37 protein-coding genes, 1 tRNA gene and 3 pseudogenes are annotated in these 43,207 nt (G+C 65.4%); 24 read left to right on the top strand and 17 right to left on the bottom strand.

All coding sequences use genetic code 11. The features are described from left to right. Positions 1-210 (top strand): annotated as a pseudogene (locus tag ACLP4W_RS25220) (hypothetical protein); the annotation flags it as partial. Here the strand turns inward: ACLP4W_RS25220 and pcrA are convergent. Then, complete coding sequence (pcrA, locus tag ACLP4W_RS25215) at positions 207-2,546, bottom strand: DNA helicase PcrA (protein ID WP_442390114.1); 2,340 nt, start codon at positions 2,544-2,546, stop codon at positions 207-209. The pseudogene ACLP4W_RS25220 and the gene pcrA overlap by 4 nt on opposite strands. A 315-nt stretch (positions 2,547-2,861) precedes the next feature. Here pcrA and ACLP4W_RS25210 point away from each other — a divergent pair, with 315 nt between their 5' ends. Together ACLP4W_RS25210 and pgi are read left to right on the top strand one after the other, a co-directional pair. Next, entirely contained in the window at positions 2,862-3,176 is a 315-nt protein-coding gene (locus ACLP4W_RS25210) for a chorismate mutase (RefSeq protein ID WP_442390113.1), read from the top strand. A gap of 77 nt (positions 3,177-3,253) precedes the next feature. Continuing rightward, positions 3,254-4,918: a glucose-6-phosphate isomerase gene (gene pgi, locus ACLP4W_RS25205; protein WP_442390112.1), complete on the top strand. Its 1,665-nt coding sequence runs from the start codon at positions 3,254-3,256 to the stop codon at positions 4,916-4,918. Positions 4,919-4,997: 79 nt separating this feature from the next. Here the strand turns inward: pgi and ACLP4W_RS25200 are convergent, their stop codons facing one another. From ACLP4W_RS25200 to cobF, 4 genes and pseudogenes are all read right to left on the bottom strand, one after another. After that, positions 4,998-5,747 (bottom strand): SDR family oxidoreductase, encoded by a 750-nt coding sequence (locus ACLP4W_RS25200; RefSeq protein ID WP_442390111.1) that lies wholly within the window; start codon positions 5,745-5,747, stop codon positions 4,998-5,000. A gap of 88 nt (positions 5,748-5,835) precedes the next feature. After that, positions 5,836-6,303, bottom strand: coding sequence for a zinc finger domain-containing protein (locus ACLP4W_RS25195; RefSeq protein ID WP_442390118.1), 468 nt, complete (start codon positions 6,301-6,303; stop codon positions 5,836-5,838). A 153-nt stretch (positions 6,304-6,456) separates the two neighbouring features. After that, positions 6,457-6,699, bottom strand: a pseudogene (locus tag ACLP4W_RS25190) (DNA-formamidopyrimidine glycosylase family protein); the annotation flags it as partial. Positions 6,700-6,748: 49 nt separating this feature from the next. Next, positions 6,749-7,504 carry a precorrin-6A synthase (deacetylating) gene (cobF, locus tag ACLP4W_RS25185; RefSeq protein WP_442390110.1) on the bottom strand — a complete coding sequence of 252 codons (756 nt, stop codon included), beginning with the start codon at positions 7,502-7,504 and terminating at the stop codon, positions 6,749-6,751. Between the two features lie 186 nt (positions 7,505-7,690). On the opposite strand from cobF, the gene ACLP4W_RS25180 reads away from it, so the two are divergent. From ACLP4W_RS25180 to ACLP4W_RS25160, 5 genes are all read left to right on the top strand, one after another. Continuing rightward, positions 7,691-8,596, top strand: coding sequence for an AurF N-oxygenase family protein (locus ACLP4W_RS25180; protein WP_442390109.1), 906 nt, complete (start codon positions 7,691-7,693; stop codon positions 8,594-8,596). A gap of 296 nt (positions 8,597-8,892) precedes the next feature. Next, positions 8,893-9,870 carry a DUF4873 domain-containing protein gene (locus tag ACLP4W_RS25175; RefSeq protein WP_442390117.1) on the top strand — a complete coding sequence of 326 codons (978 nt, stop codon included), beginning with the start codon at positions 8,893-8,895 and terminating at the stop codon, positions 9,868-9,870. Between the two features lie 328 nt (positions 9,871-10,198). Beyond that, the gene (locus tag ACLP4W_RS25170) at positions 10,199-10,384 is read left to right on the top strand and encodes a hypothetical protein (protein WP_442390108.1); all 186 of its coding nucleotides are present in this window, start codon (positions 10,199-10,201) and stop codon (positions 10,382-10,384) included. Then, the gene (locus ACLP4W_RS25165) at positions 10,372-11,145 is read left to right on the top strand and encodes an STAS domain-containing protein (protein WP_442390107.1); all 774 of its coding nucleotides are present in this window, start codon (positions 10,372-10,374) and stop codon (positions 11,143-11,145) included. The genes ACLP4W_RS25170 and ACLP4W_RS25165 overlap by 13 nt, the downstream gene beginning before the upstream one ends. A gap of 248 nt (positions 11,146-11,393) precedes the next feature. Further along, positions 11,394-12,260 (top strand): LLM class flavin-dependent oxidoreductase, encoded by an 867-nt coding sequence (locus tag ACLP4W_RS25160; protein ID WP_442390106.1) that lies wholly within the window; start codon positions 11,394-11,396, stop codon positions 12,258-12,260. Positions 12,261-12,263: 3 nt separating this feature from the next. Here the strand turns inward: ACLP4W_RS25160 and ACLP4W_RS25155 are convergent, their stop codons facing one another. After that, complete coding sequence (locus ACLP4W_RS25155) at positions 12,264-13,079, bottom strand: enoyl-CoA hydratase/isomerase family protein (RefSeq protein WP_442390105.1); 816 nt, start codon at positions 13,077-13,079, stop codon at positions 12,264-12,266. 76 nt (positions 13,080-13,155) lie between these two features. Between ACLP4W_RS25155 and ACLP4W_RS25150 the strand changes: the two genes are divergently transcribed. Then, entirely contained in the window at positions 13,156-14,073 is a 918-nt protein-coding gene (locus tag ACLP4W_RS25150) for a class I SAM-dependent methyltransferase (protein WP_442390104.1), read from the top strand. 99 nt (positions 14,074-14,172) lie between these two features. Here the strand turns inward: ACLP4W_RS25150 and ACLP4W_RS25145 are convergent, their stop codons facing one another. Together ACLP4W_RS25145 and ACLP4W_RS25140 are read right to left on the bottom strand one after the other, a co-directional pair. After that, complete coding sequence (locus ACLP4W_RS25145; protein WP_442390103.1) at positions 14,173-16,113, bottom strand: fumarylacetoacetate hydrolase family protein; 1,941 nt, start codon at positions 16,111-16,113, stop codon at positions 14,173-14,175. Next, on the bottom strand, positions 16,110-18,395 hold the full coding sequence (locus ACLP4W_RS25140; RefSeq protein ID WP_442390102.1) for an ATP-dependent DNA ligase: 2,286 nt from the start codon (positions 18,393-18,395) through the stop codon (positions 16,110-16,112). The genes ACLP4W_RS25145 and ACLP4W_RS25140 overlap by 4 nt, the downstream gene beginning before the upstream one ends. A gap of 47 nt (positions 18,396-18,442) precedes the next feature. On the opposite strand from ACLP4W_RS25140, the gene ACLP4W_RS25135 reads away from it, so the two are divergent. The 3 genes from ACLP4W_RS25135 (at position 18,443) to ku (ending at position 21,862) form a co-directional block, all read left to right on the top strand. Continuing rightward, positions 18,443-19,861, top strand: coding sequence for a mannitol dehydrogenase family protein (locus ACLP4W_RS25135; RefSeq protein ID WP_442390101.1), 1,419 nt, complete (start codon positions 18,443-18,445; stop codon positions 19,859-19,861). A gap of 4 nt (positions 19,862-19,865) precedes the next feature. Then, complete coding sequence (locus ACLP4W_RS25130; RefSeq protein ID WP_442390100.1) at positions 19,866-20,825, top strand: carbohydrate kinase family protein; 960 nt, start codon at positions 19,866-19,868, stop codon at positions 20,823-20,825. Positions 20,826-20,968: 143 nt separating this feature from the next. Continuing rightward, entirely contained in the window at positions 20,969-21,862 is an 894-nt protein-coding gene (ku, locus tag ACLP4W_RS25125; protein WP_442390099.1) for a non-homologous end joining protein Ku, read from the top strand. Between the two features lie 14 nt (positions 21,863-21,876). Here ku and pstA read toward each other — a convergent pair whose 3' ends face one another. The 3 genes from pstA to pstS (ACLP4W_RS25110) form a co-directional block, all read right to left on the bottom strand. Next, on the bottom strand, positions 21,877-22,779 hold the full coding sequence (pstA, locus tag ACLP4W_RS25120; protein ID WP_442390098.1) for a phosphate ABC transporter permease PstA: 903 nt from the start codon (positions 22,777-22,779) through the stop codon (positions 21,877-21,879). A gap of 155 nt (positions 22,780-22,934) precedes the next feature. Continuing rightward, a complete protein-coding gene (pstC, locus tag ACLP4W_RS25115) occupies positions 22,935-23,927 on the bottom strand; it encodes a phosphate ABC transporter permease subunit PstC (RefSeq protein WP_442390097.1) in 993 nt (330 codons plus the stop codon). Positions 23,928-23,938: 11 nt separating this feature from the next. Then, positions 23,939-25,054, bottom strand: a complete 1,116-nt coding sequence (gene pstS, locus ACLP4W_RS25110; RefSeq protein WP_442390096.1) for a phosphate ABC transporter substrate-binding protein PstS — start codon at positions 25,052-25,054, stop codon at positions 23,939-23,941. A 281-nt stretch (positions 25,055-25,335) separates the two neighbouring features. Between pstS (ACLP4W_RS25110) and ACLP4W_RS25105 the strand changes: the two genes are divergently transcribed. Both ACLP4W_RS25105 and ACLP4W_RS25100 read left to right on the top strand, forming a co-directional pair. Continuing rightward, positions 25,336-26,127 (top strand): SDR family oxidoreductase, encoded by a 792-nt coding sequence (locus ACLP4W_RS25105; protein ID WP_442390095.1) that lies wholly within the window; start codon positions 25,336-25,338, stop codon positions 26,125-26,127. A gap of 24 nt (positions 26,128-26,151) precedes the next feature. Further along, complete coding sequence (locus tag ACLP4W_RS25100; protein WP_442390094.1) at positions 26,152-27,228, top strand: NAD(P)H-dependent amine dehydrogenase family protein; 1,077 nt, start codon at positions 26,152-26,154, stop codon at positions 27,226-27,228. 4 nt (positions 27,229-27,232) lie between these two features. Here ACLP4W_RS25100 and pstS (ACLP4W_RS25095) read toward each other — a convergent pair. Then, positions 27,233-28,350, bottom strand: a pseudogene (gene pstS, locus ACLP4W_RS25095) (phosphate ABC transporter substrate-binding protein PstS). 258 nt (positions 28,351-28,608) lie between these two features. On the opposite strand from pstS (ACLP4W_RS25095), the gene ACLP4W_RS25090 reads away from it, so the two are divergent. The 9 genes from ACLP4W_RS25090 to ACLP4W_RS25050 all read left to right on the top strand — a co-directional run bounded on the left by ACLP4W_RS25090 (position 28,609) and on the right by ACLP4W_RS25050 (position 36,826). Continuing rightward, positions 28,609-29,856, top strand: coding sequence for an Nramp family divalent metal transporter (locus tag ACLP4W_RS25090; RefSeq protein ID WP_442390116.1), 1,248 nt, complete (start codon positions 28,609-28,611; stop codon positions 29,854-29,856). A 292-nt stretch (positions 29,857-30,148) separates the two neighbouring features. Next, entirely contained in the window at positions 30,149-30,886 is a 738-nt protein-coding gene (locus tag ACLP4W_RS25085; RefSeq protein ID WP_442390093.1) for a hypothetical protein, read from the top strand. Between the two features lie 160 nt (positions 30,887-31,046). Then, complete coding sequence (locus ACLP4W_RS25080) at positions 31,047-32,588, top strand: RNA polymerase sigma factor (RefSeq protein ID WP_442390092.1); 1,542 nt, start codon at positions 31,047-31,049, stop codon at positions 32,586-32,588. Between the two features lie 177 nt (positions 32,589-32,765). Beyond that, positions 32,766-33,821 (top strand): poly-gamma-glutamate hydrolase family protein, encoded by a 1,056-nt coding sequence (locus ACLP4W_RS25075; RefSeq protein WP_442390091.1) that lies wholly within the window; start codon positions 32,766-32,768, stop codon positions 33,819-33,821. Positions 33,822-33,846: 25 nt separating this feature from the next. After that, the gene (locus tag ACLP4W_RS25070; protein WP_442390090.1) at positions 33,847-34,671 is read left to right on the top strand and encodes an LLM class F420-dependent oxidoreductase; all 825 of its coding nucleotides are present in this window, start codon (positions 33,847-33,849) and stop codon (positions 34,669-34,671) included. A gap of 172 nt (positions 34,672-34,843) precedes the next feature. Continuing rightward, positions 34,844-35,296, top strand: a complete 453-nt coding sequence (locus ACLP4W_RS25065; protein WP_442390089.1) for a DUF5709 domain-containing protein — start codon at positions 34,844-34,846, stop codon at positions 35,294-35,296. A gap of 153 nt (positions 35,297-35,449) precedes the next feature. Then, positions 35,450-35,671 (top strand): hypothetical protein, encoded by a 222-nt coding sequence (locus ACLP4W_RS25060; RefSeq protein WP_442390088.1) that lies wholly within the window; start codon positions 35,450-35,452, stop codon positions 35,669-35,671. A 320-nt stretch (positions 35,672-35,991) separates the two neighbouring features. Then, a tRNA-Arg gene (locus tag ACLP4W_RS25055) sits at positions 35,992-36,067 on the top strand. 201 nt (positions 36,068-36,268) lie between these two features. Further along, positions 36,269-36,826, top strand: coding sequence for a hypothetical protein (locus ACLP4W_RS25050; protein ID WP_442390087.1), 558 nt, complete (start codon positions 36,269-36,271; stop codon positions 36,824-36,826). A 139-nt stretch (positions 36,827-36,965) separates the two neighbouring features. On the opposite strand, the gene ACLP4W_RS25045 is transcribed toward ACLP4W_RS25050, so the two are convergent. The 4 genes from ACLP4W_RS25045 to ACLP4W_RS25030 all read right to left on the bottom strand — a co-directional run bounded on the left by ACLP4W_RS25045 (position 36,966) and on the right by ACLP4W_RS25030 (position 39,425). Next, positions 36,966-37,607 carry a TetR/AcrR family transcriptional regulator gene (locus tag ACLP4W_RS25045; RefSeq protein WP_442390086.1) on the bottom strand — a complete coding sequence of 214 codons (642 nt, stop codon included), beginning with the start codon at positions 37,605-37,607 and terminating at the stop codon, positions 36,966-36,968. 243 nt (positions 37,608-37,850) lie between these two features. After that, positions 37,851-38,036 (bottom strand): rubredoxin, encoded by a 186-nt coding sequence (locus ACLP4W_RS25040; RefSeq protein ID WP_442390085.1) that lies wholly within the window; start codon positions 38,034-38,036, stop codon positions 37,851-37,853. Between the two features lies 1 nt (position 38,037). Further along, positions 38,038-38,205 (bottom strand): rubredoxin, encoded by a 168-nt coding sequence (locus ACLP4W_RS25035; RefSeq protein WP_442390084.1) that lies wholly within the window; start codon positions 38,203-38,205, stop codon positions 38,038-38,040. Further along, on the bottom strand, positions 38,205-39,425 hold the full coding sequence (locus tag ACLP4W_RS25030; RefSeq protein ID WP_442390083.1) for an alkane 1-monooxygenase: 1,221 nt from the start codon (positions 39,423-39,425) through the stop codon (positions 38,205-38,207). Before ACLP4W_RS25030 ends, ACLP4W_RS25035 begins: the two co-directional genes overlap by 1 nt. 339 nt (positions 39,426-39,764) lie before the next feature. On the opposite strand from ACLP4W_RS25030, the gene ACLP4W_RS25025 reads away from it, so the two are divergent. Then, a complete protein-coding gene (locus ACLP4W_RS25025) occupies positions 39,765-40,394 on the top strand; it encodes a TenA family protein (protein WP_442390082.1) in 630 nt (209 codons plus the stop codon). Positions 40,395-40,413: 19 nt separating this feature from the next. Here ACLP4W_RS25025 and ACLP4W_RS25020 read toward each other — a convergent pair whose 3' ends face one another. Next, the gene (locus tag ACLP4W_RS25020) at positions 40,414-42,750 is read right to left on the bottom strand and encodes an arylsulfatase (protein ID WP_442390115.1); all 2,337 of its coding nucleotides are present in this window, start codon (positions 42,748-42,750) and stop codon (positions 40,414-40,416) included. Between the last annotated feature and the right edge of the window lie 457 nt (positions 42,751-43,207).

Here is a 43,207-nt window from a genome sequence, read left to right as displayed (position 1 = left end):
CGCTACCTCATCGTGGCCGGCGCGGTGGTCGCGGTGCTGACCTACGGCGGCGTGTTCATCGCGGGTGCCCGCGTCGCGTGGATCGTGTACACCCTTTGGGTGCTGCCGATCGCCAGCGTTGCGCTGGTATGCACCCGCAGACCAAACGCTGGCTGCAGGGGTAGCGAGCGTTTGCCGGACTGCACCTTGTTGCGCCGAACGGCGTTCTAGAGCTTGCTGAGTGGCGCGTGATTGTGCATCAGCTTCACCCGCCCTGCGCTGCCGAAGTCGATCAGCGACATTGCCGATTCGCCGACGCCGGAGACTTCCTCAACCCGGCCCAACCCGTACTTGTCGTGGGAAACCCGATCGCCGGGCTGCAACACCAGGAGCGGGCGTTTGCTTGCCCCCGAGCGGGTCGGCGCCGCACGCGGCGTCCCGAACCGGCCGGCACCGCTCACCGGCGCACTGTATGACGGCGCGGGGGCGCTGCGCCGCCAGTCGATGAGCTCCTGCGGGATCTCCTGCAGGAACCGCGATTCCGGGTTCAGCATCGGCTGCCCCCAGGACGAGCGGACGACGGCCCTGCTCACATACAGCCGCTGACGGGCCCGGGTGATGCCGACGTAGGCAAGCCGCCGCTCCTCGGAGAGTTCGGTGGGATCGTCCAGCGCCCGCATGTGCGGGAACATCCCGTCCTCCCAGCCGGTGACGAATACCACCGGGAACTCCAAACCCTTCGCGGTGTGCAGCGTCATCAGGGTGACCACACCGGCACCGTGCTCGGGTATTTCATCGGCGTCTGCGACCAGCGACACCCGTTCCAGGAACGCCGCCAGCACGCCGGTGTCCGGCACGTCTTCGTTATCGGCCTCCAGCGCGGCCGGTTCGCTGGCATCAAGGGCCTGGTCGGTGCTGAATTCGTGTGCGACGCTGACCAGTTCGTTCAGGTTGTCCAGCCTGGCCAACTCCTGCGGATCGGTGGAGGACTCCAGCTCTCTGCGGTACCCGGTGCGTTCGAGCACGGACTCGACCAGATCTCCGAGATCGTCATCGAGGCGCCCCCTCAGGTCGTCAAGCAGCTCGACGAAACCCGCGATCGCCTTCTCCGCGCGGGTGTTCAACATCGGCACTTTTCCTTCGGCCGCGGCCACCAGGGCATCGGCGAAACTGGCGCCGGTGTTCTCGGCGTACACCGCCACACAAGCCTCCGCGCGATCGCCGATGCCCCGACGCGGCGTGTTGAGGATGCGCCGCAGGCTGACCGCATCACCGGGGTTGTCCAGCACCCGCAGGTAGGCGATGATGTCGCGAATCTCCTTGCGCTCGTAAAAGCGCACTCCCCCAACGACTTTGTACGGAATCCCGGCGCGGATGAACACCTCTTCCAACGAGCGCGACGAGTTGTTGGTGCGGTAGAACACGGCGACGTCGTTGTAGGTGATGTCGCCCCGCTCGACGAGCGCATCTATCTCCTGGGCCACGAACCTGGCCTCGTCATGCTCGTTGTCGGCGACATAGCCGACGATCAGCTCACCGGCGCCGGCATCGGTCCACAGTCGTTTCTCACGGCGCCCGCTGTTGCGGGCGATCACCGAGTTAGCCGCAGACAGAATGTTTTGCGTCGAGCGGTAATTCTGTTCCAGCAGAATGGTTGTCGCGTCGGGGTAATCGCGTTCGAAGTCCTCGATGTTGCGGATGGTCGCGCCGCGAAACGCATAGATCGACTGATCGGCGTCGCCGACCACGCACAATTCGGCGGGCGGCACGTCGTCCGATGATGCTTGCGCTTCTGGGGCGTCGCGACCGACCAACTCCCGCACCAACACGTATTGTGCGTGGTTGGTGTCCTGGTATTCGTCGACCAGGACGTGCCGGAATCGACGCCGGTAATACTGGGCAATCTGCGGGAAGGCCTGCAGCACCGCGACGGTTTCCCCGATCAGGTCATCGAAGTCCAGCGCGTTGGCCGCCCGCAGCCGTCGCTGGTATTCGCCGTAGACGGAGGCAACCGTGCGGCTCAACTCGTCGGAAGCGTCCGACAGCTTGGCCACGGCCTGGTGGGGGTCGATCAACTCGTTTTTCAGGTTGGAGATGGCGTTGGCAAGCAACCGGGGCGAGTAGCGCTTGATGTCCAGGCCCATGTCGCGACCGATCATCTGCAGCAGGCGCCGCGAATCGTCGGCGTCATAGATCGAGAAGTTGGAGTTGAGGCCTTTGATCAGTGACGCCTGGTTGCGCAGAATGCGCACACAGGTCGAGTGAAACGTGGACACCCACATCGCGCGGGCCCGGTTGCCGACCAGCCGTACCACGCGTTCCCGCATCTCCGCCGCGGCCTTGTTGGTGAAGGTGATGGCCAGAATCTGACCGACCCCGACGCCGCGCGCGGCGATCAGGTAGGCGATGCGCCGGGTCAACACCGCCGTCTTGCCCGAGCCCGCGCCGGCCACGATCAGCAGCGGCGAACCCTCGTGCACCACCGCCTGGCGCTGTTGCGGGTTGAGCCCGTCGAGCAGCTGCTCTGCTTCGGGGGCGGGTTTGGCATCGGTCGCGTACACGCTCATGTCGGTCCAAATTTACCGCCGCCCGCCGACGCCGGCCGCCAGGCTGCGGCGCGACCGGGCCGGCGTGCCGAGGCGCGGATACCCTGAACCGTCAAGGACGGCTGCCCGCATCGTTTTTGCGTGGTCACGGTCCTTAGTGGCACACTCGGTTGGTGCTCAACGCGCAGTGCCATCGGCAGTTCTCGACCCACGAGTCGTGGCGCCGATTTTTCTACGGGTACCGGCCAGCGGTGCCCGTGGTCTAGCTGCCTTCGCAGAGCCCCGTGGTCCGCTTCCGGATTCGGGGCTCGTCTCTTTTGTGAGGTCCGATAACGGATGAGACCAGAACCCCCACATCAAGAGAACGCGGAGTTAGCAGAGATGAACATTGAGATGGTCGAATCCCAACCCACCGACATCGAAGCGTTGCGCCAGGAGATCGACCGGTTGGACGCCGAGATCCTCGCCGCGGTGAAGCGGCGCGCCGAAGTGTCCCAGGCGATCGGCAAGGTGCGAATGGCCTCCGGCGGCACTCGGCTGGTTCACAGCCGCGAGATGAAGGTCATCGAACGCTACAGCGAGCTCGGTCCCGAAGGTAAGGATCTGGCGATGCTGCTATTGCGGCTCGGCAGAGGCCGGCTCGGCCACTGACTCGGCGGGGTAACCGCCGCCACGAGGGCGGCCTTTAGACCTGGCTCCGTGGCGCCAGACCGCACTAGGGTCGAACCATGACCTCCGTGCAAACCATCCCTGACATCACCGCCACCCCGGCGTGGGAAGCCCTGCGCAGGCATCACGAACAAATCGGCCAAACCCACCTACGCCAGTTCTTCGATGACGATCCCGATCGCGGACGCGAACTCACCGTCACGGTCGGCGACCTCTACATTGACTACAGCAAACACCGGATAACCCGAGAGACGCTGCAACTGCTCGTCGATCTGGCGCGCACCGCTAACCTCGAAGAGCATCGCGACCAGATGTTCTCCGGTGTGCACATCAACACCTCCGAGGATCGCGCGGTATTGCACACCGCGCTGCGGTTGCCCCGCGACGCCGAGCTGGTCCTCGACGGCAGGAACGTCGTCGAGGACGTGCATGCGGTGCTGGACGCCATGGGCGAATTCACCGACCGGCTACGTAGCGGTGAATGGACTGGGGCCACCGGGAAAAGGATCAGCACCGTCGTCAACATCGGTATCGGCGGGTCGGACCTGGGTCCGGCAATGGTCTACCAGGCGCTGCGCCACTATGCGGACGCGGGAATTTCGGCGCGGTTCGTCTCCAACGTCGACCCCGCCGACCTGATCGCGACGCTCGCCGACCTCGACCCTGCCACAACACTTTTCATCGTCGCGTCGAAGACGTTCTCCACGCTGGAGACGCTGACCAACGCGACAGCCGCGCGTCGCTGGCTGACCGAATCGCTCGGCGACGGTGCGGTGTCCAAGCATTTTGTGGCCGTCTCGACCAACAGGCGCCTGGTCGACGACTTCGGTATCAACACCGACAACATGTTCGGGTTCTGGGATTGGGTCGGCGGGCGCTACTCGGTCGATTCGGCGATCGGGCTCTCGGTGATGGCGGCCATCGGCCGGGAAGCGTTCGCCGATTTTCTGTCCGGATTCCACATCGTCGACCAACATTTCAAGACCGCCCCGCTGGAGTCCAACGCACCCGCCCTGCTCGGCCTCATCGGACTGTGGTACTCCGACTTCATGGGTGCGCAATCGCGCGCCGTGCTGCCGTATTCCAACGACTTGGCACGTTTTGCGGCCTATCTGCAACAGCTGACCATGGAATCCAACGGCAAGTCGACACGCGCCGACGGCACACCGGTCACCACCGACACCGGCGAAATCTTCTGGGGCGAACCGGGAACCAATGGCCAGCACGCCTTCTATCAGTTGCTGCATCAGGGCACCCGATTGGTGCCGGCCGACTTCATCGGCTTCAGCCAGCCCATCGACGACCTTGCCACCGTCGAAGGCACCGGCAGCATGCACGACCTGTTGATGAGCAACTTCTTCGCCCAGACCCAGGTGCTGGCGTTCGGCAAAACCGCCGAAGAGATCGCCGCCGAAGGCACGCCCGCCCACATCGTGCCGCACAAGGTGATGCCGGGCAACCGGCCGTCGACCTCGATTCTGGCCAACCGGCTCACCCCGTCGGTGCTGGGCCAGTTGATCGCGCTCTACGAGCATCAGGTTTTCACCGAAGGTGTGATCTGGGGCATCGACTCCTTTGACCAATGGGGTGTGGAGCTGGGCAAAACCCAGGCCAAGGCGCTGCTTCCGGTAATTACCGCCGACGCCTCGCCCGCGCGACAGTCCGACAGCTCGACCGATGCGCTGGTTCGTCGCTACCGGACCGAACGCGGCCGCACCAGCTGACTAGTCGCCGCGAGGGTGCGCAGTTGTACGCGCTCGTGCGGCGTGTCGCGTACAGACACGCACGCTCGCGGCAAAAGGCTTAGGCGAACCGCTTGGTCAGCGGGGGCGGCAGCGCCCGCATCAGCTGCACCAGCGGCGCCCACGGCCACCACGGCACCACCGCCCGGCCAGGCTCGCGCTCAATCGCATCGACCAACGACCTGACACCAGTTTCGTTGTCCACCAGGAACATTGTGCTGTTCGACTTGGCCGTCATTTCCGACTCGATGTAGCCGGGCTCGATCACCGAGATCCTGACGGGGCCTTTCGGGTATTCGGCGCGCAGCGATTCACCCAGCGAGCGCATTCCGGCTTTGCTTGCCGCGTACGCGGCTTTGACGCCCGGCACGCCTTTGTTGCCCAGTACCGACGAGATGAGCACCAAATGGCCGGAACCGGCTTTGTTGAACATCTCCAGCGCGGTTTCGATCTGCACGAGGGCAGCCACCAGGTTGGTCTCGATAGTCGCCTTGTTCGCCCAGACCTTGCCGGAGCCCAACTTCGCTCCTTTGCCGATGCCGGCGTTGACGATCACGCGGTCGATGCCGCCAAGCTCATCGCCGAGTTCGGCAAATACCTTGGGCACTTGCTCGTGGTCGTTGACGTCCAGCGCGGCGACCGCGATCTTGATATCTGGATACCGTTGCGAGAGTTCGGCTTTCAGCTCATCGAGCCTATCGGTGCGACGGGCGCACAGCGCCAGGTCGCGGCCCTTGGCGGCGAAGGAACGCGCCATGCCGGCGCCCAGGCCCGAGCTGGCACCTGTGATGAGGATCTTCTGACGAGTCACCCGGGCAGCATATCGACCGACCGCCCAACGTCGAGTTGCTGGGCCAGAATCGCGGTCCTCAGCACAACGAGTCGACGCTCGAGCGAAATTATTTCAGCAGCCGCGACATGCGCCGGTCGGCCAGCACCTTACCGCCGGTCTGGCACGTCGGACAGTACTGAAAAGACTTGTCCGCGAACGACACTTCGCGCACGGTATCCCCGCACACCGGGCAGGGCAGCCCGGTGCGGGCATGCACCCTGAGTCCGGAGCGCTTTTCCCCTTTGAGCATGGCGGCCCCCTGGCCGACGGACCGGCTTACCGCGTCGGTCAGCACCGAAATCATGACGTCGTGCAGCGCGGTGAGCTGTTCGTCGTACAGCTTGCCGGCCGTCGCGAAGGGCGAGATCTTGGCGACGTGCAGGATTTCGTCGCTGTAGGCGTTGCCGATGCCGGCAATCACCTTCTGGTCGGTGATGACGGTCTTGATCCGCCCGGCGTTGCCGGCCAGCAGCCCGGCCAGGTCTTCGGGGCTGAGGTCCAGCGCGTCGGGGCCGAGGGCGGCGATGCCAGGCACGAGCTGCGGGTCGTCGACGAGCCACACCGCCAGCCGCTTCTGGGTGCCGGCCTCGGTCAGGTCGAAGCCGGGTGCGCTACCCGGGGTGCCCAGATGAACGCGCAACGCGATCGGGCCTTTGCCGGGGCGAAGCGGCGCCGCGGCAAGTTTGTCGGACCACCGCAACCAGCCCGCGCGCGATAGATGGGCGATCAACGTCAAGTTTCCGGCCCGCAAGCCCAGGTACTTGCCCCACCGGTCGGCCCCGACGACGGTCTGGCCGTGCAGGGCATTGATCGGCGGGTCGAAGGTTTTCAGCACGGACAGGGCGGCGACATCGACGCGACCGATCGTCAACCCGACGGCGTGCCGCCGCAAATGGTCGACCAGCGCTTCGATCTCGGGGAGTTCGGGCACGTATTCAGTCTGCCGATCGAGATGATGAGGTGTCCATCGAGCCGGGCGTTCACCCGCGAGCCCCAAGTAGATAGGTATCCATGATCCAACCGTGCCGGGCGCGGGCTTCGGCCCGCAGCGCCGCGATGCGCGTGCCGACCTCGCCCACGGTGCCCGCCACCAGCAACTCGTCGTCGGTGCCTAGGTAGGCCCCCCACCAGATCCGGGTGCCGGGCGGGCACAGCTGAAAGGAGCAGTCGGCGTCGAGCATCACGACGACGGATCCGGAGGCCGAGCCCGAGACGCCATGGTTGCGCAGCTGCCTGCCGGTGGTGATCAGCACCGGTTCACCGATCTCGTTGAGCGGGATGCGGTGCCGAGCCGTCAGCGCCTGCACCGCGGTGATTCCCGGAATGACGTCGAAGCTGAAATCGACCTCGGCCGCGACCGCCTCGAGGATGCGCAGCGTGCTGTCGTACAGCGACGGGTCGCCCCAGGCGAGGAAGGCACCGACGCCATCGGGCCCCAGCTCGGCGGCGATGGCCGTCGCCCAGATCCGCGCACGGGCCGCGTGCCAATCCGAAACCGCGTCCCGGTAATCGGTGTCGGTCGACCGCTTCGGGTCGGGCAGCTCGACGAATCGATAGCCCGGCTCGCGGATATACCGCTCGCAGATCTGCCGTCGCAGCGCCACCAGGTCGCTTTTCGCCTCGCCTTTGTCCATCGCGAAGAACACCTGTGTGTCGTTGAGCGCCGCAATCGCCTGAACGGTCAGGTAGTCGGGGTCGCCGGCGCCGATGCCGATGACGTGGATGTGCCGACTCACTATTGCCTCCTGATGCCTCCTGACGCTAAATCGCCGCAGAGCCGAGTCCCATTGCGCGCAACGCCCGGTGTCAGTCAACCTAATTGAAACCCTCAAACATCTAGTCGAGACCCGAGGTACCCGATACCATAGGTATCAACTATCTGTGATCTCCCCAACGTCTGAAGCACTGAAGGGACACCAGCGATGACCACTCCGGTAAAGCCGACCGGGCCGAGTCGCGAAGAGTTCTCGGACCGTTTGCTGAAGGGCTCGGTCAAGAAGTCCTATGAGCCCGTCGTCGACATCGACTGGGATGCCCCACTCGACCCGGACAAGTTCTATCTGCCGCCACGGGTGGTGTCGCTGTACGGCACGCCGATCTGGGACGAGATGACCCGCGAGCAACAAATCGAACTGTCCCGCCAGGAGCTGGTCAACACGTTGTCGGCCGGGATCTGGTTCGAGAACACGCTCAACCAATCGTTGCTGCGCACCATCCTGCACGAAGACCCCACCAGCAAGTCGACGCATTACAAGCTGACCGAGTTGGGCGACGAGACCCGCCACATGGTCATGTTCGGCCGGGCGATCGAGCGCATCGGCGCCAAGCCGGTGCGCCCTCGGCTGATCCACCGGATGATCATCAACATGCTTCCGCTGGCGTTCCAGCGGGGTTCGATGCTGTGGGTGGCCGCGTTGATCGGCGAAGAAATCTTCGACTCGCTGCAACGGCAGATGATGGATGATCCGGAACTGCAGCCAATCATCCAGCGGCTCATGCGAATTCACGTGACCGAAGAGGCCCGCCACATTCAGTTCGCGCGCGATGGCGCGCGAAAGCGTGTCGCCGAAATGCCTCGGTTCAACCGATGGTTCATGGCCAACATCAACGGGCTTGGCGGGTATTTCTTCAACTACTTGTTCAGCAATCCGATCCCATACGCGCGGACGGGCCTGGACGCAAAGCGAGCGCGCAAGATCGCGCGCAGCAGCGAGCACCGCCGCGAGATGCAGATTGCCGGCTTCGCTCCACTAGCGGCGTTTTTGACCGAGGTGGGCCTGATGGGCCCGATCGCGCGCCGCGGCTGGAAGCGCAGCAGGTTTCTGTGAACCGGACGCCCGGCTTCGCCGAGCCCTGCCACCACATAATCATCATCGGCGCGGGAGCTGGCGGCTGGAGCGCACGGGCGGCACTGCTGGCAGCGGGCGTCACCGACGTCGTGACGTTCGACAAGGCGCCCGGGCCTGCCCCCGACGACCACTTGCGGCCCGGGTGCGAGGTCCTGAGTTCGAGGTTCGACGACGACACCGATACCTGGCTGCTGACAACGGCCGGCGGCGAGATTTTCCGCGCTCATGCCGTCGTCGCCGCCTGCCGACCGGTGCAGGTCCCGTGGGTACCGGACATCGCCGGACGCAACGACTTCCTCGGCGAGTCGTTTCATGCCGCGGCGTGGGACCCCGATTTCGATCCGTCCGGTAAGCGCATCGCGGTGGTCGGCACCGACGCCGCCGCCGGCCACCACATGGGACGGCTGATCGAAACAGCGGCATCGGTCACCGTCTTCGCCCACGCACCTCGCCGCGTTGTCACCGAACTGCCGCTGTGGCCAACCCGCGCCAAACGCTGGCTGCGCCGCCACACCCGACCAGCCGCCGAGCGGCCCTCGATCGCGCTGGCAGGTTCGGCGATCGAGGCGGTGACCCCGTCGGGCATCCGCACCAGCGATGGCGTGGACCACCGCGTCGACGCCATCATCTACGGCACCGGGTATTCGATTCCCGGACAGGCCCCCGACGACACGCTTGTTGGCGCCCTCGGACTGACCGTCCGGCAGGCCTGGGACGACGGCATGGAGCCCTTCTTCGGGGTGGCTCTTCGCGGCTTTCCGAACTACTTCTTCATCACGGGGCCCGATATCGGCGCGCAGGCACGCTATGTCGTCGAGTGCCTAAAGCTCATGGAGCGCACGACCAGCAGCCGCATCGAGGTGCGCGGTAGCAGCCAGCGGGTGTTCAACGAGCGCGCCCAACTGAAACCCACCGAGCCCCCTTCGGTGGCGGCAGCCTTCGACCTTTCATCCAGCGCGCCGAAAGGCGATGGCGCCTACGACGGCGCGGCGACGCTAGAGATAGCCGGCACCCGCCACCCGGTGCGCGTCCGGCTCGCCGGTCGCCTGGATCCGATCGACGGCCGTTACCACTGGCAGGGCACAGTTTTCGGTTCCCTATCGCAGCCCCTACCGGATGAGGAACTCAAACAGGCACGAACGGCGACACTGACGGTGGGCGAGCGCAGTGCGCCCGCGCGCATCATCGAGAAGACACCGTGGGGCACGCACACGGTCGCCGGCGTGGGCGCTCCGCCGTACGCGCTGAGCTGACACCGAACCGGCGGCGCATTCTGCTGCGTGTTGCGGCATTTTTCAGGTTTGACGGTTGTTCCGTGTGGGTAGTCGCGAATCGCTAACTCCATCCCGGACTGGGTAACTCCGGCGCGGGTGCGTGCTGCGACAGACGAGTAGACGAGAACGGCATGTGCGGCGTTGTGGCGGTCGGTGCTCCGGACGGGCGGTGGGTCGGGGCACGGGTGGACCACCGCATCCTGTGATTTCTGACGGCATCGATGCCGCTTAGTTGAGGGTTATAGCTTCTGCCGCCGAGGGGGCGGGGACCTGGCAGTCAGCCGGGCGGGGAAATCGAGGAGCAGGGATGCAACCGGACGACAGGACGGGGTCGAAAAGCGAGATCACGACGTCGCATCCGTTCTCGAGCAAGATGGGAATGCGGACGCCTAAATTTCTCATAGGACAGGCGCGCTCGCACGCCAGCGGTTCGCGGGTCGCGGTCGGCGAGGATGAGGATGAAGCCCTGAACGGAAAGGGGTGGCTGCGGTGAGCGCGGTAGCTGAGTCGCCGAGCTCGCTGGCCGTTGCGACGCGAACGGATCAGTCGGTGGTCATCCTGACCGTCGAAGGTGTGCTCGAGACCGGCAATTCCGCGGCGCTGCGCGACATCATCATGAAGGCCACACTCGACGAGCCCTCGGCCCTCATCATCGACGTCTCCGCCGTAAAGGTGCCCGCGGAATCGACGTGGTCAACCCTCATCGGCGCGCGCTGGCAGGTGCATACCCGGCCCGACATCCCGATCCTGCTGGTCTGCGCTCATCGCGCGGCCCGCGAAGCGATCACCCGCACCGGGGTCACCCGCTTCATGCCGGTGTACTCGACCGAGAAAGGAGCGATGAAGGCGCTCGGTCGCCTCACGCGTCGCCCCGTTCGGCACGCCAATGCCGAACTGCCGGCGAACCTGACCAGCCTTCGCGAGTCACGCCGGCTGGTCCGTGAGTGGCTCACCGCTTGGTCGCAATCCGCGCTCATCCCGGTCGCGTTGGTGATTGTCAATGTGTTCGTGGAAAACGTGCTGGAACACACCGCAAGCGTCCCCGTGATGCGGGTCGAGACCGATGGCGCAACGGCGGTCATCGCGGTGTCCGACGGCAGCAACGCCCCCGCCCTGCGGCTGCCGGTGCCCAAGAAGGGCATCGACATTTCCGGCCTGGCGATCGTCGACGCGTTGTCACGCGCGTGGGGCAGCACTCCCACCTCGAACGGCAAAACGGTTTGGGCGGTCATCGGGCCCGAAAACCAGCTTTAGCCGGGCGACGATGCGCGCCGGAACGGTGCGCTGAGGAGGTCGGCAATTCGGCTTCAGCCGGGCGACGATGCGCGCCGGAACGGTGCGCTGAGGAGGTCGGCGATTCGGCTTCAGCCGGGCGACGATGCGCGCCGGAACGGTGCGCTGAGGAGCTCGGCAATTCGGCTTCAGCCGGGCGACCCGGGCGCGGGCCAAATTAGAACACGTTCTAATGTCGTGTTACGGCCCATTCGAGGAAGGGAGATGACGTGCGGTTTACTTACGCAGAGGCGATGACCGACTTCAAGTTCTACGTGCCGCTGGCCAAGGCGGCCGAGGCGGCCGGCTACCACGCCATGACGATTGCCGACAGCATCGCCTACCCCTTCGAATCCGACTCGAAATACCCGTACACACCCGACGGCAATCGCGAGTTCCTGGACGGCAAGGAGTTCATCGAAACGTTCGTGCTGACAGCGGCATTGGGCGCGGTGACCTCGACGCTGCGGTTCAACTTCTTCGTCCTCAAATTGCCCATCCGACCGCCGGTGCTGGTCGCCAAGCAAATCGGTTCCCTGGCCGCAATGACCGACAACCGGGTGGGTTTCGGGGTGGGCACCAGCCCGTGGCCCGAGGACTACGAGCTGCTGGGCGTCCCGTTCGCCAAGCGTGGCAAGCGGATGGACGAATGCATCGAGATCATCCAAGGCCTCACCTCCGGTGAGTACTTCGAATTTCACGGCGAGTTCTACGACATCCCCAAGACCAAGATGACCCCGGCCCCTACCAAGCCGATTCCGATCCTGATCGGCGGGCACGCGGACGCCGCGCTGCGCCGGGCGGCGCGCCTGGACGGCTGGATGCACGGCGGCGGCGACCCTGAAGAACTCGACCGGCTGCTGGCCAAGCTCAAGCACTATCGCGAGGAAGAGGGTAAGACCGGCCCGTTCGAGATCCACGTGATCTCGGTGGACGGCTTTACCACGGACGGCGTCAAGCGACTCGAGGACAAGGGCGTCACCGACGTCATCGTCGGCTTCCGCATCCCCTACATCACGGGTCAAGACACCGAGCCGCTGGAGACCAAGATCCGCAACCTGGAGATGTTCGCGGAGAACGTGATAGCGAAGGTCTAACCGCTACAGCGGATCCCACTGGGGAGCGCGCTTCTCCCGGTGCGCCTTGGCGGCCTCGACCGGATTATTCGTGAAGCCGCTCAGGATCTGAGTGCGGTTCTCCAGCTCGATGGCATGCCGCAAACTGGGCGCGTCCAGCGCCGCGTTGAGGCCGATCTTGGTCTGCCATACGCCGTAAGCGTTGTTCGCGGCGATCGAACGGGCCAGCGCCAGCGCCGCCGGCATCAGGTCATCCGGCGCGACCACCTCGTGTACCAGCTTGATGCGATAGGCCTCGGACGCGTCGATGATGCGGCCGGTCAGCATGAGTTCTCGCGCCACCCCGGCGCCGACGATCTTCGGCAGCAGGTAACTGGTGCCCATGTCCATCGACGAGAACCCGGCCTTGATGAACACCGACCCGAACCGGGCATGTTCGGAGGCGACCCGGATATCGCAAACCAGCGCGAACGCCAGACCACCCCCGACGGCGACACCGTTGACCGCCGCGATCACCGGAATGGGTAGCTCGTAGAGCCGGGTGAAGAGGTCGGCCAGGCGCACCTGGGCGTCGTAATTGGTCTTGAACGGCGGGGTCGTCGGTTTCACCTTGGTCCATGGCTCGCCCGTGCCACTCAGGTCGGCGCCGGCGCAGAATCCGCGTCCGGCGCCGGTCAGGATCGCCACCCTGAAATCGCCCCCGCCGAGCGCGTCGAGGGCGTCGAGGGCCTTGTCCATGCCGTCGATAAGCGATCCGTCGATCGCGTTCAGGCGCTCCGGCCGGTTCAGTGTGACACCGGCGATGTTGTCCTCGAGGGTTTCCAATTCGACAGCGGCCATACCAAAACCGTAGGCGACTTGGGTGTTCACCGGCCCGGCCTACGGTGGATTTTGTCGAACAATCGAAGGAGAAACGATGGCACGAACCGAGGGCGACACGTGGGACCTGGCCAACAGCGTTGGAGCCACCGCCACCATGGTCGCCGCGGCCCGGGCAGCCGCGACCAGAAATTCACAGCCGGTCATCACCGATAAGTTCGCCGAGCCGCTGGTCCGCGCCGTCGGGCTGGACGTGTTCACCAAGTTGGCCAGCGGCGAACTCGATTCCGATGACATCGAGAAGAGCGTCGGATTTCCGCGGATGGTCGACACCTTCGCCGCCCGCGCCCGGTTTTTCGACGACTATTTCGCGGCGGCCGGTAAGGCCGGCCTGCGCCAGGTCGTGATCGTGGCGTCCGGGCTGGATGCCCGCCCGTATCGGCTTTCGTGGCCGACCGGGACGACGGTCTATGAGATCGACCAGCCCGAGGTGATCGCGTTCAAGACCGCGACACTGGCGGAAATCGGCGCGGCCCCGACCGCCGAGCTCCGCACGGTTGGAATCGATCTCCGAGAAGATTGGCCGGCGGCACTGCAGGAGGCCGGCTTCGACCCCGCTCAACCTACGGCGTGGCTCGCCGAGGGAGTACTCATCGGATTTCTCCCGCCGCAGGCCGAGATTCGGTTGCTGGATTCCATCACCCCGCTGTCTAGCGAGGGCAGCCGGTTGGCGGCCGACTACGGGATGGTCGCCGGGTCCTCCGAGGCGTCGCGGGAACAGGCGCGGCTGATGGCCGAGGGCTGGCGACGGCAGGGGCTCGATATGGACATCGCCGACTTGACCTACCCGGGCGAGCACACCGACGTCGCCGCTCAGCTGCAAGCCAACGGGTGGGAAACGGCGAGGTACGAGCTCACCGACCTCTTCGCCGCCGCCGGGCTGCCGGAACTGCAGCAGGCCGACCAACAGGCCCCAGCGGCCACGATCAGTTTCGTGCGCGCGATTCGAACCTAGCCCGATCTGAGCCGACGACCGTGGGGCCTATGGACGAATTCAAGGCAATAGTCGTGCTTAGGGCCCACACTCGGCGCGCTTCAGGGTTCGGCTCGCGGCTCACGCAGACCGCTTGGCCAGCCACTCGGCCTGCATCACCAGCAGGGCCAGTATCTCCAGTTGCGGGGTCTCCGGGCCGAGTTCGCGGTACCGCTGATAGACGTTGACGACGACCCGCTCGGCATCCAGCCAGGTCGCGTACTCGCCGAGGTCGATGGTCTCGGCGGCCTCGGCCCACGACAAGCCCTCGCGGTGGGCGATCTCGGCCTGTTCGGCGACGTGCGCGAGATATCCACGGACAGCGCGGATCCCATCCGGATCGGTGACCGGACCGTGGCCGGGCACCACCGTCGGCGCGTCCAGCGCGATCATCGCGTCGCACGCCGCGACCCAGTTGGCGATCGGGCCGGCCCACACGATCGGGGTGCAGCCGATGAACAGCAGATCGCCGCCGAACAGCACCCCCGCATCGGGCACGTGCACGACGGAATCCGCCGCCGTGTGAGCGGGACCCAGATTCAGCAGATCGATCCGCCGCGCGCCGACCTCAATGGTGAGGTCGCGGTCAAACGTCCGGTCGGCGTTACGCACCTCGATGCCGCTGAAGTCGAAGTGCCCGAATCGATCTCGCGCGTAGGGTGTCGCGACCGGGCCGAGGTTGGCGGTCTGCGCCATGGCCAGCATCTCGGGGGCCATCCCGTGCGCGATCTCGTCGGCGGTGCCCTGGGCGGCGATGATCCGCACCGACCGGTCGAGCAGTTGGTTGCCGTGCGTGTGGTCGCCGTTGGAGTGGGTGATCAGGGCGTCGGTGATGGGCGCGGAAGAGGTGATGGGCTTCATCGCGGTGAGCATTTCGCGGGTCAACGCGAGATCGAAAAGGGTGTCGACGAGCAGGGAGGCTCCGTCGCCGGCAACGAGCCCGGCGTTGCTCCACCCATAGCCGCCGTCCGGCAGCGTCCAAGCCCAAACCCGTTCGGCGACTTCGTGCAGCCCGCGGGTGTAGGGCACCTTCGCGGGCGCCCGGTTGATCCGAGCGGCGGCTGGTGCGGCGTCCGGGTTGGGCCGCGCGGCCAACGGGTGCGGTGCGCGGCCGGCGCGGACGGTTTGCCGGGTCTCCCCCAGTCCCTGCACCCGGAGCGTGACGACGTCGCCGTCGTGCAGCCAGCCGGGGAACGATTCCAGCGCTGTCGGGCTGAGGTGCTCGACGAGCGTGCAGGTCGGCACCGTGCCGGAGCCGATGACGTCGCCCGGGGTGAGCGCCACGCCCCGCGAGGCATAGGAGATGACTTCGCCGAAGGTCCAGTCCATCTGGGCGGTCGACCCGGAACCGATCACCGTGTCGTTGACCAGGGCGGTCACCTGCAAGTCGAGCTTGCCGTCGCTGCGGTAGGGCTCCAGCTCGTCGGGTGTCACCAGGTACGGGCCCAACGTGACTCCGCTATCCTTACCCTTGCCCTGCCCGATCGCAAGTTGGCTCTCCATCTGCTGCAGGTCTCGTGCGGACCAGTCGTTGAAAATCATGTAGCCGATGATGGCCTGTTCGGCTTGCTCGACCGTCAGGTCTTTACCGTTCGTTCCGATGACCGCAGCGATCTCCAATTCGAAGTCCTGCCAGGCACTTCCGGGAGCCGCCGGGACGTCGTCGTAAGGACCGAAAACCGTAGCCGGACAGGCGAAGTAAAACGCGGGGATGCGGTACCAGGTATCGGCGAGCACCCGCCCGGCACCCAACGCGGCCTGGCAATTGCGCATGTGGTCCAGGAAGCACAACGAGTCCCGGATCGAGGGCGGCCGCGGGATCGGCGCCATCAACGTCACCTGGTCGAGTTGCGCTACCGCCGACGGCGAGCGCAACGCGTCCTCGCCGGCTTGCCGCAGCCCGTCAGCACCCCGACCGATCAGGTCTTGCAGCGTCACGCCCGGCGGCATCGCGTAGATGGTTTCACCGGAGAGCACTCCGGCGCGTTCGCCATCACCGCCGCGATAGGTAACCCATTTCATTCGCGCACCACCTCACCTGGTTTCTTGTCCGGCCGCAACCCGCGCCAACTCGATTGGCGCAAACGATCATCCGGGGTCCATTCGCTGTAGCGCACCTCCCCCACAAGAACCGGCTCGACGAACGTCACGCCGCTGGCGTCGCGCGCGGGAAGCGGGGCGTCGAAAGGAGATCGGTCGGTGTGCAGCGGTGCCAGCGTCTTCTTCAGGTTCGCCAGGTCGCGTTCGGTGAAGCCGGTACCCACCCGCCCCGCGAAATGCAGTCCGCCGGCGCCGGGGATGCCCATCAGTAGCGAGCCGATGCCGCTGGTACGTCCGCCTTCTCCAGCCTTCCAGCCACCGATGACGACCTCCTGGGTGTTCCAATACTTGTCCTTGACCCACGATGCCGAACGCCGGCCGGGCTGATAGCTTGAGTCGCGTTTCTTGGCGATCACGCCCTCCCAGCGTTGCTTGCGCGAGTATTCGAGCGCCTCGGCGCCATCACCGGTCAGCAACTCGGGAACGATGAGATTGCTTGCGTTGGAGAGAGTTTCCAGCAGCCTTCGCCGGTCTTGGTACTTCGCCCGCAGCAGCGAGCGGCCGTCCAGGTAGAGCAGGTCGAAAGCCCAAAACTCGACGCGGGCACCGCGGCCCCGGTTCTGCATCTCATGGAAGCTGGGCACACCGGACTTGTCCAAAACGACCGCCTCGCCGTCGAGCACCACGTGATGCTCGGCAAGATCGGCTGCCAGCGAACGCAATTCGGGATATTCCTTGGTGACGTCGCGACCGCTGCGGGACCGCAGCCGCAGGTCGCCGTGATCGGCGTCCGCCAGCAGCCGGTAGCCGTCCCACTTCCCTTCGAAGGCCCATTGATTCGCCTTCATGGCCGCGACCGAGCCGTGCGTGGCGAGCATGGGTGTGATCGCATCGAACTCGAAGGCCCTCTGGTCCTTCATCCGGTGCGCCAGCCATTGGTCACCGTTGGTTTGAATCAATGCGTAACGACCGGAGATCCGGCTGCCGTGCAAATTGATAATGACCTCGTCATCACGGAACTTCTCGGTATCGTAGGTGCCGGAATCCCAGATGATCACCTTTCCCGCCCCGTACTCGCCGTTGGGGATGTTGCCCTCGAACGTGCCGTATTCCAGCGGATGATCCTCGGTATGCACCGCCAGGTGGTTCACCGATGTGGTCTCGGGTAGATTTTTCGGCACCGCCCATGACACCAGCACGCCGTCTCGCTCCAGCCGGAAGTCGTAGTGCAGCCGGCGGGCGTGGTGTTCCTGGATAACGAACGTATTGTCATGGCCGGTAGCGGGTTTCGTCGTAGGCACGGGTTCGGGAGTCTTCGAGGCGTCGCGCATGCTGCGGTACTTGGTCAGCCGATCCGGGCTGGGCATGCGGGCATCCGGGTGGTGTAGGGCTGCCAGCAAGTCGCCGTCGCGGGCGACCCGGGAAAGCACTTCGTCGTAACGCAGCTGGCTTAACGCGGGGTCGTCGAGTTCCTCCCAGCTGCGTGGTGCCGCGACCGTCGGATGCTCCCGGCCGCGCAGCGAGTAGGGCGCAATGGTGGTCTTCGACGCGCTGTTCTGGCTCCAGTCCAGGAACACCTTGCCCGCCCGCAGGCTCTTGGTCATGGTCGCCGTGACCAGTTTGGGTATCGACTTTTCCAGTTGCTGCGCAACGCGTTTGGCCAACACCGAGGCGCCCCTGCTGCTCACCGGCTGGTCCAGCGGCGTGTAGAGGTGCAGCCCCTTGCTGCCGCTGGTGAGCGGGAAGGTGGTCAGCCCGATGTCGGCAATCAGATCCCGCACCGCACGAGCCACCTCGGCCAGCTGCGCGATCGTCACGCCGTCGCCCGGGTCCAGGTCGAACACCAATCGCGTCGCCGGGCCGGGCTTGAGTTCTTGCGCCCCGGTTCGGGTCCATTCGGCGACGAACCGCCACTGCGGCACATGCACCTCCAGCGCCGCCTGCTGCCCGATCCAGGCCAGGCCGTCGAGGCTGTCGATGATGGGATACGTCGTCGTTCCGGACCGGTGGGTCACGCTGGCCCGCGGCAACCAGTCGGGCGCCGACGACGCCAGCTGCTTTTCGAAGAACGAGGGCTCCTCGACGCCGTTGGGCCAGCGCTTGCGCGTTGCCGGGCGCCCGGCGATGTGCGGCAGCATCGCCTCGGCGATGCGCGTGTAGTAGTCGAAGACGTCACCCTTGGTGGTTCCGGTGGCGGGGTACAGCACCTTGTCGGCGTTGGTCAGCTTGACCCGCGCCTGCGCCCTGGAAGCCGCGGTACCCATGCTGTCAACGTACTTCGTCGTCAGTCGACCACGGTACCGTCGTCACTGTGGTTCGGCTGAACAGCGCCACCCTGAGCCAACTGCCGATCGCGACGCCAACCTATGAGCGTGACGGCATCCAGGTCGGTATCGCGCATTTCGGTGTCGGCGGCTTTCACCGGGCACATCAGGCGATGTACATCGACAGGTTGCTGCAGCGGGGTCTGGCGCGGGAATGGGGCATCTGCGGGCTCGGGATGCTGCCGGCCGACCGCCGAATGAGGGATGTCTTACACGCCCAGGACGGCTTGTACACGCTGATCCTGGAACACCCCGACGGCCACCGGGACGCGCGGGTGATCGGGTCGATCGTCGACTACCGATACGCGCCCGACGACCCGCCGGCGACGATCGAACTGCTGGCCGCACCCACGACCCGCATCATCTCGATGACGATCACCGAGGGCGGCTATCAGGTCAGAGACCCCGAATCGGTGTTCGGCCTGATCGTCGAGGCCCTGGCGAGGCGTCGCGACCGCGGCATCACCGCGCCGACGATCGTGTCGTGCGACAACATCGAGCACAACGGCGAGGTCGCGCGCCAGGCCGTCATCGCGCACGCCGAACTGATGCGGCCGGGCCTGGCCGACTGGATCACCGAGGACGCCCGGTTCCCGTGTTCGATGGTCGACCGCATCACACCGGTCACCACCCCGGACCTCGTGGCCGCGGTGGAGCGCGACTTCGGCATCGCCGACGAATGGCCGGTGGTGGCCGAGTCGTTCGCCGCGTGGGTGCTCGAGGACGACTTCGCCGACGGCAGGCCGCCGCTGGACGAGGCGGGTGTGCTGCTGGTCGACGACGTCGGCCCGTACGAGTCGATGAAATTACGGCTGCTCAACGCCGGTCACCAGTGCCTGTGCTACTTCGCCGCGCTGTGCGGGTATCGCATGGTGAACGATGCGGCGCGCGACCCGTTGTTGGCCGAATTCCTGCTGGCCTATTTCGATTCCGAAGCGGTGCCGACACTGCGGCCGGTCCCCGGCATCGATCTGCGCGCCTACACCCGCGGGCTCATCGAGCGCTTCGCCAACCCGGGGGTCGGCGACACCGTGGCGCGGTTGTGCGCCTACTCCTCGGACCGCATCCCGAAATGGCTGCTCCCGGTGATCCGCGACAACCTGCTCACCGGCGGACCCATCCGGCTGGCAGCGGCGACGGTGGCAAGCTGGGCCCGCTACGCCGAGGCGGTCGACGAGCGCGGCGAACCGATCGAGGTCGTCGACAACTTGGCGGAGTCGCTGGTGCCCCTCGCGCGGTCGCAGCGGCTAGATCCGATCGCCTTCATCGAGAACGCGGCGCTGTTCGGGGATCTGGCACGGGTACCTCGCTTCGTCGAGGCCTATACCTGGGCGCTGGATTGGTTGCATACCCGCGGGGCGCGCGCAACGCTGGAGGCGTTGCTGCACGGCGACTTGAGGAAGTGAGTCCATGGTGCGCGGGCTGGTGATCGGTGAAGCGCTGATCGACATCGTGAAGCACTGTGGCGCGTTCGAAGGCCGTTTCGAAGGCGCTACCGAGCACGTCGGCGGGAGCCCGCTCAACGTCGCCGTCGGACTCGCCCGGCTGGGTCGCGATGTCGATTTCTTGACCCATATCGGCAATGACGAACCCGGCCGGCGCATCGCCGACTACGTCAAGTCCTCTGGCGCACATCTTGTTCCGGGAAGCATGTCCGCCGGCCAGACGCCGACCGCTGTGGCGACGATTGCCGGCCCCGCCAGCTCTGGGGCGTCGGCGGCGTACACCTTCGACCTGGAATGGCAGCTTTCCGGCACGCCTGAGGTCGCGCCGCCATTGTTCGTGCACACCGGATCTATCGCCGCCGTGCGGGAGCCGGGGTGCCTGGCCGTCGCGGCGTTGCTCGACACCTATCGTATGTCGGCCACCGTCACCTTTGATCCAAATGTGCGTCCGTCGCTGGTCGTCGACGAGGACCTGGCCCGCGAACGCATCGCACACCTCGTCGAGCGCAGCGACATCGTCAAGGCCAGTCACGACGACTTGAGCTGGATCGATCCCGACCACGAACCGGAGCGGACCGCCCGAGCCTGGTTGGCTTCGGGGCCCGCGCTCGTCGTCTTGACCATGGGCGATCGGGGCGCGCTGGCATTCTGCGCGGCCGGCGAGGCCCGGGTGGCCGCCACGCCGGTCCAGGTGGTGGACACCGTCGGCGCCGGCGACGCGTTCATGGTCGGCCTGCTCGACGCGCTCTGGGGACTGGGTTTGTTGGGCGCCGGCCGGCGAGCCGCCCTTGGCGGGATCGGGCTCGACGCGCTCACGACCGCGCTGGACGCGGCCAGCCTGTCGTCGGCGCTGACCGTGGCTCGCGCCGGCGCCGACCTACCCGACCGAGCCGCGCTGAACGCTCAATCACGCTCCTGGACTTGAGTATTCAGGGACCGCGAGTGTAACGCCACGGCGAAAAAACCGGCGGCATAAAATCGCCGCAGCGTTCCAGTCGCGGGTAATCAGCAAAGCCGCAACCGCCTGCGGTGCTGTTAGCCGGCCCGCGGTATGGGCATACTGACTACATGCGCTCCATCTGGAAGGGTTCGATCGCGTTCGGGCTGGTCAACGTCCCGGTCAAGGTGTATAGCGCCACCGAAGACCACGACATCAAGTTCCACCAGGTGCACGCCAAGGACAACGGCCGCATCCGATACCAACGCGTGTGCGAGCTGGATGGCGAGGTCGTGGAATACCGGGACATCTCCCGCGCCTACGAGTCCGACGACGGCCAAATGGTGGTGATCACCGACGACGACATCGCCACCTTGCCCGAAGAGCGCACCCGCGAGATCGAAGTGCTCGAGTTCGTCCCGGCCAGCGAGGTCGACCCGATGATGTTCGACCGCAGTTACTTTCTGGAGCCGGATTCCAAGTCGTCCAAATCCTATGTGCTGCTGGCCAAGGCGCTCGCCGAGACCGATCGGATGGCGATCGTACACTTCACGCTGCGCAACAAGACCCGGCTGGCCGCGTTGCGCGTCAAGGACTTCGGCAAGCGTGACGTCATGGTGGTGCACACCCTGTTGTGGCCCGACGAGATCCGTGATCCCGACTTCCCCGTGCTGGACAAAAAGGTCGACATCAAGCCCGCTGAGCTCAAGATGGCCGGGCAGGTGGTGGAGTCGATGGCCGAAGACTTCAACCCCGACCGCTACCACGACACCTACCAGGAGCAGCTGCAGGAGCTGATCGAGGCGAAACTCGAAGGTGGGGAAGCGTTTACCACCGAGGAGCAACCGAAGGAACTGGACGAGACCGAGGATGTGTCCGACCTGCTGGCCAAGCTGGAGGCCAGCGTGAAGGCGCGCTCCGGTGACGGCGAGGCACCGGCAAAGAAGACGCCGGCCAAAAAGGCCCCGGCGAAGAAGACGACCGCAAAGAAAGCGCCGGCCAACAAGGCCGCATCAACATCCTGAGCGCGGGCCTGAAGTCAGCGCCGCCGGTTCGAGACCAAGCGGAAAACCGCGGCAAGCATGTTGATCACCCCGACGAGGATGATCAGCGTCAGCGCCGCGCCCCAGATCCGCAGGAAACCCGCGTGCTCTGGGTTGGTGAGTTCGGTGTAGATCAGCAGCGGCAGCGAGGCCATGTTGCCGTGGAAAATGTCGAGGTTGATGGATCGGCTGTATCCGACGAGGACCAGCACCGGTGCGGTTTCACCGATAACGCGCGCAATGGACAACAAGACACCGGAGACAATGCCCGGCATCGCGATCGGGAAGACAATCCGCACGATGGTCTTCCATTTGGGAACACCCAGCGCGTAACTGGCTTCTCGCAGGTCGTCAGGTACCAACCGGAGCATCTCCTCGGTGGACCGCACCACCACCGGCAACATCAGCAAGACCAACGCCAATGACACCGCGAAGGAGCTCTGCTGGAATCCCAGGGTCGCGATCCAGAGGGTGAAGATGAACAGCGCCGCCACGATCGAGGGCACCCCGGCGAGCACGTCGACCATAAAGGTCGTCACCCGCACCAGCCGGCTGGAGCCGTATTCCACCAGAAACACCGCGGTCATCAGGCCCAGCGGGACGGACAGGATGGCGGCCACCCCCGCCTGTACCAGCGTCCCGTACAGGGCGTGATACACGCCGCCGGCGAACTCCTCTGGCAGCACGCCGCGCAGCGAGTGGGTCCACCAGCCCGACCGGGTGACGGCGTACCAGCCCCGTGCGAGCACCACCGATAGCACCCAGGCCAGCGGCACCAGAGCGCCGATGAAGGAGGAGATGAAAAACACTGTCGCGGCGTTGTTGGTGATCCGCCGCCGCAAGCTGATCTGGGTGAAGGCCTCGGCTTTGACCGGGTGCTCGAGCGCTTCGGCGGTCATCGGCGCCCCTCCTCCTCATCGCTTCGCTCTGCATCGTCGCTGGCGCGGGTCATCGGCGCCGCTCCTTCTCATCGCTTCGCTCTGCATCGTCGCTGGCGCGGGTCATCGGCGCCGCTCCTTCTCATCGCTTCGCTCTGCATCGTCGCTGGCGCGGGTCATGCGTTGACCTTTCCGCCGGCGATCGCACGCGCGAGTGCGTTGACGATGAACGTCAGGACGAACAGCGCAAAACCCGCGGCGATGTAGGCCCCGGTGGGCAATGGTTCGCTGAATTCGGCCGCCGCCGAAGCGATCTTGGAAGCGAACGTGTAACCGCCGTCGAACAGCGACCAATTCCCAGGGTGGGCGGCCGAGCGCAAGATGATCAGCGCCGCCACCGTCTCTCCCAGAGCGCGGCCCAGCCCCAGCATCGACGCCGCGATGACACCGCTACGACCGAACGGCAGCACGGTCATCCGTACCACCTCCCACTTTGTGGCGCCAAGCGCCTGTGCGGCCTCCGTCTGAATAGGCGGGGTCTGCCTGAACACTTCTCTCGACACCGACGTGATGATCGGCAGGATCATCACCGAAAGCACGATGCCGGCGGTGAAGATGGTGCCACCACCGGCCAGGGACACGTTGCCCTGCTTGAACAGAAACAACCATCCCAGGCTGCGATTGAGGAACTCCGCGAACGGCTCCAGTTTGGGCGCCAGCACGAAGATCCCCCACAACCCGAAGACGATCGACGGCACCGCGGCCAGCAGATCAACGATGGCAGCGAACGGACGTGCGAGCCGTTTGGGGGCGTATTGGGTGAGGAACACCGCGATCCCGACCGCGACCGGCACGGCCAGCACCAGAGCGCTCACCGAACTCAACACGGTGACCATGAACAAGTCGCGGATACCGAACACCAGGTGCTCGGCCTTGGTGGTGTCGAATTCGGCGCTGGTGAAGAAATTTGCTTTGTCCGCGCGTAGTGAGGGGATGGCACGTACCAACAGGAATATCGCGATCAGCAGGATCGCGATCACGATCGTCGAACCGGCCGCGGCGGCGACCAACTTGAACAGTTGGTCGCCCCGCTGCACCTTGTGCGAAACGGTCGCCGTCGGCGCGGGCTTTTCCCCGGTCGACGGACTGCCGATCGCTCCGCGGGTCATGACATTCCGGATCACGTTATCGCATTGATCGAAGCCGACAACCTCGACTTGAACGAGTCCGGAATCGGGATGTACCCGTTGTCCGCCAAGCCATTCTGCCCGGCGCCGATGGTGCTCTGCAGGAATGCCTTGACGGCCGTACCGACCTGGGAATCGGGATACTTCGAGCAGACGATCTCGTAGGTCGCCAACACGATCGGATAGGAGCCGGCCTGCGTAGGCTTGTAGAACGACAGCGTATCGAGCACCAGGTCGTTACCCTGCCCGCTGATGGTGGCGGCGGAAATCGTCTTGCCGACCGAGTCGGCGCTGATCGCGACCGCATCCGGTCCGGCCGAAGTGACGATCTTGGCCATGTTCAGATTCTGGGCCTTGGCAAACGACCATTCGTTGTAGGTGATCGATCCTTCGGTTGCCTTGATGGCTGCCGACGTGCCGTCGTTGCCCTTGGCGCCCTCACCGACGCCGCCGTTGAACATCTTTCCGGCGCCCTTGCCCCACGCGCCGTTGGACGCTGCGTCAAGGTAGTGCTGGAAGTTGTCCGTGGTCCCGGACTGGTCGTTGCGGAACACCACGTGAATCGGCTCGGCGGGCAGGGTGACGCCGGCGTTGAGGGCCGCGATCGCTGGGTCGTTCCAGGTAGTGATGCCACCATTGAAGATCTTCGCCGCAGTCGGACCGTCCAGACTCAGCGAAGTCAGGCCTTTGACGTTGTAGGTGATCGCGATCGGGCCGAACACCACCGGCAGGTTCCACGCCGGCGAGCCGCAGCGCTGCTGGGCCGCGGCGTACTCGTTCTGGGCCAGCGGCGAGTCCGACCCACCGAAATCGGTTTGGTTGCCGTTGAATTCGCTGATGCCGGCGCCCGAACCGTTGGCGGTGTAGTTCAAGGTCTGACCGGGGCAGGCTTGCTCGAACGCATTGACGAAGCGGGTCATCGCGTTGGCCTGGGCCGTCGACCCGCTGGCCTTCAGCGTCTTCTTCCCGCCGCAACTGACGCTCCCCGCCGACGCCCCCGACGTCGTGCTGCTGCCCTTAGTAGCATTGTTTTCGTTGCCACACCCCGACAACATCAGCGCGGCGCTAGCCAGGACACTCACTGCGGCGCCAAATCGGTTGAGCTTCAATTCAGTTCCTAACCGTAGGGATGAAACATCGCCGCAGCGGGTGGCTGCGGCCCGACCAACCTGCCGTTTTCCTCGCAGCCTGAAGCTAACAGTAACAAGGTTAACGTTCGGCGAATTTTGTCGGACCGTCTTCGCTGCACCACCCGGCACACGGTCGACAATTTCGGGCCGTTACATCGTCGCGCCCGTGTGACAAACTAGAACCTGTTGCAGAAATGCCGCCATCCGAGACGGCGAGGTTTGCTACCGTTTCGGCCGACAACTCGAATAGAGAGGCCGCAATGATCCTTGACAGGTTCCGTCTGGACGACAAAGTCGCCGTCATCACTGGTGGCGGCCGCGGCCTCGGTGCGGCCATCGCGCTGGCTTTTGCCGAGGCAGGCGCCGATGTCCTCATCGCGTCACGCACCCAAGCGCAACTAGACGGCGTTGCCGAGCAGGTCTGCGCGACCGGCCGGCGGGCGCACACCGTCGCCGCAGACCTGGCCCATCCCGAGGTAACCGCACAGCTGGCCGGTCAGGCCATCGAGGCTTTCGGAAAACTAGACATCGTCGTCAACAACGTCGGCGGGACCATGCCCAACACCCTGCTGACCACCTCGACCAAGGACCTCAAGGACGCCTTCACCTTCAATGTCGCCACCGCCCACGCGCTGACCGTCGCGGCGGTGCCGTTGATGCTCGAGCACTCCGGCGGCGGCAGCGTCATCAACATCACCTCCACCATGGGCAGGTTGGCCGGACGTGGCTTTGCCGCCTACGGCACCGCCAAAGCCGCGCTCTCTCACTACACTCGGCTGGCCGCGCTGGACCTGTGCCCACGCATCCGGGTCAATGCCATCGCACCGGGGTCCATCCTGACCTCCGCGCTGGATGTGGTGGCCTCCAACGAAGAGCTGCGCGCACCGATGGAGAAGGTGACACCCATGCGTCGCCTAGGCGATCCCGTCGACATCGCCGCTGCGGCTGTCTATTTAGCGTCCCCAGCCGGCAGTTTCCTGACCGGCAAAACCCTGGAGGTCGACGGTGGCCTCACCTACCCCAATCTCGATATACCTGTCCCGGACCTGTGAACCGCAACCGCTAAGGAGCCAGCCATGCCCATCCCCGTCGTCCAACTGGGCACCGGCAACGTCGGCGTCCACGCGCTGAAGGCGCTTATCACCAACCCGGAGTTCGAGCTCACCGGCGTCTGGGTCTCATCGGAAGCCAAAGCGGGCAAGGACGCGGCAGTGCTTGCCGGACTTGCGGATTCGACTGGCGTGCTGGCCAGCACCGACCTGGACGCTGTGCTTGCCACCGGGCCGCAATGCGCCGTCTACAACGCGATGGCCGACAACCGGCTGCCCGAGGCCCTGGAGGACTACCGCCGCGTCCTGTCGGCCGGAGTCAACATCGTCGGCAGCGGCCCGGTTTTTTTGCAGTATCCCTGGGAAGTGATTCCCGAAGAGCTCATCAACCCGCTGGAAACGGCGGCACGCGAGGGTAATTCGAGCCTGTACGTCAACGGCATCGACCCCGGCTTCGCCAACGACCTGCTGCCGCTGGCATTGGCGGGCACCTGTCAGAACATCCAGCAGATTCGGTGCATGGAGATCGTCGACTACGCCACCTACGACAGCGCCGTGGTCATGTTCGACGTGATGGGATTCGGTAAGCCGCTCGATGAGATCCCCATGCTGCTGCAGACCGGCGTGCTGAGCTTGGCGTGGGGATCGGTGGTGCGGCAACTGGCAGCGGGCCTGGGCATCTCACTCGACGAGGTTGCCGAGGTGTACGTCCGCGAGCCCGCGCCCGAGGCCTTCGACATCGCATCGGGGCATATTCCCAAGGGCAGCGCTGCGGCGCTGCGATTCGAGGTGTTCGGAATGGTCAACGGCGACCCGGTTGTCGTCCTGGAACATGTCACCCGGTTGCGCGAGGACCTCTGCCCCGATTGGCCGCAGCCGGCCCAGCCCGGTGGTTCCTACCGCATCGAGATCACCGGCGAACCGTCGTACGCCATGGACATCTGCCTGGGCAGCCGGCTGGGCGATCATAACCACGCCGGACTGGTCGCCACCGCGATGCGGTTGGTCAACGCGATCCCGGCGGTGGTGGGCGCGCCGCCGGGCATCGTGACGACCCTCGACCTGCCCCTGGTCACCGGTCGGGGGCTCTACCTCCCCGGGTGACGGATCAGGTGATGGCGTTGACCGCCGCCCTTAACCACAACTTCCACACGTCCGGAATGGGGATGTACCCGTTGTCCGCCAGACCACTCTGTCCGGCGCCGATGGTGCTCTGCAGGAACGCCTTCACGGCCGCACCGACCTGTGGATCCGGATACTTCGAGCAGACGATCTCGTAGGTCGCCAGCACGATCGGGTAGGCGCCGGGCTGCCTCGGCTTGTAGAACGACATCGTGTTGAGCATCAGGTCGTTACCCTTTCCCGACACCCGCGCCCCGGCAATCGTCTGCCGACCGAGTCGGTGCTGATCGTCACGGGGTCCGGAGCGGCCGACGTGATGATCTTGGCCATGCCCAGGTTCTTCGCCTGGGCGAACGACCATTCGTTGTAGGTGATTGCCCCCTCGGTGGCCTGGACGGCCGACGAGGTGCCGTCGTTGCCCTTGGCGCCCTCACCGACTCCGCCGTTGACCGTCTTTCCGGTGCCCTTACCCCACGCGCCGTTCGAGGCCGCATCGAGATAGTGCTGGAAATTATCCGAAGTCCCGGACAGGTCGCTGCGGAAGATCACGCGAATCGGCTCGGCGGGCAGCGCGGCGCCTTTGTTCAGGGCCTGGATCGCGGGATCGTTCCAGGTGGTGATGCCGCCGTTGAAGATCTTGGCCGCCGTCGGCGCATCCAGGACCAGCGAATTCAGGCCCTTGACGTGGTAGGTGATGGCGATTGGGCCGAACACCACCGGCAGGTCCCACGCCCGCGAGCCGCAGCGCTGCTGGGCCGCGTCGTGCTCGTTCGGGGCCAGCGGTACGTCGGATCCGCCGAAATCGCTTTCTTTGCCGATGAATTCGCTGATTCCAGCACCCGAACCATCGGGCGTGTAGTTCAACGTCTGACCGGGGCAAGCTTGTTCGAACGCTTTGACGAAGCGGGTCATCGCGTTGGCCTGGGCTGTCGACCCGCTGGCCTTCAGCGTCTTGGTCCCACCGCAATTCACCGGCACCGGCAACGGAGTCGTCGTCGAACTTCCCCCGGCGGCACTTGCGTTCTTATCACTGCCACACCCCGATAGGATCAGTGCCCCGCCAACCAGGACACTCAGCAAAGAGCCAAATCGGTTGAGCTTCAATCCAGTTCCTATCCATGGGCATGAAAAGGAGCCGCGGCGGTCCCGGCCCCGTCGCACCAAGCAGCCAGCTATCGCACTCATGAAGCTAAAGCCGCAAGCTGAACTTTCGCCGAATTTTCCCTGGGTATCAGCTGGACCGCCCGGCCCTACTCGCGCCTTTGGCAGCGTTACGTCGCCGCGGCATGGGCCGGGCAGTTGCGGGGCGACGTTCGCTGCGCGGGAACCGGTTCGTTAACCTCGCACTCCTATCGGTAAAGGATCGAGGTCGATACCTTGGCGCAGGGCACGCGGGCCGAGCTCAAGACGGGCTGGTATCTGCTAGGGCCGGCGTTCGTCGCCGCGATCGCCTATGTCGACCCCGGAAACGTCGCGGCCAACGTCAGTTCCGGCGCGCAGTTCGGCTACCTGCTGCTGTGGGTCATCGTGGTGGCCAACGTGCTGGCGGGTCTGGTGCAGTACCTGTCGGCGAAGCTCGGGCTGGTGACGGGTCAGTCGCTGCCCGAGGCGATCGGCGGGCAGATGACCCGTCCACTCCGGCTGGCCTTTTGGGCGCAAGCCGAACTCGTGGCGATGGCAACCGATGTGGCTGAGATGGTCGGCGGCGCCATCGCTCTCCGGATTCTGTTCGGTTTGCCGCTGCTGGCAGGCGGGGTGGTCACCGGGGTGGTGTCGTTGCTGCTGCTGGCGATCCAGGACCGTCGCGGGCAGCTTCTTTTCGAACGTGTCATCACCGGATTGCTGCTCGTCATCGCCGTCGGCTTCGCGGCCAGCTTCTTCGTCGCCACCCCGCCGCCCGACGCCGTGATGAACGGCCTGGTGCCACGATTCCGCGGCACCGAAAGCGTGCTGCTGGCCGCCGCCATCCTGGGTGCCACCGTGATGCCGCATGCCATATACCTGCATTCCGGTCTGGCCCTCGATCGGCATGGCCATCCCGAAACGGGCCAGCGCCGGCGCCGGCTGCTGCGCGTCACCCGTGTGGACGTCCTGCTGGCCATGGCCGTTGCCGGAACGGTGAACGCGGCGATGCTGCTGGTCGCCGCGATCAACCTGCAGGGCCACCAAGGAACCGCGTCCATCGACGGCGCCTACTCCGCGATCCGCGACACATTGGGGCCGACGATCGCGGTACTGTTCGCGATCGGATTGCTCGCGTCGGGCTTGGCGTCGGCGTCGGTGGGCGCCTACGCCGGCGCCATGATCATGCAGGGGTTGCTCCATCGGTCGATTCCCATGCTGGTGCGCCGGTTGATCGCGCTGGGCCCTGCGCTGGCAATCCTGGCCCTCGGCTTCAACCCGACACGCGCACTGGTTTTATCCCAGGTCGTGCTGTCCTTCGGCATCCCGTTTGCGGTGCTTCCGCTGGTCAGACTGACCAGCAACCGCGAACTGATGGGTAACGACGCCAACCATCCCGTCACGACGGTGATTGGCTGGGCGGTCGCCGTACTGGTCAGCCTGCTCAACATGGTGCTGATCTATCTGACGGTGGCCGGCTCGGCATAAGACCGCCGCGCATATCCCGCTCTGCGCGCGAAAACCGTTGTAGCGCATACGATCTGCGTCTCCCTTGGTGCGCGAAGCGGGAACTGTCCACGTTGGCGAGCGGACGCAAGGAACTCGCAAGAACTTCGCGAAGATCCGCCAAGCAGCGTGCGCCAGCCTTTGGCACATAGCCAACCCACCCAAAAAGTCTCCAAAGAGGTCTTCAAAAAAGTGTCCGACCCGTGCCCGTTGCGTCCTCCTACCTATGACGACGACCCGACCCGGGCCGCCACCCACACCGAAGGAGCACCTCATGAACGCCATGCCCGACTTGGATCGAACCACCCTCGTACCGCACGCCGACGAGTCCACCTCGGCGTACGCCTGGTCGTCCAGCCCGCTCGGTAACCCCGCCGACGAGGCCGGATATGCGCCGGTCGGTTACGACTTTGCGCCCGACCCCTACCCGGTCGCCAGGCCGAAGTCCATCAACAAGGGCATCGTGGCCGCCGGCCTGATCGGTGCCATCGGGGCGGGTGCCGCGCTCGGTATTGCCCTCTTTGGCGGCTCGCCGCAACCGCGGCCCGTGGCCGTGACCGGGTCTACCGGCGTACCGGCCCCCGCCGCGATGGTGACTCCGCCCGCAGCCGCGCCCCAAGGCCCGGCCCCCGCCCCGGTGGTCCCCCCGCCCGACGCCGCGCCCCAAGGCCCGGCCCCCGTCGCCGCGGTCGCCCCGGCCGACGCCGCGCCCCAAGACCCCGCCCCCGCCGCGGCGGTCCCCCCGCCCGACAACCCCCCACCTCCGGCCGATCCGGGCACCCCGCCCGATGCCGCGCCTCAGGGCCCGGTCGTCATGGTGAATGTCCCCCCGCCCCCGGCTGTAATCCTGCCGGTTCAACCGCCGCAGCTACCGCCGCTGCCTTCGCCACCGAAGCTGCCACCGCTGCCTTCGCCACCGAAGCTGCCGCCGGGGCCGAAGCTGCCGCCGGGACCGCCTCTGCCGTCGCTGTGCTTGCCTCCGCACCACCTTGTGATGGGCGTCTGCAAGTGAGGTCGTCGGGTACGGGTGAGGCTGGGTCTTGGTCCCGGCCTCACCCATGCCCCACCGCAGAGCCGGATTTTCTCGTGCTATTCCACCGTTGTGCGCGCACACTTATTCACAGCGTCGGTTCTTTGACGGGCACCGACGTTATTTCGGCTGGGGAAGCGACGTGACGAGCGCACTATCCAATTGGGACATCGGCAGCGACGCGGAATTGGCCCGCGCGGCCGCGACGGGTGATCGACGCGCGTTTGCCATGATTTATGACCGTTACGCCGACCGACTGCACGACTTCTGTTTGGGCATGGTGCGCGATCGCGACTCCGCCGCCGACTGCGTGCAAGACGTGTTCTGCGCCGCCGCGACCCAACTGCCCAAACTGCGCGAGCCCGACAGGCTGCGCCCCTGGCTTTACGCCATCGCCCGCAACGAAGCGCTCCGCTGCATCCGGGACCGCCGCCGCGAACAGGTCTCCGACGAACTGCCCGAGGCCGCCTCGCACGAGGCGGGCCCGGACACCCTGGCCGCGCGCAACGAGCTGGCCAATCTGATCGCCGAGGCAGCCGGCGGGCTCGGCGACCGGGACCGGACGGTGCTGGAGTTGGCGTACCGCCACGGCCTGGACGGACCGGAGCTGGCCGACGCGTTGGAGGTCAGCCCCGGCAACGCGAACAAGATGGTGTCGCGGCTGCGCAACACCATCGAAACCTCGCTGGGTGCGCTGCTGGTCGCCCGTCGCGCCCAACACACTGCTGACAAATGCGCCGAGCTCGGCGCGATCCTGGCCGGCTGGGACGGGCGCTTCAACGTGCTGATGCGCAAACGCATCACGCGCCACATCGAGTCCTGCCCAACCTGTGAAGACGAGCGGTGCCGCCTGGTCAACCCGGTCGCGCTGTTGGGTGCGGCGCCGGTCTTCATCCCCGCCCCCGACTGGCTGCGAGATCATACGCTGGGCCAGATCCAGCTGACTTCCGCCGACAGCGCGCTGACCACGAACGACTCTGGAGGCAGCCCCACCCAGTCCGGCTATACCGCGTATCCGCCGACCGCGGCTTCGTCGGAAGCCACGGGAGGCCAGGACAACGCGGATTACCTCGACGAAGCACAGCCACGTCGCGCCCGCCGGCTGATCCCCTGGATCGCGCTGTTCGCCGCCGCCTTCATGACCGCGCTGGGGCTGACGATCACCCTGCTGTATCACCACAACACGGCCGTCACGCCAACCGAGTTGAGTGGGACCGCGCCCGCACCCATGAAACCGTTCGCGCAACTGAAACCGCTGGCACCGCCCAGCGCCGCGACGATCCCCAACAACCCGGCTCCGCCCGCCAATACCGTCGCCCCCGCGGTAATCGCGCCTCCCGCCGATGCTCCCGCACCCGTTCAGCCGCCGGCGGCCCCCGTTCCCGCACCGATTCCGACGGCCCAGCCTCCGGCCGCGCCGCCCCCCTTCGTCCCGCCGCCGGTGCTGCCGCCACCGCCGATCGTGGCACCGCCACCGATCGTGGTGGTGCCACCACCGATCGTGGTGGTGCCGCCGCCCGTGGTGGCGCCGAAGCCACCGGTCATGCCGCCACCCCCGTCGCAAGTGCCGAGGAGCCCAGTTCCTTCCGCGCCGATCGCTCCCAGTCGGCCGTCTGCCCCTCCCGCCCAGCCGGGCCCGCCGCCACGGGGCTCGGCAGGCACACCCAACCCGACCATCAAATGACCTGGTAGGTAGCGCGCAGGTCGCCCGGTGCGGCAGGATAGGGAACCAGGATAGGGAACGTCGCCGTCCGTGAAAGGCTCGCGGGGAGTTAGCTTGCTTCAAGAATTTCGGCACCACCGCATATGCAAGCGCGCTCGTTTTGTCGCAGCCCTCGGCGTTATGACGGTGACCGACTAGATGCCGGCCCGCCGGCATTTCTATTTCGCATATGGGTCAAATCTGTGCGTCACGCAGATGGCGCTGCGCTGTCCCGACGCCGCTGACCCGCGGCCGGCGGTGCTGTCCGATCACGACTGGCTGATCAACGAGCGCGGCGTCGCGACCATCGAGCCGCTTGCCGGCAACCAGGTGCACGGAGTGCTGTGGCGGGTCTCAGACGACGACCTGGCGACCCTGGATAGCGCCGAGGGCGTGCCGGCGCGCTATCGGCGCGACCAACTGACCGTCCGCACCGACGACGGGCCGTCGCCGGCCTGGGTCTACATCGACCACCGGGTGACTCCGGGTCCGCCCCGACCGGGCTATCTGCCCAGGATCATCGACGGCGCCCTGCACCACGGGCTGCCCCAACGATGGATCGACTTCCTGCGCCGCTGGGATCCCGCGCGCTGGCCCCGCCCGGTCTCCGCGACCACCCCGGCGCCAGAATCACTTTCAGCGTTGCTGAGCGAACCCGGGGTGATAGAGGAGAGCCGGCTGCGATCGCGTTTCGGCTTTCTTGCCATCCACGGCGGCGGCCTGGAAGAGATGACCGACGTCATCGCCGAACGCGCCGCCAACGCCGCCGACGCGTCGGTGTACCTGCTGCGCCATCCCGACCGCTACCCACACCACCTGCCGTCGGCGCTTTATGACCCCGACCAGTCACCGCAGCTCGCCAAGTTTCTCGATCATGTCGACGTCGCCGTCTCGTTGCATGGCTACGGCCGCATTGGGCGCGGGACACAGCTGCTGGCCGGCGGCCGTAACCGCGCCCTGGCCGCCCACCTGGCCGGGCATATCCGGCTGACCGGTTATCAGATCGTCACCAACATCGACGACATCCCGCGGGAATTGCGGGGCCTGCACCCCGATAACCCGGTCAACCGGGTACGCGACGGCGGGACACAGCTGGAGCTTTCGGTTCGGGTCAGGGGTCTCAGTCCCCGCAGCCCGCTACCCGGTGCGGACGGCTTGTCGGCGGTCACCACCGCCCTGGTGCAGGGCTTGGCGGCCGCGGCGCGTTCCTGGTAAATGTTTCGGTTGGTTTGAACGGAGGTTGTTGGTGACCAAGGATTTTCGCTTTGCGATGAGCATCCGCTTCTTCAAATCCCGCGCGGCGCTAGAGGGTTTAGCGAGGCGGGCGGAAGATCTTGGATTCGACGTTCTCTGTGTGCCCGACCACCTCGGCGCGGCGGCACCGTTTCCCACGCTGACCGCGGTCGCGATGGTAACCACGCGGATGCGGTTGAGCATGTATGTGCTCAATGCCGCCTTCTACAAGCCGGCCTTGCTCAGCAGGGACGTTCACGCGCTGGACATGCTCAGCGACGGCCGCCTCGAGATCGGCCTGGGCACCGGTTACGTCCGGGAAGAATTCGAGGCCGCCGAGCTGCCGTACCCCAGCGCCCGAGCCCGGGTCGATTACCTCGAACACATGACGACCTACCTGAAAGGGCATCACCCGACGATCCCAATCCTCATCGCCGGCAACGGCGACCGGGTACTGACCCTGGCCGCCTGCCACGCCGACATGATCGGGCTGACCGGCGCCAAGGTACGCGACGTCGACGACCCACTGGCCGAACGCATCGACTTCGTCCGCAACGCCGCCGGTGATCGGTTTGACCCGCTGGAGCTGAACCTGGCGATCACGGCTGTGCCGGAGGACGGCTCCCGGATTCCCGACTTGTCGATGACCCGCAGGTACGCGCCGGAACTGTCCGATGCGGAGATAATGTCGATGCCGTCAGTGCTCAGCGGATCCCCCCGCGAGATGGCCGAAATATTGTCCGGATACCGCGAAAAGTACGGAATCACGTGCTTTACCGTGCAGGACAATCACATCGACAACTTCGCGAAGGTGATCGCCGAGCTGCGCTGACCTTGTTCGCTGGCTGAAGGGACGAATGGCCCTAGGCCGCCCAACAGCGCCATCTCTATGGTTGGACTGCGCAAGCCGCGAACACCAAGGCACCATCCCGACTCAGGAGCACAATGACCACGGCCCGCGACATAATGGACACCATGGGTGAATTGCGCGTGGGTGCGCAATCGTGAGCACTCACTATGGCACTGGCCCGGCGGCTGGCGAATACAGCGGGGAGGATGACAACCAGCTTCAGCCGGAGGACACCCTCATCGACCGCGGTGTCGACGACGCGCTGGACGAGGGATATTCGCCGCCCGAGCGCCCGTACGGACGCGGCGCCTTCGGGCCGTGCGAAACCATGGATCAAAAGCTCGCGGAGGAAGAGCCGGATCCCGCGTCGCGAATCAACGTCCCGTTCGACGACGCCGAGCAGCAGCGCTCCGACGAAGCCGAGCGCGAAGCCGAATTTCCGCGGCGACGCGAGGTCGGCCGCGCGCGAGCGGGCCGGCTCGTCGCGCTGGACGGGGGCTTCGGCGAAGACGCCGAATCAGATTTGTTCGCGGAGGACGTCGGTATCAGCGGCGGTGCGGCATCCGCAGAGGAAGCCGCGGTTCACATCGTCGAAGACGAGGACTGACAGAACCCCGTCTGATGACAGGGCCCGCCGCCCGGTACCCAGCCGCGCTGGGCGGCCTGCCCGCCGACAGGTGAAGACCTTGTTCTGGGGACTCGCCATCGCGCCGGGAGCCTCAAGAATCCGATCGGTCCGTCTCGGAGGATCATTTTCGTCATGAAAATGTGGATACAGATCGAAGGCCACGATGACGATGACGAATATCCCGATGACGCGGCCTACGAAGTGCTCACGGGCGGTGTGCTAAAGGTCAGCAGCGGCAGCGATATTCACCTCTACAGTCCGGCGTATTGGCAGGAAGTGACGATCGATACCCGCCCCGCGGCTCAGCGTGACGAACAAGTCCAACAACTGGACGAAGATCTCAAATGGCAGTAATGGCCGCGTGCCAACAGTAAGCGCGGGCCGGATTCGCCTTGGGCCGCAACGCAATCGCCGATTACTCGCATCGAGGAGTCATCGTCGCGGAGCACACCGCCTAAAGTCTGCCAAGCGAGGCGGTTCACCCAACGCCAACCGCGCACGCCCGGGCGTCGCATCGCCTTCGCCATGGCAGCTACACTCACATCCGCCACACCGGTACGACCGGCCCGACCGCGGGCCAACGACCCGGAACGGCATCAGGACGCCCAGAACACCGCTAAGACCCGCATGGCAGCCACCCGCAAGGTACTAGTTGGTATTTGAAGACGCCCCCCGCCCTCGTAGCTCAGGGGATAGAGCACGGCTCTCCTAAAGCCGGTGTCGCAGGTTCGAATCCTGCCGGGGGCACCAGAGTTTCTGCAGGTCAGAGGCTATTTTTGGAGAGTACCGAGAGTCGCTGGCTATCCGATGGCGATCCCGTTCCCCCAGGTCGGCGGTCGCTGCCACCACGCAGGGCCAGGGCCGGAGAGTTACATAGCAGACTGCTACTCGAAAACGGGGTCACGCATCTTCCGCACAACTTCGCTGAAGTCCTCCCTCACCCCGGTCAGGATGCCCGAAGGACTGGGCGACCCGACGGCTTGGCTCAACTCCGAACGTGACGGCATTCTGACCGCGACGAAGCTGATGCCGTTCGCCGGCATCAGCTTCCTGTGGTTCATCGGCGTCGTGCGGGACAACCTCGGGCGCTACGAGGATCGGTTCTTCGCGACGGTGTTCCTGGGCAGCGGTCTGCTGTTGTTGGCGATGATGTTCGTCTCGACCGCAGTCGCCGCCGCGCTAGTAGCCAGCAACCGGGGCTTCACTGATCCCGCCGCGCATGCCGAAGTGGTTGCGTTCGGCAAGATGATCGTGGTGTCGGCCGCCAAGACCTACGCCATCCGGATGGCGGCGGTGTTCATGATTTCGCTGGCCACCGTCTGGCTCAAAACCGGCCTGATGCCGCGCTGGCTAGTCGTCGTCAGCTATCTGGTGGCGGTGGCGTTGCTGATCGCCAGCGACATGACCATGTTGCTGACGCTGGCGTTTCCCATCTGGATGCTGGTCGTCAGCGGCCTGCTCTTGGCCCGCGCTGGATTTGTCGACGAGCAACGCGCGAGTCACGATTGAGCATGGCCTCCTCGAGGCCCGAGCCGCGCAGCGATCGCCCTGTCAGCCGCGGACAGGACACAACGCACTGATGCGCGGACATACCGCCGAGCCAAGGACTGGCCCAGCCCAGCTACGAAATCAACGAGGGCGCGCGCTGTCAGCTTGGCGTTCGGATCGCCTCGATGTAGGGCGTAAGTAGCCGCGCTATTGCCGTTGCGGCGTCGTCGACACTGGTCGGTGGCAGGGCGAGAAAGCTTAGCGAGGCGCGCGCGATTGCCTGGCCCATCACGTTCGCGTCGTGGTGATTGGCGCACACCCAGCTTCGCTGAAAGGTGCCGGAGAGCTGTTCGGCGGCATAGTCGACAATGAACTGACTTTCGACCGTGATCATCCGGAGAAGATCGTTGGGGGCATCTTCGGTTCTCAGCGCTCGAACGAGAGCATCGCTGTCGATGCGGTTGAAGAAGTCGCGGAAGGCCGACTGCAGGGTGCCGTAGCCGTCGCCGGGGTGGGCATAGACCGCAGTTTCCATTCCGGTGACGATGCTGTCGGTGAGCCGCAGGGCGTAGCTGCGCGCGAGTCCACGGCGTGAGCGGAACTCGTTGTAGAGGGTGCCTCGGCTGATGCCCGCTGCCGAGGAGACATCGGCCATGGTGATCGACGACCATTTCCGTTCGAGAAGCAAACCGTGCATCGCGTCGAGAACCCCGGTGCGCATTAGAGACAGAGCGGTGTTCTGATACGGGCTGCGGTTTCGCGAGGACGTGGGCTCGACCATGTAGCCGAGGTTAGTGTGCATCCACAATCTGCTTTCGACGATCCCGGTCTCGATGAACTTGGTCAGCCTCGCCGGTCATTCGTCGAGGGGGTCGTCGACGGCGATGATCCCGTCCGGGGATAAGGCCGCGGGCAGTTCGAATATCCTTGGGCCGCTTCATCGCCAGCGCGCTGACGAACCTTCCCTCCCGAACGACACGGCCGTCGTATCTTGTTGTCGGCAGGGCGTGTGCGGCGTTGGCTCCGGCGACGCCTACGATGGTGTTCACGCCCGGCTCATTTCGATCATCTCGAAGTCCGACTTGGCCGCGCCGCAGTCCGGGCAGCTCCAGTCGTCGGGGATGTCGTCCCAGCGGGTTCCCGGGGCGATGCCGTCTTCAGGCCATCCTTGTGCTTCGTCGTATTCGAATCCGCACTGCAGGCAGCGGTAGAGCTTGAAATCGGTTGCCATGTCAGGCCTCTCTGGGTTCGAAGTCGATCTTCTCGCGGACTCCGCAGTCCGGGCAGGGCCAGGTGTCGTCGACGTCGGCCCAGCGGGTTCCGGCCGGATATCCCTCGCGCGGCGCGCCGGCTGCCTCGTGGTAGACGTAGCCACAGACGGGGCACTGGTAGGCCGCCATCACTGGGCTCCGTAGCGGGCGAGGATCTGATCGCGCTTGCGCGGGTGGATGTTCACTGCGGTGATGTCGCCCCGGTAGTGCTCGAGCACGCGGTGGTCCATCAGCTTGCGCCACAGCGGGGGGAAGTAGGTCAGGCTGATCAGGGTGGCGTATCCGGTCGGCAGATTGGGGGCACCGTCCATGCTGCGCAGGGTCTGGTAGCGGCGTACCGGGTTGGCGTGATGGTCGCTGTGCCGCTGTAAGTGCCAGAGGAAGATGTTGGTGACAATGTGGTCGGAGTTCCAGCTGTGCACCGGCGCGCACCGTTCGTAGCGTCCGGAAGCGGTCTTTTGCCGCAGCAGTCCGTAGTGCTCGAGGAAGTTCACCGACTCCAGCAGCGACGCGCCGTATACGGCCTGGATGAGCAGGAACGGCAGCACCTGCCACCCGAAAACGGCGGTCAGCGCGCCGAACAGCACGATCGACATCATCCAGGCGTTGAGCACGTCGTTCTGAATGCTCCAGGTGGACTTGCCGATGCGCTGCATACGAGTCTTTTCCAGCCCCCAAGACGACTTGGCCGAGCCGAACATGCTGCGCGGCAAGAACATCCAGAAGTTCTCCCCGAATCGTGAACTGGCGGGGTCCTCCGGGGTGGCGACGCGGACGTGGTGGCCGCGGTTGTGCTCGATGTAGAAGTGCCCGTAGAGGGTTTGGGCGAGGGTGATCTTGGACAGCCACCGCTCCAGGTTCTCGCGCTTGTGCCCTAACTCGTGGGCCGTGTTGATGCCCACCCCGCCCACGATGCCGACGGTGATCAACACCCCGATCTTCGAGATCAGGCCTAGACCGCCGCTGATCCCGAGCCAGCTCAGATCGTTAGCCGACCACAGGTAGCACGCCAGAACCAGGCTGAGCATCTGGAACGGAATGACAGCGTAGGTGCAGTACCGGTAGTACTTGTCGTTCTCGAGGTATTCCATCACCTCGTCCGGCGGGTTCTGGCCATCGGCGCCGAAGAACACATCCAGAATCGGCAACAGCACGTAGAGCAGGATCGGTCCGATCCACCACACCACCGGCGTCGCAGCGTGCCAGCCGACCGTGCCGAACAGCCACGCCAGCGCGACGGCCACGATCAACGACGTCGGCAGGATCAGGCCCAACAGCCACAGATGCCGCTTGCGGTCGCGCCACCGCCCAACGCCGATTTGAGATCGTGTTTCTGCATAAGTCGCCATCGCGGCCCTCCTCACTTGGTCACCGCCCAGATCCGGGTGGTGTCGTCATCGCACCGCCGGTCGGTGGTACTGCTTGTCACACTCGAATGAACATATCAGACTATTTGTTTAACGGATAGATATATCATCATATTTGTTCAGCCCCGGTGCCGGGGGCTTGCACGGCCAGCTCCTGAGCGCGGTGACTGACAGGACGTTCACTGAGCCGAGGTAACGCCGGGCGGCGACGGCCACGCTGCGCCCAACGCCGTCAACGTCAAGCCCACCGTCCTGCGCGCTTGAGTGCGCTGTCACTACACATGAGCTCGTCGAGGCTTTGCCGAGCCCTAGGCTTGGTTCGTGGCCTCGCTTTCCGACTCGTTGTGGCACCGCAACCGAGTCCTGGCCGACGCGGCGCTAGAGCACACGTTCGTCCAGGGCATCGCGTCGGGAGAGTTGGCCCGCGCTACGTTCGCCTACTACGTGGGACAGGACGCCGTCTTCCTCGACGCATTCTGCCGCGCCTACGCTCTGGCTCTGGCGAAGAGCCCGGACCAAGACGGGCTGATCGCGTTCAGGGAGCTACTCGACGCCACCGCCGACGAGCTCCGCCTTCACCAGGGCTATGCGGCCCGCTGGGATGTCGACCTTCACCAAGCGGCAGACCCCGCCACCTCGGCGTATACCAACTTCTTGTTGGCGGTCGCTGCGCTCGAGCCGGTCGGCCACATCGCGGCGGCGATGACGCCGTGTATGCGGCTCTACGCCTACCTCGGTCAGCAGCTGGCCGCTCGGACAAAGCCCGAGAGTCCATATCGCGAGTGGGTGATGACGTACTCGAGCGCTGAGTTCGAGTCCCAGGCACGACGTCTCGAGGTTCTACTCGACCGCTACGGAGGCGATCACGACCGCCTGGCCATCCTGTATCACCAGGCGATGGAGCTCGAATTGCGGTTCTTCGACGCTTCCGGCCGTTCCACTCACCGCTGAATCACTAAGAGCCGCAACATTATTGCCGCGCCATCGCGACGGTGAGCCGGTCCTCGGGTTTGATGAGGTGATCTTGGCTGTCGCCGCCGATGTCGATCTGCACCCAGTCGATCTGACCGGAAAACTTGTTGCCGGTGGGGCCGTAATCCGGGGATGCGGGTGAGCCGGTGTCGGCGCCAACGTCGCAGGCCTCGTCGGCGGAGTAGATCATCGGCTGCGTCCGTTCGACGCGGCCCTGGCCCACGGATTTGCCGTCGTAGTAGAGGGTGACGTCGCCGCCTTTGCCCAGGCCGCCCCCGTCGTACTTGAATTCCATTCGCACCTGGTGCTTTCCCGCTGGGACGGGCTGCTCGGCAGTGATCATGTAGTGCTCGACGCCCAGGAAGTTATAGCAATATTTGAGCCTGCCCTGATGCGCGTACAGCGACCAGCCGCCCACTATGCCGCCCTGGGTGATGATGACGCCGGTGGCGCCAGATTCCGGCACGGTGATGTCGGCGGTCACCGAATATGACTTGTTCTTCAGGGTGAGCACGCAGTTCTCGCTGACCCGCATCCCGGGGAACAGCAGCTGGCTGTTCCCACGGATCAGCTGGGGGCGCCCGGCGAGGTCGGGGTTGAAGCGCTCGAAGGTGCGGTCATCAAGGGGCACGACGTTGTATTTGACGGCCTCGATGAGCCACAGGCGCTGCATGTCGGCGAGCTTCTGCGGGTTCTCCTTGGCCAGGTTGTGTGCCTGTGTCCAGTCGTCGGGTCCGTATAGCTCCCAGACATCGTCGTCGAACGCCGGCGGCGCCTCGGTGGTCCACGGCGTGCGGTGCTTAGTCACCGCAGTCCAGCCTTTGTGGTAAATGCCGCGGTTGCCGAGTATCTCGAAATACTGGACGTCGTGGTGCTCGGGCGCATCGCCGTCGCGCAGGGTGGGCAGCATGCTGACGCCTTCCAGCGGCGCCTGCGTAATGCTGTTCACCACGGTGGGCTCGGGCAGTCCGGCCGCGTCGACGATGGTCTTGGCGACGTCGATGATGTGGTGAAACTGGTTGCGGGACTTGCCTTTGTCGGCGAAGCCGTTGGGCCAGTGCACGATGGTGCCGTTGCGGGTGCCGCCCCAGTGTGAGGCCACCTGCTTGGTCCACTGATACGGCGTGCACAGGGCGTGTGCCCAGCCGACCGCGTAGTGGTTGTAGGCCTTCGGCGTGCCGAAATCATCGATCTTGGACAGCAGGAACTCGGTTGTCTCGATTTCCGGCATGCCGTTCAGCATGGCCATCTCGTTGAAGGAACCGTTCAGTGTGCCTTCGGCCGAGGCGCCGTTGTCGCCGATGATGTAGTAGATCAGCGTGTCCTCGAGTACCCCCAGGTCCTCGAGGGTGTCGACGAGGCGGCCAACCTCGTGGTCGGTCTGCTCGAGGAAGCCGGCGTAGAGCTCCATCTCGCGGGCCAGCACTGGCTTCAGGTCGGCGGGCATGTCCTCCCAGGCCGGGATCTCGTCGTGGCGTCTGGTCAGCTCCGCGTCGGCGGGCACCACGCCCAGTTCTTTTTGCCGGGCAATGATCTGCTCGCGCAACGTGTCCCACCCGCCGTCGAACTTGCCCTTGTACTTGTCCGACCACTCCTTGGGCACGTGGTGCGGCGCGTGGGTGGCACCGGGCGCCCAATACATGAAGAACGGCTTGTCGGGCACCAGCGCCTTCTGCTGGCGCACCCAGGTGATGGCGCGGTCGGCGAGATCCTCGGTCAGCGTGTAGCCCTCCTCGGGTGACTTCGGCGGTTCCACCGGCGAGGTGCCCTCATATAACCCGGGGTAATACTGGTTGGCCTCGGCACCGACGAAGCCGTAGAAGTACTCGAAGCCCGAACCGGTGGGCCACTGGTTGAACGGCCCCACGGGAGAGACTTCCCAGACCGGCACCTCGTGGCACTTGCCGAACTGCGCCGTCGAATAGCCGTTGAGCATTAGGGTTTCGGCGATGGGTGCCTTCTCCTTGGGCCGCACGCTGCTGTTGCCCGGTGCCGATGTCGCGATCTCCGTGATGCCGCCCATCCCCACCGAGTGATGATTGCGCCCGGTCAGCAATGCCTGCCGCGTGGGCGAGCACAGCGCCGTGGTGTGAAAGCGGTTCAGCTTCAACCCGCCCGCTGCTAGCCGCTCGGCCGTCGGCGTATTGCACGGACCGCCGAAGGCCGACGATCCACCGAAGCCCACATCGTCGAGCATCACGATCAGTACGTTGGGTGCGCCCTTGGGCGGGCGCAGTGCGGTGATCGGCGGGTACTTGGTGTCCGGGTCCTTGGCGTCATACGTCGTCAGGCCGACATGCTTGGCGTCCGGGATGGGCAAGATATCCCGCCGCATCTGGTCCTGCTCAGGCGCCGCGATGGGTTGGCCGGCCTTGCCGTCAGATGCGGCAGCGCCCTTGTGGCCGTTGGGTTGTGTTGATGGCTCAGCCATGATGGACCTCTCTTAAAGCTTTTGGGTTGCTCTGGGCCAGCCGGTCGAGGCTGAGCCAGTGAACAGATGAGTCGCAGTGTTCGAACTGCCGGTGGCCGAGGAAGTTCAGCACTACGAAAAGCTAGCTGGCGCAAGGGCTTTTGAGCGTCCTGTGCCGCCAATAAGAATGATGCCCGGCTTGTGCTGGGTCCTACTCATCTCGCGCCTACTATCACTGGAAGGCATGACCGCCATGTGGGCGGCTACACGGCGAGCTCGTCTGCGTGGGCCCGATACCCCACCCTAGGCCGTCTCACCGATCGACAACAGCCCGTTGATGACAAACATTCGGAGAACTCGCCAGTCAGCACCGCCGCGGCTG

Source organism: Mycobacterium sp., from assembly GCF_052145595.1.
Classification (GTDB): Bacteria; Actinomycetota; Actinomycetes; order Mycobacteriales; family Mycobacteriaceae; genus Mycobacterium.
The sequence above is the reverse complement of the archived record's forward strand: the minus strand, read 5'-3'. Positions and strand labels throughout refer to the sequence as shown.

What these genes read in the sequence shown, in the direction of transcription:
- pcrA (WP_442390114.1), bottom strand. Translation starts at nt 2,546, where the DNA reads ATGAGCGTGTACGCGACCGATGCCAAACCCGCCCCCGAAGCAGAGCAG.
- ACLP4W_RS25100 (WP_442390094.1), top strand. Translation starts at nt 26,152, where the DNA reads ATGCCCATCCCCGTCGTCCAACTGGGCACCGGCAACGTCGGCGTCCAC.
- ACLP4W_RS25040 (WP_442390085.1), bottom strand. Translation starts at nt 38,036, where the DNA reads ATGGCAACCGATTTCAAGCTCTACCGCTGCCTGCAGTGCGGATTCGAA.
- ku (WP_442390099.1), top strand. Translation starts at nt 20,969, where the DNA reads ATGCGCTCCATCTGGAAGGGTTCGATCGCGTTCGGGCTGGTCAACGTC.
- ACLP4W_RS25145 (WP_442390103.1), bottom strand. Translation starts at nt 16,113, where the DNA reads ATGAAATGGGTTACCTATCGCGGCGGTGATGGCGAACGCGCCGGAGTG.
- ACLP4W_RS25130 (WP_442390100.1), top strand. Translation starts at nt 19,866, where the DNA reads ATGGTGCGCGGGCTGGTGATCGGTGAAGCGCTGATCGACATCGTGAAG.
- pgi (WP_442390112.1), top strand. Translation starts at nt 3,254, where the DNA reads ATGACCTCCGTGCAAACCATCCCTGACATCACCGCCACCCCGGCGTGG.
- pstC (WP_442390097.1), bottom strand. Translation starts at nt 23,927, where the DNA reads ATGACCCGCGGAGCGATCGGCAGTCCGTCGACCGGGGAAAAGCCCGCG.
- ACLP4W_RS25075 (WP_442390091.1), top strand. Translation starts at nt 32,766, where the DNA reads ATGCCGGCCCGCCGGCATTTCTATTTCGCATATGGGTCAAATCTGTGC.
- ACLP4W_RS25030 (WP_442390083.1), bottom strand. Translation starts at nt 39,425, where the DNA reads ATGGCGACTTATGCAGAAACACGATCTCAAATCGGCGTTGGGCGGTGG.
- ACLP4W_RS25020 (WP_442390115.1), bottom strand. Translation starts at nt 42,750, where the DNA reads ATGCGGCGGGATATCTTGCCCATCCCGGACGCCAAGCATGTCGGCCTG.
- ACLP4W_RS25035 (WP_442390084.1), bottom strand. Translation starts at nt 38,205, where the DNA reads ATGGCGGCCTACCAGTGCCCCGTCTGTGGCTACGTCTACCACGAGGCA.
- ACLP4W_RS25170 (WP_442390108.1), top strand. Translation starts at nt 10,199, where the DNA reads ATGCAACCGGACGACAGGACGGGGTCGAAAAGCGAGATCACGACGTCG.
- ACLP4W_RS25045 (WP_442390086.1), bottom strand. Translation starts at nt 37,607, where the DNA reads ATGCACACTAACCTCGGCTACATGGTCGAGCCCACGTCCTCGCGAAAC.
- ACLP4W_RS25060 (WP_442390088.1), top strand. Translation starts at nt 35,450, where the DNA reads ATGAAAATGTGGATACAGATCGAAGGCCACGATGACGATGACGAATAT.
- ACLP4W_RS25150 (WP_442390104.1), top strand. Translation starts at nt 13,156, where the DNA reads ATGGCACGAACCGAGGGCGACACGTGGGACCTGGCCAACAGCGTTGGA.
- ACLP4W_RS25085 (WP_442390093.1), top strand. Translation starts at nt 30,149, where the DNA reads ATGAACGCCATGCCCGACTTGGATCGAACCACCCTCGTACCGCACGCC.
- ACLP4W_RS25210 (WP_442390113.1), top strand. Translation starts at nt 2,862, where the DNA reads ATGAGACCAGAACCCCCACATCAAGAGAACGCGGAGTTAGCAGAGATG.
- ACLP4W_RS25105 (WP_442390095.1), top strand. Translation starts at nt 25,336, where the DNA reads ATGATCCTTGACAGGTTCCGTCTGGACGACAAAGTCGCCGTCATCACT.
- ACLP4W_RS25155 (WP_442390105.1), bottom strand. Translation starts at nt 13,079, where the DNA reads ATGGCCGCTGTCGAATTGGAAACCCTCGAGGACAACATCGCCGGTGTC.
- ACLP4W_RS25140 (WP_442390102.1), bottom strand. Translation starts at nt 18,395, where the DNA reads ATGGGTACCGCGGCTTCCAGGGCGCAGGCGCGGGTCAAGCTGACCAAC.
- pstA (WP_442390098.1), bottom strand. Translation starts at nt 22,779, where the DNA reads ATGACCGCCGAAGCGCTCGAGCACCCGGTCAAAGCCGAGGCCTTCACC.
- ACLP4W_RS25180 (WP_442390109.1), top strand. Translation starts at nt 7,691, where the DNA reads ATGACCACTCCGGTAAAGCCGACCGGGCCGAGTCGCGAAGAGTTCTCG.
- ACLP4W_RS25050 (WP_442390087.1), top strand. Translation starts at nt 36,269, where the DNA reads ATGCCCGAAGGACTGGGCGACCCGACGGCTTGGCTCAACTCCGAACGT.